The organism is Brasilonema sp. UFV-L1, from assembly GCF_012912105.1.
Classification (GTDB): Bacteria; Cyanobacteriota; Cyanobacteriia; order Cyanobacteriales; family Nostocaceae; genus Brasilonema.
Window position 1 is genome coordinate 1 of sequence record NZ_QMEA01000037.1, and the last position, 48,225, is coordinate 48,225.

42 protein-coding genes and 1 pseudogene are annotated in these 48,225 nt (G+C 42.7%); 33 read left to right on the top strand and 10 right to left on the bottom strand.

Annotation, left to right across the window (positions count from 1 at the left end; all coding sequences use genetic code 11):
* Positions 1 to 58: 58 nt before the first annotated feature.
* Positions 59 to 298 carry a hypothetical protein gene (locus DP117_RS12895; RefSeq protein WP_169218705.1) on the bottom strand — a complete coding sequence of 80 codons (240 nt, stop codon included), beginning with the start codon at positions 296 to 298 and terminating at the stop codon, positions 59 to 61.
* A gap of 340 nt (positions 299 to 638) precedes the next feature.
* Between DP117_RS12895 and DP117_RS12900 the strand changes: the two genes are divergently transcribed.
* Positions 639 to 1,148: an NHLP leader peptide family RiPP precursor gene (locus DP117_RS12900; RefSeq protein ID WP_169218706.1), complete on the top strand. Its 510-nt coding sequence runs from the start codon at positions 639 to 641 to the stop codon at positions 1,146 to 1,148.
* Positions 1,149 to 1,816: 668 nt separating this feature from the next.
* On the top strand, positions 1,817 to 2,611 hold the full coding sequence (locus DP117_RS36195) for a hypothetical protein (RefSeq protein ID WP_248277643.1): 795 nt from the start codon (positions 1,817 to 1,819) through the stop codon (positions 2,609 to 2,611).
* Positions 2,612 to 2,984: 373 nt separating this feature from the next.
* On the opposite strand, the gene DP117_RS36955 is transcribed toward DP117_RS36195, so the two are convergent.
* The 4 genes from DP117_RS36955 to DP117_RS12920 all read right to left on the bottom strand — a co-directional run bounded on the left by DP117_RS36955 (position 2,985) and on the right by DP117_RS12920 (position 5,650).
* Positions 2,985 to 3,113 carry a hypothetical protein gene (locus tag DP117_RS36955; RefSeq protein ID WP_282440274.1) on the bottom strand — a complete coding sequence of 43 codons (129 nt, stop codon included), beginning with the start codon at positions 3,111 to 3,113 and terminating at the stop codon, positions 2,985 to 2,987.
* 157 nt (positions 3,114 to 3,270) lie between these two features.
* A complete protein-coding gene (locus DP117_RS12910; protein ID WP_169218707.1) occupies positions 3,271 to 3,486 on the bottom strand; it encodes a hypothetical protein in 216 nt (71 codons plus the stop codon).
* Positions 3,487 to 3,585: 99 nt separating this feature from the next.
* A complete protein-coding gene (locus DP117_RS12915) occupies positions 3,586 to 4,191 on the bottom strand; it encodes a 2OG-Fe(II) oxygenase (RefSeq protein WP_169218708.1) in 606 nt (201 codons plus the stop codon).
* Entirely contained in the window at positions 4,172 to 5,650 is a 1,479-nt protein-coding gene (locus DP117_RS12920; RefSeq protein WP_169218709.1) for an MBL fold metallo-hydrolase, read from the bottom strand. Before DP117_RS12920 ends, DP117_RS12915 begins: the two co-directional genes overlap by 20 nt.
* Before the next feature lie 478 nt (positions 5,651 to 6,128).
* Here DP117_RS12920 and DP117_RS12925 point away from each other — a divergent pair, with 478 nt between their 5' ends.
* The 20 genes from DP117_RS12925 to DP117_RS13020 all read left to right on the top strand — a co-directional run bounded on the left by DP117_RS12925 (position 6,129) and on the right by DP117_RS13020 (position 33,493).
* Entirely contained in the window at positions 6,129 to 6,455 is a 327-nt protein-coding gene (locus tag DP117_RS12925; RefSeq protein WP_248277644.1) for an NHLP leader peptide family RiPP precursor, read from the top strand.
* Positions 6,456 to 6,720: 265 nt separating this feature from the next.
* Positions 6,721 to 9,993 (top strand): type 2 lanthipeptide synthetase LanM family protein, encoded by a 3,273-nt coding sequence (locus DP117_RS12930; protein ID WP_211176079.1) that lies wholly within the window; start codon positions 6,721 to 6,723, stop codon positions 9,991 to 9,993.
* Between the two features lie 713 nt (positions 9,994 to 10,706).
* Complete coding sequence (locus DP117_RS12935) at positions 10,707 to 10,988, top strand: Nif11-like leader peptide family natural product precursor (protein ID WP_169218710.1); 282 nt, start codon at positions 10,707 to 10,709, stop codon at positions 10,986 to 10,988.
* Between the two features lie 304 nt (positions 10,989 to 11,292).
* Complete coding sequence (locus DP117_RS12940; protein WP_169218711.1) at positions 11,293 to 11,574, top strand: Nif11-like leader peptide family natural product precursor; 282 nt, start codon at positions 11,293 to 11,295, stop codon at positions 11,572 to 11,574.
* Between the two features lie 72 nt (positions 11,575 to 11,646).
* Entirely contained in the window at positions 11,647 to 11,940 is a 294-nt protein-coding gene (locus tag DP117_RS12945) for a Nif11-like leader peptide family natural product precursor (protein WP_169218712.1), read from the top strand.
* A gap of 23 nt (positions 11,941 to 11,963) precedes the next feature.
* Entirely contained in the window at positions 11,964 to 13,226 is a 1,263-nt protein-coding gene (locus DP117_RS12950) for a nif11-class peptide radical SAM maturase 3 (protein ID WP_169218713.1), read from the top strand.
* Positions 13,227 to 13,231: 5 nt separating this feature from the next.
* Complete coding sequence (locus DP117_RS12955) at positions 13,232 to 13,459, top strand: hypothetical protein (RefSeq protein ID WP_169218714.1); 228 nt, start codon at positions 13,232 to 13,234, stop codon at positions 13,457 to 13,459.
* A 44-nt stretch (positions 13,460 to 13,503) separates the two neighbouring features.
* Positions 13,504 to 14,982, top strand: coding sequence for a cache domain-containing protein (locus tag DP117_RS12960; protein WP_248277645.1), 1,479 nt, complete (start codon positions 13,504 to 13,506; stop codon positions 14,980 to 14,982).
* 244 nt (positions 14,983 to 15,226) lie between these two features.
* Complete coding sequence (locus tag DP117_RS12965) at positions 15,227 to 15,379, top strand: hypothetical protein (protein WP_169218715.1); 153 nt, start codon at positions 15,227 to 15,229, stop codon at positions 15,377 to 15,379.
* An 81-nt stretch (positions 15,380 to 15,460) separates the two neighbouring features.
* Positions 15,461 to 18,079 (top strand): hypothetical protein, encoded by a 2,619-nt coding sequence (locus DP117_RS12970; protein ID WP_169218716.1) that lies wholly within the window; start codon positions 15,461 to 15,463, stop codon positions 18,077 to 18,079.
* 231 nt (positions 18,080 to 18,310) lie between these two features.
* The gene (locus DP117_RS12975; protein WP_169218717.1) at positions 18,311 to 19,096 is read left to right on the top strand and encodes a MinD/ParA family protein; all 786 of its coding nucleotides are present in this window, start codon (positions 18,311 to 18,313) and stop codon (positions 19,094 to 19,096) included.
* Between the two features lie 298 nt (positions 19,097 to 19,394).
* Positions 19,395 to 20,603: a hypothetical protein gene (locus DP117_RS12980; protein WP_169218718.1), complete on the top strand. Its 1,209-nt coding sequence runs from the start codon at positions 19,395 to 19,397 to the stop codon at positions 20,601 to 20,603.
* Between the two features lie 326 nt (positions 20,604 to 20,929).
* Complete coding sequence (locus DP117_RS12985) at positions 20,930 to 22,030, top strand: cyclic nucleotide-binding domain-containing protein (protein ID WP_169218719.1); 1,101 nt, start codon at positions 20,930 to 20,932, stop codon at positions 22,028 to 22,030.
* Positions 22,031 to 22,475: 445 nt separating this feature from the next.
* Entirely contained in the window at positions 22,476 to 22,796 is a 321-nt protein-coding gene (locus DP117_RS12990) for an NHLP leader peptide family RiPP precursor (RefSeq protein ID WP_339381220.1), read from the top strand.
* Positions 22,797 to 23,046: 250 nt separating this feature from the next.
* Positions 23,047 to 24,177 (top strand): hypothetical protein, encoded by a 1,131-nt coding sequence (locus tag DP117_RS12995; protein WP_169218721.1) that lies wholly within the window; start codon positions 23,047 to 23,049, stop codon positions 24,175 to 24,177.
* Between the two features lie 131 nt (positions 24,178 to 24,308).
* Entirely contained in the window at positions 24,309 to 25,409 is a 1,101-nt protein-coding gene (locus tag DP117_RS13000) for a radical SAM protein (RefSeq protein ID WP_248277646.1), read from the top strand.
* A 183-nt stretch (positions 25,410 to 25,592) separates the two neighbouring features.
* Positions 25,593 to 26,552 (top strand): hypothetical protein, encoded by a 960-nt coding sequence (locus tag DP117_RS13005; RefSeq protein ID WP_169218722.1) that lies wholly within the window; start codon positions 25,593 to 25,595, stop codon positions 26,550 to 26,552.
* Positions 26,553 to 26,763: 211 nt separating this feature from the next.
* Positions 26,764 to 28,209 (top strand): NHLP bacteriocin system secretion protein, encoded by a 1,446-nt coding sequence (locus DP117_RS13010; RefSeq protein ID WP_169218723.1) that lies wholly within the window; start codon positions 26,764 to 26,766, stop codon positions 28,207 to 28,209.
* Complete coding sequence (locus DP117_RS13015; RefSeq protein ID WP_169218724.1) at positions 28,196 to 30,517, top strand: NHLP family bacteriocin export ABC transporter peptidase/permease/ATPase subunit; 2,322 nt, start codon at positions 28,196 to 28,198, stop codon at positions 30,515 to 30,517. The genes DP117_RS13010 and DP117_RS13015 overlap by 14 nt, the downstream gene beginning before the upstream one ends.
* A 90-nt stretch (positions 30,518 to 30,607) precedes the next feature.
* A complete protein-coding gene (locus DP117_RS13020; protein WP_169218725.1) occupies positions 30,608 to 33,493 on the top strand; it encodes an NHLP bacteriocin export ABC transporter permease/ATPase subunit in 2,886 nt (961 codons plus the stop codon).
* 454 nt (positions 33,494 to 33,947) lie between these two features.
* On the opposite strand, the gene DP117_RS13025 is transcribed toward DP117_RS13020, so the two are convergent.
* Together DP117_RS13025 and DP117_RS13030 are read right to left on the bottom strand one after the other, a co-directional pair.
* A complete protein-coding gene (locus DP117_RS13025) occupies positions 33,948 to 34,721 on the bottom strand; it encodes an ABC transporter permease (protein ID WP_169218726.1) in 774 nt (257 codons plus the stop codon).
* A 203-nt stretch (positions 34,722 to 34,924) separates the two neighbouring features.
* The gene (locus tag DP117_RS13030; RefSeq protein WP_169218727.1) at positions 34,925 to 35,533 is read right to left on the bottom strand and encodes a TetR/AcrR family transcriptional regulator; all 609 of its coding nucleotides are present in this window, start codon (positions 35,531 to 35,533) and stop codon (positions 34,925 to 34,927) included.
* A 494-nt stretch (positions 35,534 to 36,027) separates the two neighbouring features.
* Here DP117_RS13030 and DP117_RS13035 point away from each other — a divergent pair, with 494 nt between their 5' ends.
* Positions 36,028 to 37,980: an FAD-dependent oxidoreductase gene (locus DP117_RS13035; RefSeq protein ID WP_169218728.1), complete on the top strand. Its 1,953-nt coding sequence runs from the start codon at positions 36,028 to 36,030 to the stop codon at positions 37,978 to 37,980.
* A 203-nt stretch (positions 37,981 to 38,183) separates the two neighbouring features.
* Here the strand turns inward: DP117_RS13035 and DP117_RS13040 are convergent, their stop codons facing one another.
* Positions 38,184 to 39,623, bottom strand: coding sequence for an MBL fold metallo-hydrolase (locus DP117_RS13040; protein WP_169218729.1), 1,440 nt, complete (start codon positions 39,621 to 39,623; stop codon positions 38,184 to 38,186).
* A gap of 17 nt (positions 39,624 to 39,640) precedes the next feature.
* Positions 39,641 to 41,092, bottom strand: a complete 1,452-nt coding sequence (locus DP117_RS13045) for a UPF0489 family protein (protein ID WP_169218730.1) — start codon at positions 41,090 to 41,092, stop codon at positions 39,641 to 39,643.
* Positions 41,093 to 41,286: 194 nt separating this feature from the next.
* Between DP117_RS13045 and DP117_RS13050 the strand changes: the two genes are divergently transcribed.
* The 10 genes and pseudogenes from DP117_RS13050 to DP117_RS13095 all read left to right on the top strand — a co-directional run bounded on the left by DP117_RS13050 (position 41,287) and on the right by DP117_RS13095 (position 47,582).
* A complete protein-coding gene (locus DP117_RS13050) occupies positions 41,287 to 41,454 on the top strand; it encodes a hypothetical protein (RefSeq protein WP_169218731.1) in 168 nt (55 codons plus the stop codon).
* Positions 41,455 to 41,562: 108 nt separating this feature from the next.
* Positions 41,563 to 41,832, top strand: a complete 270-nt coding sequence (locus tag DP117_RS13055; RefSeq protein ID WP_169218732.1) for a Nif11-like leader peptide family natural product precursor — start codon at positions 41,563 to 41,565, stop codon at positions 41,830 to 41,832.
* A 145-nt stretch (positions 41,833 to 41,977) separates the two neighbouring features.
* Positions 41,978 to 42,274, top strand: a complete 297-nt coding sequence (locus DP117_RS13060; protein ID WP_169218733.1) for a Nif11-like leader peptide family natural product precursor — start codon at positions 41,978 to 41,980, stop codon at positions 42,272 to 42,274.
* Between the two features lie 39 nt (positions 42,275 to 42,313).
* Positions 42,314 to 42,604: a Nif11-like leader peptide family natural product precursor gene (locus tag DP117_RS13065; protein WP_169218734.1), complete on the top strand. Its 291-nt coding sequence runs from the start codon at positions 42,314 to 42,316 to the stop codon at positions 42,602 to 42,604.
* A 53-nt stretch (positions 42,605 to 42,657) separates the two neighbouring features.
* Positions 42,658 to 42,930: a Nif11-like leader peptide family natural product precursor gene (locus DP117_RS13070; protein WP_169218735.1), complete on the top strand. Its 273-nt coding sequence runs from the start codon at positions 42,658 to 42,660 to the stop codon at positions 42,928 to 42,930.
* Positions 42,887 to 44,458: an FAD-binding oxidoreductase gene (locus DP117_RS13075; protein ID WP_169218736.1), complete on the top strand. Its 1,572-nt coding sequence runs from the start codon at positions 42,887 to 42,889 to the stop codon at positions 44,456 to 44,458. Before DP117_RS13070 ends, DP117_RS13075 begins: the two co-directional genes overlap by 44 nt.
* Positions 44,459 to 44,603: 145 nt before the next feature.
* Positions 44,604 to 44,753 (top strand): annotated as a pseudogene (locus DP117_RS13080) (transposase); the annotation flags it as partial.
* 124 nt (positions 44,754 to 44,877) lie between these two features.
* Positions 44,878 to 45,906: an ABC transporter substrate-binding protein gene (locus DP117_RS13085; protein WP_169218737.1), complete on the top strand. Its 1,029-nt coding sequence runs from the start codon at positions 44,878 to 44,880 to the stop codon at positions 45,904 to 45,906.
* Positions 45,907 to 45,910: 4 nt separating this feature from the next.
* A complete protein-coding gene (locus DP117_RS13090) occupies positions 45,911 to 46,702 on the top strand; it encodes an ABC transporter ATP-binding protein (RefSeq protein ID WP_169218738.1) in 792 nt (263 codons plus the stop codon).
* A gap of 67 nt (positions 46,703 to 46,769) precedes the next feature.
* On the top strand, positions 46,770 to 47,582 hold the full coding sequence (locus DP117_RS13095) for an ABC transporter permease (RefSeq protein ID WP_211176080.1): 813 nt from the start codon (positions 46,770 to 46,772) through the stop codon (positions 47,580 to 47,582).
* A gap of 203 nt (positions 47,583 to 47,785) precedes the next feature.
* On the opposite strand, the gene DP117_RS13100 is transcribed toward DP117_RS13095, so the two are convergent.
* Positions 47,786 to 48,022 (bottom strand): hypothetical protein, encoded by a 237-nt coding sequence (locus DP117_RS13100; protein WP_211176082.1) that lies wholly within the window; start codon positions 48,020 to 48,022, stop codon positions 47,786 to 47,788.
* Positions 48,023 to 48,225: the final 203 nt, after the last annotated feature.

Here is a 48,225-nt window from a genome sequence, read left to right on the forward strand (position 1 = left end):
GTGAATAAAGCAGTTTACACACAAAGCTTGTTCCACCCGCCTTACCTATCACTAAAGTTTAGGAATCCTTGCCCGCTTCAACCCAAATCTTTGAAATTCCACCTCCCTGTTCACCTACGGCTAAAGTAGGACGACCACCCTCTTCGCCTATTGCTAAAGTAGTGAGAGTGGAACCACCTGCTACTTGCTCCATATCTTCATCCGTGAGTTCTTGCTCAGCCTCTGTTTGCTCTTGTTCAGCATTTAATTTGGCTGCTTCTTGTTCGGAAAATTCGCGTTCAAATGGATGTTGTGTCATGTTTTCCTCCTAGTGGGAAAGTTTTCTCTTGAATGTTACTGCTAGTAAAATGCGGTTCCAATCACCTTTTTTTTGCTGACCATTCATGTTTTTTTAGCTTTTTGCAGTTTCGGGTTAACAGGATTGCAAGCACATATTATCAATAGTTTCAGGTCAGCACTAGCAGAAGTGAAAAAGTCTAATTTTTTGCCATAAAAACCTTTACAAAAGAGCGAAAAAAACATGAATCAAGAGCGGAAAATACGTGAATGCAATCACGCTACATTGACTCTATGTTTAGGTAAAGAGGCTGCCCTAGAACAGCTTTCAAGCTCAAAAGCCTAAAATCGTTCTAAATTTTATGATGACCAATCCAATCAATTCCTACGAAGCTCTTCTCGAGCGGCTATGGACCGATAAAGACTTCAAAAACCGCTTCATTGCAGACCCGAAGCCGATACTCGCTGAGGTTGGGGTTATGATTCCCGATTCCTTAAAGGTTGAAGTGCATGAAGACGGACCAAACTTGCGGAATTATGTTTTGCCGAGAAAGGAGCAACTAGAAAGGTACAATCTGGAAGGACAAAATCCGATTATCAGTCAAGTCATACAACAAACTTTAGTTGATGATGCCTTCAAAGCCAGATTGCTCCTGAACCCCAAGGCTTGTATCAAAGAGGTAACAAGTGAAGACATACCTGACGCTTTCACCATTTGCTTTCATCAAGATACGCCAAGTGTCAAACACCTAGTCATTGCCACAAATCCGATCAATCAAGAACTGAGTGAGTCCGAACTGGAGATGGTTGCCGGTGGTATAACTTCCCCAAGCTTGATCAAACCTGGCGTTCTAGGTTTCGTTGCACTTTGATATCAAATCCGTTTAATCACTTATATGAGGTTCGGTTGATTACTTATCATTCATTCCTGAAGAACCCCACCCCGCCAAAGCTGCGCTTAGGCTCCCCTCCCCTTAGCAAGGGGAGGGGATAAAGGGGAGCCAGCGCTGCAGGAGGGTTAGCCCGACCTAGGCGACTGGCGTGTGGGGTGCAGTCAACGTGGGAATTATAACTAATTAGCCGAACATGATATTACTGTAAATCTTCTCCGTGTCCTGCGTCCCCGCGTCTCCGTATTTGTCTTAACGATAAGTATTCAACCGGATTTTATATGACCATTTTTTGAATTCAAAATTCGCTCATTTAAAGTTCAAAATTTAAGAAAAATTTTGAATTGACAGTTGGGATACAAGCCCCTGGCTGCGGGAGCATGCCAAATGTGCAAGTTTACTGTCATGCTGAACAAAGCGAAGCGTAGTGAAGCATCTCGCGAGATTCTTCGCTTCACTTCGTTACGCTCAGAATGACAAACAGAGGTATTTTTGCCAAATTGGGATGCTCCCCTGGATGCGCGACATGGAAAACAAAAAAAGCGCAGCATCCTTGCTTCAAGCCCCTGGCTTTAGCCATAGGGTATTATTTTTGAATTTTGAATTTTGAATTGTTTTGACCCCATACCTTCAGCTATAGGAGTCATCCTGTGGAACAATCAATTCTCTCATCTCAAAATCAATTGACTTACGAAACTCAGCGGATTAGGTTGGAAGAGTTAAAGCCTACTGCCCTTCAGGTTCGTAAAAGAGCGATTGAGGCTCGCTCTGTTGGTGGGATGTTCAAGTCACTCCAAGTCTCCTCCTACAACCTTGGCGGGTGGAGAAGCATGTTTGAAGAATATGTGCCGCAGCCCCTTAGCTCGAATGGCAACTCTGAAAATTCCAAAACCAGTAAGCGCCCGCTCACCAATTTAGCGCTGTCAGTAGAGACTTCCACATCAGCCGACTCTCGCTTGAGCCTGAGTCGCCGTGAATCTACCCCATCAATCTCCGATGTAGTGACAATGCCTCTTTGCCCAAGCGGACGACCAGAAGCTGACGAAGCTGTTGTGTTTGGTGTGGTGGGAGGAACTTTAGCCGCACCCCAGGTGGGATATCTTACCGAGGCGGTACCAGTCAGTGAGGATGTCTTGGCACTATCTGGTTCCGTGGAACCCACAGAAATATTCCGCATAGCCTCCAGTTGTGCCGGTCATGATTGCAAGCACTTTGACGGCTCTCGCTGCCGCCTAGCCATGCGGATTGTGGAGCAATTACCCCCTGTTGTCGAAGCACTGCCAGCCTGTCAAATTCGCTCGCATTGCCGATGGTGGCAGCAAGAAGGAAAAGCTGCTTGCCAGCGCTGTCCTCAAGTAGTAACAGACAACTACTATGTGTCTGGTCTGGTACGGCAAGTAGCGGCTCCCAATGAATTGTCGCAGTCAGTTCAGCAGGAAAAATAACGCTACTACTATTCACTTTTCATAGAGCGCGAAAATATTCTCTGAAAAAACGTTTTGACTGTCGAAAGTTGTTTGTCCAAAACAATTTAGGCAGTCAAAACGTTGTGGTGTTAGTTTATCAAAAGCTGAACTATAGCAATCCTCCGCAGATTTGTGAGAATTGAAAGCCACAGATCCCCGACTTCTTTGAGAAGTCGGGGATCTTGTTTCGTGTGCGTGTATTCTATGCAAGTAAGAATCGCTATATTAGCTTATCAAAAGTTGAACTAATTTCTTAGTAATGGGAAAACCCGTTTGTTGCTCAAAGTAGAGAAACATGGGACTGGGATTAGTCTCTAAAAATACATATTCTCGCCTAGGTTGATGACGCCAATCAATTGCTGTCCACTCCAACATGAATGCCTTGGCGATCGCCAAACACGGTGGCACTAGCTTGTGTCAGTGCAAAATGTATGTGGGCAGCATGAGCATCTTTGGCATCACCTAGAATTAAAATATTCATTCACCGAAAGAATGGATTGAATAATACGACGTTTCAAACCTTGGTTACATAGAGGGATATTCCACAAGGGCGGGTGTGAATAAAGCAGTTTACACACAAAGCTTGTTCCACCCGCCTTACCTATCACTAAGGTTTAGGAATTTCCACCCGCTTCAACTCAAGTCTTTAAAATTCCACCTCCCTGTTCACCTATGCCCCAAGTAAGATGACCACCCCCTTCGTTTATTCCTTTAGTAATAGCTATCGAGCCACCAGCCACTTGGTCAGTATCCTCATCCGTGAGTTCTTGTTCAGTATCTTTTGGCTCTTGTTCAGCATTTAATTTGGCTGCTTTTTGTTCGGACAATTCGTGTTCAAATGGATGTTGTGTCATGTTTTCCTCGTAATGGAAACGTTTTCTCTTGAATGCTACTGCTAGTAAAATTCTGTTACCATTACCTTTTTTTCAAAAAAAATCACCTTTTTGTCGCTGTTATTGAACAGCCTTATACTGTATTTCAAACTCTGGAATCTGCTGAAGTCGAGATTCACTTAAATTGTACTGCTCGCAAACTAAACTGATACGAGCCTGTGAACTTTTGACTTCATTGACTAAATGTCTTAAATTACCCCGAAAATAAAGCAGGGTGTTTGTCTGAGGCTGAATTTGTGCAACTTGATGCTCACGATTTTGAAGCACTAGTTCTCCTCCTTGCAGGTCAGGTGGTATTTGGACATAGAGCACACTCACAACATTTGGAATGGCGATAAACTTACCATAAGCAGAAAGGCTGCAATCAATATGTGGTTCTACACGAGCTCCCCCCTCTAATACCAAGGGATTAAGATAAAATGCGTTACACGTAGGCTCTAGGACTACTTTTAAATAAGGTTGGAAGAAGGGAAAGTGCCGTTCAACCTCACTGATGCTTGAGCGTTTAAAGACTACCGAGAATCCCTTAGTTTCTGCAAAGCTGTCACTTAATTGGCTCGCCGCTAAGTAGGGGGAAAACAAAATTTGTGATCGCAAAGTGTTTAGGTAGTCACGGGGAAATGTTTGTGACCTGAGTTGGTAATACTTATTTGTAGTTATTTGCATTGCTGTTACTCTCTCCGTTTTTTATTTTTTTTCTCCTTACAAGAGTATTTCCCATGTTCATCATCAAGGTATTACTTTCATATAAACCGACACCATTGACATGGGTTTGTGCCCATTTGTCTACTTCTTTATAACGAACACTTTCAAAAATATCATTGTAAGGAAATCTTAAAGAGAGAGGTTCTTCGATTTTAAGTTCCTTGGGATTCAAGATTCCATGATTAGTAGCAACATAAATTTTTTTAAAGCTGCGATAGTTACCACCACCTTGAGCATAATCCCATCCTTTTATCCGTTTCAAAATGTTGTAAAAACTTGAAGCTGTAATGCTGGTAAAGAAATTAGCCAAAGGATTGCGACCTGGTCTTGCTTGAATATTTTCTTTGGAAAAGTCAAAATAAAATATGCTATAAAAATTAGGAAAAACTACTTCAAGTTGATAAATTACTTGCCAACGGCAATGCTCTATAAATAAAGAAGCTTTATTCTCCATAAAGAATTTTGGCAGATTTAAACAGACTTCTTCATTAATTGCTTCTTTCATCTCATCAAGACTATAATTCTCTGGATTGTCGTCAACTAGCTTACTTTCTACCTTCACAGGCGAAAAATCTAAGCTGTCTCTATTATCTTCAACCTTCTTGACAAATTGACACATTTCTTGAAAATGGCAAAATTCGCCATTTTTAAAGGCTAGTATGTCTCCTGGGTCTAAAGCAAAGATGTTTTCTCCTATTTCTGGAAAAACCATCCTTACATCTTTACAAAATTGTTCTCGTGATACTGGGAATACAATTTGGTTCAGCCAAGATGAACCATTGATAAATTTAACGCCATTGGCTCCTGGAGCAATTGCCTTTGGTCGAATTAAACCGACTTTTTCAAGTAACTCGTTGTATTGGGAGTAAGGAAAAGATAAACTATAATTATTTTGGTAGTTGATTTCTAACATTGGTTGCCAAGCTGCTAATAAAAAATCAATATTCGGATAGCGAGATTTTACAAAACGAATTGTATCTAGACTGACTATCGTGTCTACTTGATTCCAGAAAACTCCAGATTCATCAGCAAATACTATGCCATATTCAGGTACGCGGTTTTCTGAGCGGGTTGCCATTAGACGGGTGGAACCAAGCTGAACTTCGCTAAAATCTCTCAAATAATAAATTTGCGAATATCCTAATTTACGGAGACAACTCTCCAACAGTTGGTCCTTAGGAATCAAGACATCAACTGTTTTTGGTAAATAAGCAAGAGAGCGAATGTCAAAGTGATCCAAATGCCGATGAGATATGATGAGCAGATCAAATTCCGGAAGTTGTTCGTGAATCACTTCTCGCTTTGGACATACATCCTCTATACCTTCGCCGTGTGAATCCCAAAGCACGGGGTCTATGAGAATCTTAGAATCTTGCGTTTCTACAAATATCGAAGCATGTCCAATCATGTGAATTTTCATGGTTCACCTCTGTTATTATTAGGGTTCTTCTCTTTAAAAGAAAGCCGAACAGGACAGTAACGTGGCGCTGAATAGTGTAACGATGCATGAATATCTAATTCAGCCTAGTAAATGTATGAACCCTGTTACAATACAGAATTTTTCGTTAATACTGGCAATTTTTCAGGTGTTATCACAAAAGCGTTATTTTAGAGCACATCTAGAAAATATCAGGAGTTGACAAGACCAAATCGAACAAGTCACTAGCTGAACAAATTCCGCGTAATTCTTCAAAGTATAAACAGAGCAATCTCTACTAAAACTTAAATTAATAGCAAGGTAGTAACAGAAAAAATGTGAGTCAAACTGAAAAATTGTGCATTGTAATCGAGTGTTGTATCCCACAAACTAATAAACAGTAAAGCGCTGTAAGGAGAGCTTCAAATAACTCTCGGGTGCAGCGGAGATTCAACTAAATCAAACTACAGGAGATACTCAAATGTCAGAAATGAATCAACAACCTAGTGATGGAATGAGCAAACATGCTCTGGAAAGAGAACTAATTGCCCGTGCCTATAAAGATACAACATTTAAGCAAAAGCTGCTGAGTAATCCTAAGGCAACGGTAGGAGAGATTTTAGGGGTAGAGTTTCCAGAATACTATGAAGTCAAAGTGTTTGAACAGCCTACAAACTCCCTCTACTTGGTGATTCCTCAAAATATTGAGAGTAATTCAGCAAATGCAGAGTTGAGTGAAGAAGAATTGGAAGCAGTCGCCGGTGGCTGTAGCTTCAAAGTCCTTTGGAGTGGACTTTGTGTAGATTAATAGGCAACGCTCGATTATTGCTCTTGGCTACTTTGTTGTAGCACCTGCACAGTTATCAGATCTCAGAGGATATCTATCTTTAAGCCAAAGAACTTACTACTGTTTAGATATCCTCTCATTCTTTAGCTTGGAAATAAACCAAGTTAGTCAAGTTCAGCGCCAAAGTGTTGGAACCGGCTCAATTTATCGATTTCTAGCTTGATACTGTTTAGATATCCTCTTCCTAAAAAGGATAATAAATCAAAGTCAGTTAAACAATATTATTATGATTACAATTTCAACTAATAAAAAATATTTCATTAAAGTAGTAGAGAAAGCAAGCACAATTGCTGAACGCCTTAGCTCTGGATTTGTTTTCAACGAAGCTCAACAAAATGATGGCATCACGAATTCCAAGGTTGAAGAGTGGTGCCAGGTTGTCGCGCAGGGAAATAAAGAGCAATTGGAAAAGCGTCTTGCATTGGATGGTCTTGATTTAAGTAAGGTACGTCGAGTGCTGGATTCTGTAAGCATAACTGATAAGCAGCATTTACCGATCTGGGTAAAAACTTTACACGAAGTCATACAAGCCACTGCCTTAGTTAGTCTGGAGAGGTTAGAAGAAGGTACTTTTCAGAAACACGGTTTTTTAAATTCTCAAAAACCTATACCCTTTGAAGAAATCTTTTTGCCGTTCATTCATGTTGCCAAGCAAAGGTTAATCGCTCGCACTGGTTCCAGTTACCATCTTCTTTTAGAAGAATCACACGCTCTTCTAGAACGTGACCTCTTACGACAACTGTCTTATATCTGCTCGCAATCGCTATACTTAGAGTTTTCAATTTTTCGTAATTTTACGCAGCATACATTAGTTGGTATGCTTGGGCAACTTTCTGGCAGTCATTCCAGACAGCTTTACAAAAAGTTTATTAAGGATATGTTGGAAGGAGGTCTGCTCTCATTCTTCCAAGAATATAGTGTATTAGCCAGACTGGCTGCAACAGCAACTGATTTGTGGGTTGATGCCACTTTTGAATTTATTCTTCGACTAGCATCAGACTGGTCTGAAATTCAGACGACTTTTCAACCAGAAAAAGAACTGGGTCAAGTTGTTGCTGTAAAACCTAGTCTCTCTGATCCACATAGGGGTAGACGCTCAGTTATCAAAATAACGTTTGCATCTGGCTTAAACCTGATTTATAAACCCAGGAATTTAGGTATTGAGGAAGCGTATTTTAAGTTATTAGCCTGGTTTAATCAGCACGGTGTACCTTTACCATTCAAGTTACTCAATGTAATAAACTATTCAACTCATGGTTGGGTTGAGTTTGTAGAATCTTTAGTTTGTAAAGATGAACAAGAAGTCAAGCAATACTATCGGCAAGCCGGTATGCTTTTATGTTTGTTGTACGTCCTGCAAGCAACCGACTGCCATTTTGAAAATATTATTGCTTGCGGTAAACACCCTGTCCTGATTGATATGGAAACGCTATTGCAGCATCGCGTCTGGGAAGATGTTAATGCAGAGAGCGAATCTCTGGGAAATCGGCAGCTTCAGGATTCTGTACTGCGTACTGGTTTATTACCACGTTGGGAGTTTGGACTTACAGGCGAGAGTTTTGATTTCAGCGGGTTAGGGGGAGTTGGTGAACAGCAGACATCTTCTCGCGTGCTGAAGTGGAATAACATTAACACTGACAGCATGATGTCCAGTTATGAGTATGGAAAAACTCCCCTGCGATCCAATTTACCTTCATTAAATGGTGTAACTCTGCCACTCGATAATTATACTGAAGAGCTTATTAATGGTTTTCAGCAAATGTACCGTTTCCTTATGGAACACAGAGAATTAATCTTAGCTTCAGACGGTCCTTTGAAAGCTCTAGCACATCAGCCAACTCGCTTTATTTTCCGCAACACTCAGACTTATCATTCTATTCTGGAAAAAACGCTAAACCCAAAATATTTGCGGGATGGTGCTGATAGAAGCGTTCAGCTCGACATTCTTAGCAGAGCGATGCTCTCATCAGATTCCAAATGTTCATTTTGGCCACTACTTAAAATAGAGCAGCAGGCGCTGGAGCAGATGGATATTCCTTTATTCACATCTTATCCAGACAGCGATGCTTTGACGCTCGCCCCCAATGAGACGGTTGAAAAATATTTTAAGGAACCTAGTTTGAATCGTATCATTGCTTGTCTGAACAATCTCAATGATGAAGATTTAGAAAAACAGATTGGTTTTATTAAGGGGTCATTGTATTCGCGTACCGCTAGCAAGGACAGCAGTTCATCCTTATCTGATAACGTTGGTTTAAATCTCGATGCTGTCACTCCTTTAACAACAGAAGAGATGGTGCAGCAGGCAATTGCGATCGCCTTAGACCTTGAGAAACGCGCAATTTGCTCTGCTGAGGGTAGTGTTGGCTGGATTACATTTGCACATATTGTAAAAGCACAGCGATTCCAACTTCAGCCAATGGAGTTTGGTTTGTATGACGGAAGTTGTGGAGTGGCATTATTTCTGGCTGCATTGGAAGCAGTCACTGGCGATAATGGATTTCGCAAATTGACCGTAGGAGCTTTGCAGCCCCTTCGCAAGGTTTTGCACAACTCAAATTCTAAATCTGGGCAAAAAATCACCAAGCGAATTGGTATTGGTGGAGCTATGGGGATAGGCTCAATCCTCTACGCCCTGGTGCGAATCAGTCAATTGCTAGGCGAACCAGCACTTTTGCAAGATGCCAAAATAGCAGCTTTGTTAATCACACCAGAGTGCATTGCTGCCGATAGTGACTTGGACGTTATGTTAGGGGCTGCGGGTGCCATTTTGGGATTATTAGCCTTACATAGGGCTACTGCGAACTCAACAGTTTTAGAGCAAGCCATTATCTGTGGTCATCATCTACTAAATAACCGCACGCCAAGCGACGCTGGATTCAGAACCTGGGCAACCCTAAATGGAAAACTGTTGACTGGATTTTCTCACGGTGCTGCTGGCATTGCCTACGCCTTGCTACAGTTATATGAAACCACTCAAGATACAGTATTTCTAGAAGCTGCCCAAGAAGCGATTGCATATGAGCGCAGTGTGTTTTCCTCAGAAGCGATAAACTGGCCTGACTTGCGGTGGGAAAAAGCCTCATTCACTGCAAGAAGCTGGTGTCATGGCGCTCCGGGTATCGGACTAGCACGCTTAGGTAGTTTAAAGATTCTCGATACGCCTGAGATCCGGCAAGAGATTGAAGTTGCCTTAAAAAAGACACAACAATTTGGTTTGCAGGGGGTGGATAACATCTGCTGTGGCAACTTTGGCAAAATGGAGGTTCTAATAGTAGCAGCCCAACAACTGTCACGTCCGGAATTACTTCAAACAGTCAAAAGGCAAGCGTCCTCGCTTGTCGCAAAAGCACAACAAATAGGTTCTTTTTACCTCTCTCACCATCTTCCTAAAGATGCTTATATCCCTAGTTTGTTTATGGGAACAGCCGGAATCGGTTATGAACTACTGAGAATAGCCTACCCCGACCGTCTTTCCTCAGTTCTACTGTTCAATTAATAACTCAGTCATCAATACAACGCGTATTTTGTGACATCAAGCTGTGAGGAAATAGCTGAGGTTTGTAATGTAGCCAAATTACGATATTTTCTGCTCTACGCTCATGGTTTTCGCGGCATTGGACGTGATCCTATGGAACGAAAATCCATGACTGATGTGAAAGTAGCTACGAGAGTTGCGGAATGTTTAAAAACGAGAAGCCCGAGCACACATGCGGTTAACTGGAACCCTGGTGATATGGTTCTATTCAAAGACGGCAAGATTGTTGTACAACAATTTCCTGTAAGGAGATGATTGGGTAGAAATTGACGATAAATTTAACATGAAAAGATCAGCTATCTCTGCTCTCATAAACGCCATTTAACTAGTCAAAAAATCCAGCATTTTGGGTCAAACATAAAGCTGTTTTTCGTGAGTTTTAACGGTTTTTAGTAATTAGTATACTGACTGAAATCTTACACATTATCCGCAAAATTAAGTCATTTTTAAAGCCCAAATGCTAGCATTTGGGCTTTTTATTGGGTGGTACAGGATTTTAGAAAAGCTGTCAATTGTGCCAAAGATTGGCAAACAAAAAATCAGCTATCAATGAGCGAAAAATAAGAGATTAACAAAAGTTTTAAATGTCTTGTACATTTAGATTAACAAACGAAGTAAGTAGTTTGTTAATCCATCTAACGCTCTACTAAATTTAGAAGATAGGAGATTGAACCATGTCAAAGCAAAACGTTTTGGATTTCTTCACCCAAGTTGAAAATAATTCGACATTAAAACAAAAAGTCCAGGCAGCAGCTAACAAAGAAGATTTGTTGAAAATTGCTCAAGAATCAGGTTACAGCTTTACTGCTGAGGATATAAAGGCTATTGCTGAAACAACCGAGTCTGAAGAATTGAAAGAAGAAGAATTGGAAGCAGTTGCAGGCGGCGGTGTAAAGCAAATTGCACGTGAGGTTGTGAAAACTGCTAAGGATGTGTGGAATGCATTTTGGGGGTAATAGTCCACTGGTTGTGACGTCATTGGTTACACCATGCCCACGCATTGTATGGTCTAGATAGAGGCAATCCTATTCACTTTCCACAAGCAAAAGTCAGCCAACCAGCCCAACTGCTAACAGCAGTTGGGCTTTGTTTTGAGTGGGATAGGATTTTGAAAAAGCTTTGAACTGATTTGCCTGACATCCAAGCCCCTTACAGTCTGCATCCGCAGAACCCGAAAAATTGCGAGTTTCACAGAAATATTGTGCATTGTGGTCAGAGTTTTACTCCCCTAAGCTCTAGTTATCAACAGGAGAAAGCTATATGTCCATTGAAAGCGCAAGCGCCTTTTATCAAAGAGTAACTACAGATGAAGCGTTCCGCACTCAACTCCAGAATACTGCCAGTGAAGAACGCACAGCAATCATACAAGCAGCAGGATACGATTTCACTCCAGAAGAATGGGAAGCCGCTACTGTTGAAATTTTAAAGACAGCTGAAACTAACACAGAACTCAACGATGCTCAGCTAGAGGCGATCGCTGGTGGGATTACAATGGTTGCTTTGTACGGTCTACCGCGTGACCTTCGTTGGCCAGTAGTATAACTTGTCTCTGGTCTAAGAACAGTTGGATATCAGGTATCAAGTTACACCACTTAAATGTCACAGGAGGAATGTATGTCTATTGAAAGCGCAAAAGCCTTTTACGACAGGATTGTTACCGATGAAGCATTCAAAACTCAGTACCAAAGTGCTGTCAGTGATGATGAACGCCGAGAAATTGTACTAGCTGCTGGCTATAACTTTACCCCGGAAGAATGGGAAGCCGCCATGACTCAAATCTCAGAGTCCTCTGATGAAGAACTCAGCGACGCAGAACTAACAGCGGTTAGCGGTGGATCGTCATTGCTCCCAGGCAAGCCACCGAAATGGCCAATTGTGTATCCTTTGTACGGCGCGCCAATATCTTAGAACCTTTTGGGCAGGGTGAAACAATGTCTAAAGAGTACCAACGAATCAGTTATGCTGTTTGGGAAATTACCCTCAAGTGCAACCTTGCTTGCAGCCACTGTGGTTCGCGAGCAGGGCAAGCTCGTACTAAAGAACTCTCAACAGAGGAAGCGCTTGACCTTGTTCAGCAGTTAGCCGAAGTTGGCATTAAGGAAGTAACTCTGATTGGGGGAGAAGCGTTTTTGCGCCCCGACTGGCTGGAAATTGCTCGTGCCATCACTCAGGCAGGTATGCTCTGCGGCATGACTACCGGGGGGTATGGCATATCACTGGACATGGCACGCCGGATGAAGGAAGCGGGAATTTCTATGGTTTCCGTCTCAACGGATGGAATGGAGGCGACTCATGACCGCCTTCGTGGTCGAAAAGGCTCTTGGAAGTCCGGATTGAGAACCATGGGCTACCTCAAGGAAGTTGGCATACCGTTCGGCTGCAACACCCAGATCAACCGCCTGTCTGCCCCTGAATTTCCGCTCATCTACGAGCATATCCGTGATGCTGGCGCGTGTGCATGGCAAATCCAACTGACTGTTCCGATGGGAAACGCAGCAGACAACGCAGACATCCTGCTCCAGCCGTCCGAACTATTAGATATCTACCCGATGCTGGCTCGTGTTACCCAGCGAGCCAGCCGTGAAGGAGTCAAGGTACGTGCTGGTAATAACATCGGTTACTACGGTCCTTATGAACGGCTGCTGCGTGGGGGAGGCAATGAATGGGGATTTTGGCAGGGTTGCGGTGCTGGGCTGTCTACACTGGGGCTTGAAGCAGATGGTGCAATTAAAGGCTGTCCTTCACTACCTACTACAGCATATACCGGTGGTAACATCAGAGACCGCTCTCTGCGCGAAATTATTGAACAAACAGAAGAGCTGCGGTTTAACCTCGGTGCCGATACTCCCCAAGGTACGAAACATTTGTGGGGATTCTGTAAGACCTGCAAGTTCGCTGAACTATGCCGTGGGGGCTGCACTTGGACGGCTCACGTATTCTTCAACCGCAGAGGTAACAATCCTTACTGCCATCACCGAGCATTAGAGCAGGCAAAGCGCGGGAAACGAGAGCGTGTCTACCCTAAAGTACGGGCGCAAGGACTTCCCTTTGATAACGGTGAGTTTGCCTTGATTGAGGAGCCACTTGACGCTCCTTGGCCTCTCGACGATCCACTTCATTTTACTGCTGATAGCATTCAATGGTCAGACAGTTGGCAAGAAGAACCTGAATACACTTACTCCCTAGCAAGATAAATACTGTGAACGAAACAACTAGTGAATTCTCAGTTCCAGAGAACAACTCCGTCGATTCTGAAAAGACTGAGCATCAAGAGTGGTCGAAAAGTGTCTCTGAAGGTCAATTGGGTTCTGCGTCTCCCCTTTTACCTCGCTCTGCTTGGCAGAATCAACAAGCTTTTTTAAGGGTTCTGATTAAGGCAAAGCAAGCCCTCGATATGGCAGAAATTACTGCCACTCTCTGGGGTTGAACCAGCTTATTAATCCAATTCTGTTGAAAAAATTCTACACCCAAATGAAGCTTACACATCGGTTACTTTACCCCCCAGCCTGGTCGATCGCCGCCAAAATTTCGGCAGCATTGCTCTGTGCTGCAATTATACCGATGAGCTTCATCGCCTGCTACAATCTGCGACAGAGCTTAGAAAGTGTGGAGGCGAGCGAATACCGCAAACTCGAGTTGTCAGCCACCAGTACTGCTAGTCGTCTTGACCAACTCATTATCGATATCCAGCGCGTTTTGGTTCAAGTTAGCAGCGATCGCAATGTCGTAAGTTTCCTAACTTCTACCACGCCTGCAAAGCGAGGAGCCTTGCGTCCCAACCTACAACAGACGCTGTTGAACGTCTTCCGCTCTAACCCAGACTTTGATGCTGTCTTTCTCATAAACAGACAGGGTGAATGTCTCGCTTCCACCGATCCAAAATTCGTTGGTCAAAACTACGCTTTCCGCGAATACTTCCGTTCCAGCATCCAAGGAAATTCCTACATTTCTAGCATTTTGGTAGGTCAAACGACTAAACGACCAGGGCTTTTCCTCTCCAACCCCGTGCGTTCTGACAATGGCGAGATTGTGGGAGTGACGGTACTCAAGATTAGGGGAGAAGATATCTGGGCGATCGTTAATGCATTGCCAGTTGGCTCCCACAGCTACGCCTTCCTCGTTGACCAGCATGGAGTCATCATTAGCCATCCCGATCAATCCCTCCTGTATAAGAGTCTCAATCCCTTGCCGCAAAAAACCCGAAAGCAGGTGCTGACCGACAGACGTTACGGTGTTGATGAGATTAAGAGCTTGAACATTCGAGAGTTGAAGGTGATGGTCACAGCAGAAGAGCCGGGACACACCAGCTATCGCTTTGGGATAGAGCAGATACCCAGGATAGTTGGCTTTGCACCCTTGAAAGAGCAACCTTGGGTGTTGGGGGTTAGCCAACCCAAAACACAGTTTGACGTTCCCTTGAATCGCCTAATTTGGCAGTATGGTAGTAGCGTGTTGTTGGTGGGGGGAATCACCGCAATCATCGCGCTGTTCCTAGCACGGAGTATTTCTCGACCAATTCGCGCCCTCACCGCCGCAGCCCAAGCACTGGAACAGGGGAATTTCAATCTTCAAGAGTTGGCTGTTGTGTCTCGCACTCAGGACGACATGGGACGACTAGTGCGTGTGTTTTTACACATGGCTCGTGAAGTTAAAGCTAGAGAGCAGAACTTGAAACAGCAGGTAACCGCGTTGCGAATTGAGATTGACGAAACTAAAAGAGTCAACCAGGTTGCGGAAATTACGGAAAATGAACACTTTAAGCAGTTGCAGAAAAAAATACAAAAGCTTAAACAGCAAACGGTAAGCTCAGGCGAAACAGAGACGGAGTACTTCCAGCGATTGCATGGCAAAGTGCAATCCCTTAAGGAGCGGTCAACCCCTTCGCTTAATTCAAAATTCAAAATTCAAAATTCAAAATTGAAGACCCCACGGATAAATCCGGGGGCTTGAATAATTAGCTTGTGCATTTTTTCTTCTCCATGCCATAAGTTGGGGGCTTGTATCCTTTTCTTTTTCGGTCACGAAAGATTGCTCCATAAAACCAGGAATGCACTAGACAAATTAACAAAAATGTGTATGAGAAAATTTCTTGGCAAATTCTACAGTCTACAGCAATCATCAAAGCCTAACAGCAATGAAGAGGAAATTTACTTAACGGCGCTGTCACTATCAAATACTCACAAACAGAATAATTATGATTTTAACTACCCCAAGACTGACACAAGCTAAGGCTGTTGTTGCTAAACAAATGTCTAATCTGGAGATGGCAGCAACAGCCATAGTAGTTCTGATCCTTATTTATTATGGAACTTTGCTGGATTTGTTATCTGGCACACAAGAAGACTAAACAAAGAAGTGGCAAGCGCTAACCAGGTAGCCGCCGCGTAAGTCCTAAAAACTTTAATTTCACAATCAGGAGGTGAGAAATATGTCATCTGACGAGGAATTAATCTCGCGTGAGGAGGTGCTGGCGGGTTTTCCAGCCAGACGAGCAAATACTTTGCTGTTTTTGATAGAGAGCCGGACAGCGCAGATAGTGGCGCGATCGCGCGTGGAGTTTTCCCTCACGGAGCAAGCTGCATCAGAGCGCGACTTGGCTTTCTTGGAAGCCTTTGCCTTAGGAAATGCGCCTCCACTCCACCCCACCATCCAACACTTGGAACGCTATGCCCTTCAATGGACACCCTTAGTGCCGGAAAACACCAGACTGAAAGCCGCTGTTGTCCACGCTCTGAGCGAGAAATACACTTTCACATATCAGACAGTGCCTAATATCCGGGCAGCTTTGGGTTTGGATGAGAAAGCGGTACAAGTGGCTTATTCCCGCCTGTACAAAAGACACTTAGTAAAAATATTTGCAACAAAACTGCCGCTCACGGAACAATTGCGGTGGAATTTATCTGCGATCGCCCAACGACTAGAGTCTTTGCCACCCTTCTGGCTCGCCTCCTTAATCACCGTTGCTTTGGGTTTGCCCCAAGCCTTCTTAGCTTTGCCCATTGCTGTCGCCGATATCGGTCCTCTGGCTACTGTTGCTTTTATTCTCATCATCGGCACTATCAACATACTGACTATGGCTTGTATGGCTGAGGCTGTTGGTCGCAGCGGTGACTTTCGTTACGGTAATCCTTTTATCAAACAATTAGTCTCCAATTATTTAGGAAATACTGGCTCCTTTATACTTTCGATAGCCGTGGGCATCCGTGTTTTTCTCATAGCCTTAGCTTGTTACATCGGTTTATCAACGACTCTAGCAAACTTCACCCACATAAGCGCAGCGCTCTGGGCGATGTTGCTTTTCTTCGCTGGGTTGTACTTGCTGTCGCGTCAATCCCTAAATTTTACCGTTGCCGTGATGGTATTGCTTGCAGCAATCAACGTGAGTTTACTCCTGATTCTCTCAATTCTTGCCTTGAGCCATGTGCAACTGGACAACCTTTTTTATCTAAACTTGCCTTTCCTCAATGGTCATCCTTTCCAACCCTGGATGCTACAGCAGGTACTTGGTGTTAGCCTGATGCTTTACTTTGGGCATGTTTATGTGGGAGAATGTGCTAAGGTCATACTTCCTCGCGACCCAAGCGCCTCATCACTGATTTGGGGTAGCGTAGCGGGAACTGCTTTTTTAACTGTTCTTTTTTGCATCTGGGTGTTGGCAGTCAACGGAGCTATTTCACCGCAGTTGCTAGCTGGACAGTCAGGCACTGCCTTGGAGCCACTGGCGCTTCAGGTTGGTTCCATCGTCTCAGTCTTGGGGGCAGTTTTAGTCACCCTTCTTTTAGGAATGGCTTGGCTGCGTAGTTCGAGTCTCCTGCTTAACTTAGCGCGGGAGTGGTTACCTGTGCGACCTCGACCCGTTTTGATGTTGCCTCGCAAGCAAGGAACATTGATAATGCACCCCTGTGGCGAGCGCAGTCGTGTTCCCCATATTGGTTTAACCTACCTGGGACTGGAAGAAACTAAACCAAGGTTTCGCCTAGATGTTCAATCGAACGGCAAAATCAGTCATGCAGAGATAGCAGTGACTGAGCGTTGGGAGATAAAAGAACTACTTGAGCAGTTTCCAGACCTCCGCAAGTGGGACATTCACCTAACTTTAGACGTACGTTCGGCAAACCAAGATAGTGTCTGTCTACAAGTCACTTCACCAATGCTGATAGCCTACGAAGGATGGTTGAAGGCAGATGTCAGCAATGCTACTGATAATAATGTCAATATGCCAACAATGGCACGACGGTTTTGGGCAACTCTGCTCAATCAACGTCGCTTCCTGCTATCCATCAGCCCGTTAGTGCTAGTCTTTCTGCTGACTGAGTGGCTTTTCCTTACTGGTGTACAATCGTTTACTGGCGTACTTGCCTTTGCTGGTGTCCTGGGTAACTCCTTGGTTGGTGGTATTTTCCCAGTTTTACTGTTGCTTTCCAGCCGACGCAAAGGCGAGTTGGTACCCGGAGTCGTCTTGGAAATTCTCAACCATCCATTTTTCAGCGTCGGTATCTACAGCCTGTTTTTAGCCATTTTATTTGTCCACGGTTTGTTCATATGGTCGAATCCTGTGGCGCGTATCAGCGCATTGTGCATCGCCTTGCTATCGCTAGGAGCAACCTTTGTGATGAAGCGCTATGGAGCTTTTGCTTCTCGCGTGGTTGTAGAGTTGCGAGAGGAGCAGCATTTGGGAGGGCGATCGCTCTTCACGATCACTGCTGGCGGACAACCAAAAATGGCAGAGGTCTGTCTGGGATATGCTGAGGGTGAGCAACACCATCAAGCTGCTAGTGTTGAAATTCCATCCCTAAAGACGCTGCGTTATGCCATTTTCCGATTACCAACCAAGCGCGAAGAAGAATTGAGAGTGTGGGCACACAGTAGCAATTTCAGCGGGGACTCGAAGAGTCTACCTGCATTTGTAGAAGTTGAGAGTGGAAACAAGAATATGCAGTTTGATTTGAAGCTATCCAGTGGACGAGTTTTGCTACCTCTGTTTAGCAACGCGTGCTGGTTAAAATTGACATTTCCCGCAGATGAGGGGTTTGTGGCTAGTGGTTAGTGGTATTTTTTGACAACTAACAACTAACAACTACTCCTTTCCCGCCCAAAAAATACCTAATTTAACGAACCGCATTAGCGCAGCGTGTCCGCAGGACATAGACGCTAAGGACACGTTAGCGCAGCGTGCGCCCTTGGCGCATAGGAAGAAGAAAAAGAAGATAGGTAATCTTACATCGGGAAGCGAGTAACATCCAACAACTAACAACTAACAAATGACTAGAGGTAAATTATGGCACAAATCGTAGCGGTTCACTCTTTCCGTGGTGGTACTGGCAAATCAAACTTGATTGCTAACGTTGCTGCTACTATGGTGCGTCAGGGACAACGGGTAGGTATTGTTGATACTGACATTCAGTCCCCTGGAGTTCACGTTCTTTTCGGTCTTAATGAGGAAAACATGACCTACTCCCTGAATGACTATCTGTGGGGACGCTGTGATATTAAAGACACTGCTTACGACGTGAGTCCTATTCTCATGGCACAGGGGGAGACAAGTATGGTAAAGGGTAGTCTTTACCTGATTCCTTCTAGTATTAAGGCTAGTGAAATCGCCAGGGTTCTGCGCGAGGGGTATGATGTAGTTCGGCTCAACGATGGTTTTCAAGAACTCATCCGCTGTCTGAACTTAGACTATCTGCTAATTGATACTCACCCCGGTCTTAATGAAGAAACTTTACTTTCTATTGGGATATCTCATGTTCTAATCGTCATTCTGCGTCCAGATCACCAAGACTTTCAAGGTACTGCGGTGACAGTGGATGTGGCTCGAAAGCTGAAGGTACCCAAAATGATGCTAGTGGTTAATAAGGTGCTATCAGCTTTCGATTTTGCAGACTTGCGCCAACAAGTGGAGACAACTTACAATGTGCCTGTAGCTGGTATTTTGCCTTTGTCTGAAGAGATGGTGCAGCTAGCCAGCAAAGGTATCTTCTGTCTGCGCTATTCCCAGCATCCCATAAGTCAGACTATGAAAGGGATTGTTGACGAGATTTGTGGTTTAGTCGTATGTCAGTAGCGAGGAGTTACTCCTATCCCGCCGGAAGAATACCTAATTTTTTTTTAACGTAGACGCGCAGCGGTGAGACAGCGCTCTTTGGAGGGTTTCCCTCGGTAGGCGACTGCGAATCCGAAGGGCTTCCCGCAGGGTACCGCCAAGGACGCCAAGGACGCCAAGGAGGAGAGAGAAGAATAAATAGGTAATCTTCCAGCACCGAAGGCAGTAGTAGTTAGTTGTTAATTGTCAAAAAGTACCACTAATTATTAACCACTAAGTACTAACCACTCCCCTTGTCAGTTTCTAGTGACGATGTCCTATGCTTGCTCAAGAATCATTTCGCGCTGATGTCCTTGCCAGTTTCGCAGCCAGCGCAAAAGAAGTAGAAGAACTACTGGCTTACAATCAAAACGTCTTTGCTCGCAACACGTTTACCCATCCCGTCAAATTTCCACTTGCACCTGAAGCTCATGTGGTAGCTTGGGAGGAGTACGCTGTTGCAGCAATTGACGGAGCATTTGAAGCACTCAAGCAACGGCTTGTACAGTTTCGGTTTCCCATACTCGAAGGTATCAGCCAAACTGAGGTATATCGCGCTGCTACTCGTAAGGGTGTTCCAACCGATGGCATAAGCGAGGCGACTGGTTTGGTTTTGAAGCAACCTGAGAAACTCCAGCTGATTATACATCAAAGCGTAGCTGGAGCCATCCCGGTTTTAGTTGCCCCAAATCGAGAGGACTTTGTTTCTCTGGTACAAGCGCTGACTATGCGGAATGAACCACTACCAGTTCCTGCTTCTATGGGAGCGTGCATAGTCGGCGGGTACAACAACTGGGATAGAATTCGCTCTTATCGGCAGCAATGGGAAGCTCAAAATCCTGGCAATTGCTCTGAAAGTAGTTGGGCAGCAGAGTTTAAGCGGATAATACCGCAAAAAGAGCTCTATCAGGATCGGTTCATTATTTTGAGTGACGGTCCCTATAGTAACGTTTCAGCAAAGGACGTGGGACTAGAGGAACCCGAATGGCGACGCTTATCTCTAAGCATTCGGCTGGAACATGAATGTACCCACTACTTCACACGTCGTTTGTTTAACTCAATGCGAAACAATATGCTCGACGAACTCATTGCTGACTACAGGGGCATTGTAGCGGCTTGCGGGCACTATCGAGCCGATTGGTTCTTGCGCTTTGTGGGGTTGGAGTCGTTTCCAAATTACCGAAAAGGAGGTAGGCTCGAAAACTACCTGGGTCAGCCTCCACTTTCCGATGGCGCTTTTAAGATTCTACAGGCGTTAGTGAAAGCTGCCGCCGAAAATTTGCAGCGCTTTGATGCTGAGTATGCAGATGAGTTAAGAACCGTTAATGGTCAAACCTTTATGTTGATGGCACTGACCTATTTGACATTGGAAGAATTGGCTTCACCTGAAGCTCACTCACGTATCCAAAATACCATAAATCAATTGCAGACAGCTATGTTCTTTGAAACAAATCCGCTCCCTCCAACCCCCCTTATTAAGGAGGCCTAGCTAGGCATTGCCTACCTAGCTCTGTCAAAGTGGCTCAAAAATTAGGAAAATTATGCCAACTCTTCGACATCTTACCTTCGCGTTCTTCGCGTCTTTGCGGTTCAAAAATATTTTTTAACCACGAAGACGCTAAGAGCACAAACAGAAGAGCAGAGGTTGAATGACGTTATCCACCTTGATAGGACTAGCAATGCCTACTTTACTATCTGTATATAGCAACCAAAAATAACAACAAACAATATACGCGGATACACGCAGGCATAACCGAAAATTATCTGTGTCCATCTGCACTTCAAAATTCACGCATCCTATTAGAGGTATGAGTTATGACAGAAGTTCTCCTACAAGAATTGAGTAACAGTGACATCGATTGGATGATTGCTACGGGGCGTCAGCGAGAAATAGCACCTGGTACTGTACTCGTTCACCCAGGAAAAGCTGCTGATAGCCTGCACATCCTACTGGATGGAAATTTAACAGTTACCGTCTCTGGTACTGACAACAATCCTCTGGCTCGTGCTTTTGCGGCCATAGAGGGTGGTGAAACTTCAGGACGGGAGATTGCTCGCTTATCGAGTGGTGAGGTTGTGGGAGAAATTCCCTTTGTGGGTGTCCGTCCGTCTGCTACTACGGTTAGGGCTACTGAAAAGTCACTGGTGATGTCAATTCCCCAGCAGCATTTGGCAGCAAAATTGCAGCAGGATGTGGGTTTTGCTTCACGCTTTTATCGGGCGATCGCCATTCTATTTTCAGACAGACTGCAAAGCATCATCAATCGGTTTGGTCGTAGCAACTTTGCACAAGGTAAGCCCCTAAGGGACGTGCTGTTTATTTTGAGCGAATTGCATGACAGTGACATCGATTGGATCATGGCATATGGAACTCAGCAAAGAATTCCAGCTAACACAGTACTCATTCATGAAGGAGGAGTTGTGGATGCGCTATATATTCTATTTGGTGGAACAATGTCACTCTCTGTTTCTGGTGACTCGCGCAATCCCTTAACTCGTGCTTTTGCAGCTATAGAAGGTGATGAATTTTCTGGTTTTGAGATAGCGAGATTATCCAAAGGCGAAATCGTGGGAGAAACACCCTTTATCGATGGTCGTTTACCCTCTGCAACCGTCAAAACCCTTGAAGATTCATTTGTGTTGTCGATTTCGCGCCAGCAATTAGCAGCAAAATTGCTGCAGGATATCGGTTTTGGATCCCGCTTTTATCGAGTGATTGCAACTTTGCTTTCACATAGATTGCAAGGAATGCTCAGCAGCCTTGGTTATGGTAGGCGGGTTTATAGCAAAGGTCAATCATTGGGGGAAAATGTTGAATATGAGGATGAACTGGATGTCAGTGTTTTAGATGGTCTGGCGCTGGCTGGAACTAGATTTGATTGGATGCAGAGACGCTTGAGAATTTCCTCCGTTTGATATTAACGGATTTCTCAAACATAAGGTTCTTTACACGCATAATTTTTGTAAGATAGGCTCTGTTAACAACAGCTTGCCTATCTTTTTATTGATTAATTTTAAATTGACACTCCGATGTTTTGAAATTATCAGACCATCAATTGGGTGCATCCCATTTTTGCAAATTTTATGCTGGCGATTATAAACCACCGCGCCTACACAAACTAAACTCGCTCGCCTACGCTGGTTCAATGAGGCTTGCGTAGGTAGCTTTGTCTGTGTAGCTCCAGAATTCTATTCTAAGGGGCGCAGGTAGACTTTGTTTGCCCTGCTCTGCACCTGTGTCAGGTATTTTTACAAAAGTGAAATGCTTGCCATCAATTGATAAACGTCATCGAAAAAAATATGACTTCCATCTAAATATTGTGCAGTGTTATTATTTTTTATTGAACTTACTATTGAAATTGTGAACATTAATTCTTCCAAAAAGGAGATAAAAATGAGTACAGCAATGACAAGAAAAGAAATCGAAGAAAAACTTATTACTCGGGCTTGGCAAGATGCGTCGTTTAAGCAGGAGTTACTCAGCAATCCTCAGGCTGCTTTTGAGAAAGAAGGCATCACTCTACCTGAAAGTATTAAAGTCACGGTTGTTGAGGAAAGTCCCAGCTCTTTCTACTTAGTTTTGCCTACACAGCCTAGCGAAACCGCAGAACTGTCTGAGACAGAACTAGAATCAGTTGCAGGAGGAAAATTCATTGATGTTGACGTTTGGAAGTGTAAGTAATTGATAAATAGGAAACCTAAATTTCTGAAGGTTTCCTAATTTTTTAATGTAGTTATTTGTCGTCAAACAGAAACATTTCTACCCTTTTTATTTAGTTCTGCCTAGACAACCTAGCAAAACAGAGAAAATGTCTTAGGCAGAGCTATAATTTCTGATAAAAAAAGTTTTACACAGAGAGTAATTTTATCTATGCAGCTAAGAAAAATCTTCACATTTTTTAATTTTGTAATTTGATTGAGGACTGTTATTTATGAATAATTCTTTGAAAAATGTTCTACAGTTTGCTGGCTCTTATCTCAATGATGAGCTTGTTTCTTCTGAGTCCATTTTCCAAATGAGTCAAATAGCAAATTTATTACCAACTATTCCTGCCGTATCAGAGGCTGTTTTAGAATGTCATTTGGGTTCATCTGCACCTAGAACAGATTTCTCAATATCTTTCACTCCCTTAAATCAAGGTAGGGAAGCTTTAACTGGTTATTGCGAGCCTTTAGCAAACTTGCTCTGCACTAATCCTGTTTGGAACCGTGTGCGTGATTTTTGCGCTTGCTGGGCAGATATAGAATCTCCTCTTTACAAGAATGTAGCCCATATATGGCTAGAGTTTGATTTAGATAGACAAGCTTCAGAGGTTCCAGAACCTAGCTTCTTTTTTTATCCTATAAGCATTACAGGAGAGGAGGAAAAGCTATCTCTAACTAAAAACATTTCTCTCACAAAAAATTGGGTTACTGATGAAGCTCTTAGATTATTGTTAGGTAATTCTTTGCCAGAGCAAGTTAAAAAAAACGTATTAATTTGTTTTAATGCGCTACCTGCTAGTGGGGAAGTTTATCAAATTGGTGTCATGTTGCCTAGAAAATCTGAGTCCCAAGCTGTAAGACTATGTGTCAAAGGTATTACCCCTGAACAGATATTAGAATATTTGAGAAGTATAGGTTGGTCAGATTCTATTAGTCAATTAAGTTATATCTTGTCTGAGTTATCTTCTTTTGTTGATGTTATCATGCTTAGTTTTTCTGTAGAAAAAAATGTACATTCCAAAATTGGATTTGAGTGTTATTTTGACAAGCAACCTCAAAATTCATCTAGGTGGCACTTATTTTTAGATTATCTCATAAAACATCAATTATGTACTTTAGAGGAAGCTAAGGCACTATTGAAGTGGTCTGGATATTCAATAGAAAATTGTAATCAAGAACTGTGGCCAAGTAACTTTACTAAAGCATCAGCATTTGTTGGAACTAGTTTTAAGAGTACTATTATCAGACTCTTAAACCATATCAAGATTGTTTATGAGCCTCATCAACCTCTACAGGCAAAAGCTTATTTATGGCTTGGTCATCGTTGGTTTTCTCCTAGCATTTTGTTGGAAAAATAACAAATATAAAATCTATGATTTTGTATTAATGCACACTAAAATGAGAGTTCTATCTGTATGTTATTACAAAAATAGTCTTTTTGATATATTTTAAAAAAGAAAATACACTCAGTATGAAGGAGTAGATGCAAATGATGCTTAATACAAATGCCAAAACTGATTTTCCAAATCTCAATAACGATAGTTTAACTATTAACAACACTGGAGAAGTTTTAGTTAGGAGTAATTTGGATAGTAATTTAGTGAGGAGGGGTATAGTATCAAATCGGTACTTTAACCTGATTATACTACCAACGGAAAATTGTAATTTTCGCTGCACTTATTGTTATGAAGACTTTGCAGTAGGTCGGATGAAATCAGAGACAATTTTGGGAATTAAAGCATTACTTGAGAGGCGTTGTGCTGATTTAAGTTATTTGAATATTGAATGGTTTGGTGGCGAACCTCTGACTGCTAAAGATATCGTCTTGGAAATTTCTAAGTACGCTAGCTCATTAGTCTACAGGTATCCCCAATTACGTTATTTGGGTAGTATGACGACAAATGCATACTTATTAAATTACAACACAATTACATCTCTAGCAAATGTTGGTGTTCGACATTATCAAATTTCTCTTGATGGACCTCGTGATGTCCATAATAAAAGTCGAATTCGTGCTGATGGTGCCAGTACATTTGACCGAATTTGGGCTAATTTATTAGCAATCCGCGATAGCTCACTATCAGTTTCTATTCTGCTGCGTATTCACTTTAGTGTAGATACTTTTGAACTCATTGATCCATTGATTGAGGACATTAGAAGAGAATTTTTAGATGATTCAAGATTTTCTGTTGTTTTCAGACCAATTGAACGCTTTGGTAGTCCTAAAAACGCATCACTCAAAATATTTTCGGAGACAGAAAAAAAGGAAGCAGTTAAATCTCTACAAACTAAGTTGTTTGGCGAAAATTTTGCCTCACCGCAAAATCTCTGTGAGCCGGATGATTATGTCTGTTACGCATCACGACCCAACTCTTTGGTCATTCGTTCTAATGGTGATGTAGGCAAGTGTACCGTGGCTCTCTACGATGAGCGGAATAAGATTGCTTCTTTACAACCGGATGGAACGCTAAAGTTAATACCAGGTCGTCTTGCTCCTTGGCTGCGTGGCATTGAAACCCTTGATCCCGAAACGCTAGGGTGTCCCCTTGTTGGTCTACCGTCAAACAACGAAGTTAGTTCTAATTCATAAGAAAAAGCATTGTCTAGGTAATCAAAACACCTGGCTTTGACGATCTAAAGAATTGTAAACAGATTATATTCCCAAGCAAAAACAGTGTTCAGTACGCCCTGTCAGTCAATAACTGATTCCTACAATAAACTTGTACAGACTACTCTGGAGTATTATCGGCGTGGTTGTGCAAAGCCCATTCAGATGACATCAGAGTTTTCTGGTGACTCAGCCCAGCAAATGGTGCAAACCTTTATACAAACCCGCTTGCCACTCGCCGACCAACTGCTCATGCGTAGGTTTGAGAATGCTCGGACTCGAGGACTGATTGCTACTCGTCAAGGAAACCTCATAGCGGCTGAACGTGCATTTGCAGTAGCGCATACACCTCTTCAATTAGGAAAGCTTTCGTCTGAGGGAAATCTGCTTTACCAATCTCTCTTAGAACAGGCAGAAGCTTACCTTGACTATCGCCGTGGTGATTTTGACCAAGCTCGTAACCGAACGTTTGAGGCGATAAGAATTGATGTAGTGTTGGAGGAAAAATACGGGTATGACTTTCTTCTTTTACATCGTATTCAACTCGTCCATAATCTTGTGCGTATTGACGCACGTTGTCTGTGGTTTGATCGCGCTATTGGACTTGCCTGTCAAATTCTCAACTACTTGGAAGGAGCATTGGAGGCTTTACCAATTCTAGGTTCTTGGGATTACGAACGTGTTGCGCGTCAATCTCCTAAGCTTGTCGCTGCCATGTTTGCTCAAGTGACCAATGAGCTTGCTCTGATTTTGGCAGGGAAGAACCGTCAGCTTGATCGCGATCTGTTTGAAGTTACTTCCACTCACTTGCACTTACCAACTAATAGTAACTGCCACTGCCACCCACGTGCTTACGCATGGTTGCTTATTAAGCAGGCATTCATAAATAACGATGTTGTCACTTTCCTAGAACGAGCGTCTCACTTCCTTAGTGAGGGACGTTCTGACACCCCATTGCTTTGGTACGCAACTGTCATCGATTTGATTAGCCTGTGCAATGAGCTTGATATTCCAGAATCTGAGTTGGTAAGGCAGGAGGTCGCTAGAGAAGCGGTAACCTGGGAATATTGCCCACAAAAGCTTTTACCCCTACTTGGTGTCTGTTCAAAGACTGAGAGAGCATAACAGTCACACTTATTGAATCACAGGCGATCGCACTCCTTTAACACCAAGCAGCACCGAAAATATTGCGATTTTTACCAAAAGATTCTGCATTGTGGGCGGGTGTTGCACTTTCTAAGCTAGCAATTACAAATCCTTGTTAGAGAACTTGACATATCTGGAGCTACAAAACAAGGGATATCTTTAAGCATAAGCAATTCTCAAGGCACTTTCAATGTTAGACCAAAAGCGCAGCTTATTCCGAAAAGAATCAATCGAGCGGCTATCTTCCCCTGAAAGACTAGACCAACTCATGCAGGTGGTCAGTCCTAAAAGCTGGCTACCTCTAGCCGCCTTAGGTTCCTTGGTAGCAGTTGCCATCGTCTGGAGTATTTATGGACGTATCCCCATCACTGTCGAAGGTCGAGGAGTAGTGATTTACCCCCGCAAAGTTGTGCCGCTGCAATCGAAAAGCGCAGGGCAGTTACTTGCTCTCGATGTCAAAGTTGGGGATGTCGTCAAAAAGGGACAGGTGCTGGCGACAATTGACCAAGCTGAACTGCGCAAGCAACTACAACAGCAACGCGCTAAACTGAGGGAACTAGAATCGCAAGACCAAGCGGTTGGTTCGTTGCAAGGACAAAGGCTCGAACAGGAAAAACTCTCAATGCAGCAGCAACGGCTGTATCTCCAGCAACGCATCCGGGAACTTCATGCCCTGACACCTCTGGTAAAAACCAAAGGCAAGGACTCTATTAAGCAGCAACGCCAGGGCTTGCAACAACGTATCCGGGAAGCCCAAACTCTGACTCCCGTTTTTAAGCAGAGACTGGAAATCCGCAGACAGCTACGCGAAAAAGAAAGAGCAATTTCAGGTGATGAAGTTCTCAAAGCAGAACAGGAATATCTAGAAAACTTGCAAAAAATTTCTGAACTCCAAGCTCAGTTGAAGGAATTGGACGTTAAGGAGACTGAACAAGAAAAAGTCTATCGTGAAAACCTCAGTACAATGTCTGACTTGCAAGCTCAGTTGAAACAACTTGACAGCAAACAAGCTTCTCAAGCTCAACAAGACTTAGAAAATGCAACTGTCCGCAAAAAAGAGATTCAAGAAGTCAATCGAGAAATTGTCAAACTAGAACTGCAACTAGGCAATAACAGCCAGATTATTAGTCAACATAATGGACGCATTCTCGAACTCACTGTTACGCCTGGGCAAGTCGTCAATGCAGGAACCCGCTTGGCAACCGTGGAGGTGGAGAATCCATCCAACAAGCTGGTTGGCGTCACCTATTTTCCGGTTGCGGAAGGCAAGAAAATTCAGTCGGGTATGGCAATCCAAATTACCCCCCAAACCATTAAACGAGAACGCTTTGGTGGCATTGTCGGTACTGTAACTAGTATCTCACGGTTTCCCATTACAAAAGAGGCAGCCGCTAATGAGGTGGGCAATTCAGAAGTCGTAGAAGGTTTAGTATCTCAAAAACAAGAAGGTCTGATGCAAGTATTCGCTGAGCTACAGACGGATTCCACCTTCAGCGGCTACAAGTGGTCTTCTTCCACCGGACCACGCCTAAAAATCTCTCCTGGAACTACCACTGTTGTTCGAGTCAAGGTGGATGAACGCGCTCCCATCACCTTCGTTTTACCTATCTTGAGGTCCTTCAGTGGTATCTACTAATCCAACTTTAGAAACACCTATTAATCCTTTGCGGTACTTGCAAACACTTCTCAAAAGCAGAGGCAGGCGGCGCGTCAAAACCCCCACTCTCCTACAAATGGAGGCTGTGGAATGTGGAGCTGCTGCGTTAGGAATTATTTTAGGTTACTACCGTCGAGTTGTACCACTGCCAGAACTGCGTCGAGAATGCGGAGTTTCCCGCGATGGTAGCAAGGCGTCTAATGTGCTGAAAGCTGCCAGAAGCTACGGACTCCAAGCGAAAGGTTTTAAAAAAGAACTGAAGCAACTGCAAGACCTACGCCCTCCTTATATTGTCTTCTGGAATTTCAACCACTTCCTGGTAGTGGAGGGATTTGGCAAAGAACGCGTTTATCTCAATGACCCCGGTACTGGTCCGCGTACTGTGTCCCAACAGGAATTTGACGAGGGGTATACCGGAGTGGTGCTGGTGATGGAACCAGGCACTGAGTTCACTAAAGGTGGTCGCAAACCCAGTATGGTAACAGCACTGTGGGAACGGCTACAAGGTGCTGCTGGTGCTTTAGTTTACTGTATAATCGCGGGTTTTTTCTTAACTCTTATCGGGCTAGTGGTACCGGTATTTAGCCAAGTATTTGTAGATGATATATTAGTGCAGCAACGGCAACACTGGCTGCGTCCTCTGCTTTTAGGAATGGCGATCGCAGCCGTACTCCAAGGGTCACTAACGTTACTGCGGTTGCGCTACCTACGCCGCCTGAAAATCAAGCTGTCTGTCGGCATGTCCAGCCGTTTTCTCTGGCACATCCTGCGTTTACCTGTTGGTTTTTACGCCCAACGATTTGCTGGAGAAATCAGCAATCGTACCAGTCTCAACGACCAAGTTGCTGATGTCCTTTCCGGAAAGTTGGCGACTACAGGCATCGATACGGTAATGGTGATTTTTTACGCCGCAGTCATGTTCCAGTATGACTGGGTACTGACCTTGATTGTAGTTACTTTTGCTGCTGTGAATGTCTTAACATTACAGTGGATTTCCCGACAACGGGTAGACGCGAATCAGCGATTGATACAAGAGTATGGCAAAGCTGCTGGCGCGTCGATAGCTGCTCTCCAAAGTATAGAAACACTCAAGGCATCTGGGTTAGAGTCGGATTTCTTTTCCCGATGGTCAGGTTACTACACCAAGGCTATCAATTCCCAGCAAGAACTTGGTGTCACAAACCAGATTTTCTCAGTATTACCCACGCTCTTATCAGCCCTCTCGTCTATGCTCTTGTTGGTTGTAGGCGGTTTACGGGTAATGGGTGGACACCTTAGCATTGGGATGCTTATAGCTTTTCAAGGTCTAATGCACAGTTTTCAGGAGCCTGTAAACAATCTTGTCAACTTTGGTAGTACTCTTCAAGAACTGGAGGGCAATTTAATTCGCCTAGATGATGTGCTGGACAACCCGATAGATCCGATAGTAGAGCATAGGAGAGAGGGAGAAAACAATTCAAAATGGACTGCGTCCCGCTGCGCTAACAAAATTCAAAATTCAAAATTAGAAATCTCTTCCTCATCTTCCTCATCTTCCTCATCTGTTCTGCCTAGATTACAGGGGTATGTTGAGCTGCGGAACATCACATTTGGCTATAGCCGCTTAGATCCCCCCCTAATTGAAAACTTGAACCTCTCGGTTAAACCCGGACAGCGAGTCGCTTTGGTCGGTGGGAGTGGTTCTGGCAAATCTACTGTAGCCAAAGTGGTCAGTGGGCTTTATCAACCTTGGGCGGGAGAAATTTTGTTTGATGGTAAACCCAGAGAGGAGATTCCGCATCAAGTACTTACTAACTCGGTTGCAATGGTAGAACAGGATATCCTGCTGTTTGGCGGAACTGTCAGGGATAATTTAACTTTATGGGATACTACGGTATCAGACAAAAGCTTGATTCGAGCTTGTCAGGATGCAGCGATCGCTGATGTAATTCTTTCCATGTCTGGCGGGTTCGATGGAGAACTGATAGAAGGTGCTGCTAATTTAAGTGGAGGTCAGCGACAGCGGCTGGAAATAGCACGCGCTTTGGTCAACAACCCCTCTATACTCGTTATGGATGAAGCTACTAGCGCCTTGGATGCGGAAACCGAAAAAATTATTGATGAGAATCTGCGGCGACGGGGATGCACCTGCATAATTGTCGCACACCGCTTAAGCACTATCCGGGACTGTGATGAAATCATTGTCCTAGAACGAGGAAAGGTGGTACAACGAGGCACTCACCAACAATTGTGGCACGTTGAGGGTGTGTACTCGCGATTAATTCGCACTGAAGGTGAAGCGCTTTAGGAAATTCAAAATTCAATCCGGGACTGCGTCCCGCAGAGCGATCAAAATTCAAAAAAGCAATTTTTAATTTTTAATTGGAGCAAGGCGACAATGGAGGGGCAAGTTTATATAGTTAAGGGTAATGAGCCGATACTGCTGGATGACCTAGATAAGGTTTGGATAATTCAGTCTGGGTCTATGGCGTTGTTTGCGGTTACAGTCAAAGATGGTGTTATAGAAGGTACTCGCCGTTATCTATGCACGGTGAATCAGGGTGAAGCACTTTTCGGAACTTATGTCAACTCTTTTGTCCCACAAGGCCAGATTTTGGCAGTACCGATTGGGGAAACGCAGTTGTTACAAGTAGATCACGAATGTTGGGAGCAGCTGTTAAGCAATGGAGATGCGAGGGCGATTACTTGGATAGAAAGTTGGCTGCTGCAACTCGCCAGTACACTCTCCCATGTTGCGACACCAGCAATTCAAGTGAGGGCTTCTGCAGCAGCACGATTTTCTTTGAACAATGGTCAGACTTTCCAACCTGAATCAGATGTTGTTTGTTGGGTACAGTTGACTCAAGGAAGTGTCCGTTTCTTGGGGTTTGAGGAACTGACTTTGACAAGTGCAGCACAAACTTTTCCCGTCAATGACAGAATGTGGTTAGAAGCTGTAGAGGGGGTTCAGCTTACCACTGTGACCACTTCAGAAATCCAAAATCCAGATATCATCAAAGCAGGGCTATCCCAGCTTCATACTCAACTCCTACACTGCATTTACCTGCTGGATGAACGGGAAGCACACGAAGAACTACAGCGGTTGCGCGATCGCCAACGTCTTAATCGTCAAGTCACAGCGGAAGCTTTAGGGGAATTAGCATCAACCCTGAACTACCAAGACGGGAACTTTTTCCTGGAAGGTACACCTTTGTTAGTTGCTGCTGGTGCAGTCGGAAGAGCTATGGGTGTGAAAATTCGCCCTCCTGCTCGTTCAGAAAACCTCAAGCGGGTAAAAGAGCCACTAGAGGCAATTGTTCGGGCTTCGCGCATCCGGATGCGGCGGGTGCTGTTGCGGGACAACTGGTGGGAGAAAGATTGTGGTCCAATGGTTGCCTATACTCAAGAAGATAACCGACCTGTAGCGCTGCTGAGCGTTTCTGCAACTTCCTATGAAATGTTTGACCCAATTGAGCAGACTCGTGTAAGAGTAGATGAGCAGATAGCTGTAACATTAACTCCAGTCGCTTATATGTTTTATCGGTCTTTGCCCGATAAAGCTCTCAAAGCTTTGGATCTACTACAGTTTGCACTTAAAGGACGTGGCAGGGAACTACTTGCCATTTTAGTTACAGGAATTGCTGTCACGCTTCTGGGGATGGTTACACCTCAAGCGACTGCAATTCTCATGGACAATGCGATTCCAGATAGTGACAGAGGATTATTGCTGCAAGTAGGATTAGGGCTGTTGGCTGCAGCTTTAGGCACAGCTTTATTTCAGCTAGCTCAAGGCTTTGCTATTTTGCGTCTGGAATCAGCTTCTGACGCTTCCACTCAAGCCGCTGTATGGGACCGATTATTGAACCTACCAGTATCCTTTTTCCGCCAGTACACAACAGGTGATCTTCAGTCGCGGGTATCATCAATTAGTACAATCCGTCGCCAACTTAGTGGCAGGACTTTGATAAATCTTATTACTAGCCTGTTTGCACTGTTTTACTTAGGGCAATTGTTTTATTACAACTTCAAATTAGCCCTCGTTGCTGTTGGTGTGGCAGTAGTTGCGATCGCTATCACTACAATCTCTGGCACACTCCTCGTTCGTAAGGTTCGTCCACTGCTGGAATTGCAGGGAAATATTTTTGGACAGACGGTGCAGCTCATCAATGGCATTTCTAAATTGCATATTGCTGGGGCTGAGGAACGCGCTTTTGCCTGTTGGAGTAAAAACTACAGTCGGCAAGTTAAGCTTGAACTGAGCACACAGCAAGTTGAAGATTTTGTTGCACTTTTCAATACTGTGATGCCTACACTGACGAATGGAGTCCTTTTTTGGTTTACTATCAGCTTGCTTGAGGAGGCTAAAACTTCAGGAGGTATCGGACTATCCCTTGGCACCTTCTTAGCTTTCAATACAGCTTTTGGCAATTTTATTCAAGGAGCCACAAACCTGAGCAATACAGTTACTGAAGTTTTGCAAGTCATTCCTCAGTGGAAACGCACTCAGCCAATTCTGGGAAGCATACCAGAAGTGGATCTGAGTAAAGCTGATCCTGGTAAGCTCGTAGGTAGGATTGTTGTGGATCATGTGACCTTCCGCTACCGGAGTGATGGACCACTGACGCTGGATGATGTAAGTATTTATGCAGAGCCTGGGGAGTTTATTGCGTTGGTAGGAGGCTCTGGCAGCGGTAAATCAACGATATTCCGATTATTGCTGGGGTTTGAAACTCCGGAAGCTGGTAGCATTTACTACGATGGTCAAGATTTGTCTGGGTTAGATGTTGACGCAGTACGCCGACAGTTGGGTGTGGTCTTGCAGGGTGGTCAACTGACATCAGCTTCCATTTTTGATAATATCGCTGGCGGTGCTCAGATTACTCTGGATGAAGCTTGGGAAGCAGCCCGAATGTCTGGGTTTGCTGACGATGTTGCAGCCATGCCAATGGAAATGCATACAGTGATTAGTGAAGGCGGAGGTAATCTTTCTGGGGGACAACGACAGCGGCTGCTGATTGCTCGCGCTTTGGCATTGAAACCTCGAATTTTGCTATTCGATGAGGCGACTAGTGCTTTAGATAACAAAACTCAGGCAATTGTCAGTGAAAGCTTGGAAAAGCTGCAAGTTACTAGGATAGCGATCGCCCACCGCCTCAGTACTATCCGCAACGCTCACCGTATTTATGTACTCCAAGCAGGTCGAACTTTGCAGCAGGGTAGTTTTGAGGAACTGGCTAGAGTTGAGGGGCTGTTTGCTCAGTTAATGGCTCGGCAGATGACGTGATTTTAACCCAAATCTTCCATGTTGCTTTCTGTTGGCTTTTTTTTGAGCCACTCCGCGCGAGCGCATAGACGCGGATTCAGGCGGAGGTATTCTAGCGACTGACGCCTCTGTTGTGAGTTCTTTTTGTTTTTGCTGTTAGTAGCTTCGCCAGTCCATTCGTAAGCTCCGACAAAACGTGTCACCTGCACTATACCCGAATGGACAATACCTGAAACCGATATCTCTGCAATCTTAGCAGCAGGACGCCATATTTCTTTTAAAACTCAAGTCTTTGTAGATTTCTTTGCCAATCGATTTCGTGGAGTTCCTTATTGGGATGCGAACTGATCGATTCTTTATAGTCTTAGCCCGTCTCAATTCATAAGTTCACCCTAAACGCAATAGTAATATTACATTTATTAACAAAAAATGCCAGAATATGTTTGTGAATTTTGAATGGGCGAATTTTGAATTTTCAAAGTCTTTTTTCTACCATCAACATTCGTCGATAAGATAACCATCCACCGATAACCATAAGCACAGAAAATACTGTTAAAAATTGAAAGTGATATGCAATATCTGAGACTGTATAACTTTGAGCAGATACTCCCGAAAGAGCTTCATTCATATGATAAATTGGATTAAAATTTGCGATATCCAGTAGTCTTTTAGGAAACAATGAACTCGGCAAGAAGACGCCACCTAAAATTAATAAAGGAACTCCAAACGCAGCTACCAAAGCGTTAACATCTTCAGTACGACGAGCTAATTGTGTACCTAAAATAAACCCTAAACCTACATAAGCGACTATACTCATAATAATAATGATAAGTCCTAAAAATATAGAACCTTGAAAAGTAGCACCCCAAAATCCAGCAATAGTATAAACAAGCAGTGTTTGCCCAAAGCCAATGCAGCTATGAGCAAGAAAAATTCCTAAAAAATAAGAGATACCACTCAATGGTGAAATAAAAAGGCGTTTGAGAGTTTGCTGTTCTCGTTCTGCTACTACAGTTGCGACACTACCACCCAAGCAGCTAAAAAATAATGCTGCACCAACTAAAGTTGAAGGCGCGGCATTTTCAAAAGCACGAGCCATCGACAATTTTGCCCGTTCTGCCAAAATCATTCCATTAAGGATTAAAACTGAAATTGGAAAAATACTCCAAAAAATCAAGCTACGTTTCCGACGCAATAACTCAATTAAAATGCGTTGAGTCACAGCTATTGTTTCACGCCAATACTTCATCTTGAGTCGTGTTATAGGTAAAACAAAAACTATTAAACCAGTTACCAGTTATCAGTTATCAGTTATCAGAAAGAACTCAGAAGTCAGGAATCAGGAGTCAGGAGGAAATGCTGGATTCTTTATTTCTTTATTCTGAATCAAGAATTGCTGACCGGAGGCGGAGCGGCTCCGGCTCCGCTCCTGAATTCTTCATTGTGTACTGTTCACTGTTGAGGTTTGATTCCATTTAGCAAGACGGAAATGATTTCATTCACTATCACTTCACCAGAAGCAGTATCTGGAAGCTTTGTGACATAGGGAATGCTTTCAAGACAAGACAAAAAGAATCCTGTTAACATTTTTGGACGAACGTCGTCTCGAATCTCTGTTCTTTCTTGCGCCTCGGTAAAGACTTGTCGAATTGGCTCAAAGATAGATTGTTCAGCACAAGCCGATAGCCTTTTGATATTTTCTTCCCCTAATAATGGCATATCTGTGTGGAACATACTCAAGAAATGGATGGGAGGCTGAGAGAGAAACCACGTAGAAACTGCATGAAGTTGCGTTTGCAACTCACCTCCTGCATCCTGAATTGCTTGTTGTAAACCTGTTCGATGGCGCTCAAACATTCGCTCAGTGACTCCCACAAAAAGTTGCTCCTTGCTGGAAAAATGGTAGTATAACGATGCCTGACGAATTCCCGCCTCACGAGCAATATCCCTCATGGTGACTGTATTGTAGCCTTGTGTGCGAAATAAGCGTTCTGCCTGATCGAGAATACGCTCGCGTCCATTACAGGAGACTTCTTTGGGAGAGAGGGAGTCATCTGGCAATCTGGAACCTACCTAACGTTTAGTAGTCAACTATTAAAGATTATATTACACTGGCAAGTGATGTTCTCTTTTTTTACCCAAATCTCGCAGTTTTCTTGTTTATTCGGCTAAAAACTCGTCGGCGATTACAGTTGAGGATGCAGCATTCTTAACGGAGTATCCTTTTGAGAATTTTGTCGATTGCTCAAAATCAATCCGTTGAGAATTCATACTGATATTGGAAAAAAACTCCAAAATATTAGGCTGTATCTATATTGCAACAATTCTATTAAAATGCCCTCTTGTTACAGCCATTGTGTCACATCAGAAGAATTCAGAATACACGAGTCAGGCTTCAGAATCATCCAAGAATTTGTAACCCCCGACTCAACCCCCAGAATTCAAATACCCAAGCTGAATTTTGAATTCTGAATTTTGAGTTCTGTTAGCGTAGCGGGGCGCAGCCCGTTCTTCTTCAGTTAGTACTTCATGGTGAGGAGTTAATTGAGTAACGCATGAGTCAAGTATTCAATTCCCCAGAATCATCTACTATTTCTCGTCGCACATTACTAAAATTATTTGGTGTAGGTGCGATGACAGGAGTCTTAGGATACTCTCGGTTTACTAGACCAAAACCAACAGTTTTTCAACAAGATACCTTAAGTTTGCCACAGTTATTGAATCAACAAAAAAGTGTTGTTGTCGTTGGAGGTGGACTAGCTGGTTTAGCTTGTGCTTATGAATTGAGTCAGAGAGGATTTGCAGTTACACTGTTAGAAAAATCTGCCCAACTTGGTGGCAAAATTGCCAGCTGGGAAATTCAAGTCAAGGGTGAAACCTTCAGGATGGAGCATGGCTTTCATGGCTTTTTCCCTCAGTACTATAATCTGAATCATTTAGTCACAGAATTAGGCATTTATGAAAATTTCAAGTCATTAAATTTTTACTCTGTTGTTTATCGTGATACCAAGTACAAACCAGAGGTATTTCGTCCCAGTCGTTCTGCTTTTCCTTGGAATATTGTAGATTTAGCTATAGCCTCTCCCAATCGCTTTCAGTGGGGCATTAATCTCACAAAATGGAAACATTTACAAGTTTTCCAAGCGATTGGTGGTTTTGAGAGAGAAAAAAATTATCGGCGTTTTGATAATATATCAGTTGCTGATTGGGTAGAGAAAGAATTTCCCAGGGGTTTATACGATTTGTATTTTTTACCTTTTGCCAAATCGAGTTTGAATGCACCAGACATGATGAGTGTTGCTGAACTTATGCAGTTCTTCCACTTTTATTTTTTTGGTAATCCAGAAGGACTCGCTTTTAATGGTACTAAAGACGATATGGGAACAAGTTTAGTGCAACCCATTGCTAAAGCTATTCAAAGTAAAGGTGGTAAAATTATTACAGAAGCAATGGTGAGTGAAGTTCAAGCAACACAAAGCAAAATAAATTCACTCAGCTATCAGATTGGTAATCATACAAATAACGTTCCTTTTTGGGTTAAGCGTAATCAGACTTTAGAGACGCATCCGATTAGCACGTCTTTACAATATTTTGGCGCAGCTGATGAAGTCTTTACCTTATCAGATGATAGTCAAGAAGCTATTTCTCTGACCTGCACTCACCAAGGTTGTACAGTGAAAATGGCAGAAGATGGCAAATTTCATTGCCCTTGTCATGGAGCAGTGTTCGCGGCTGATGGTAAAGTCTTAAAAGGTCCTGCACAACGAGATTTACCTAGATTTGAAATTGTACAACGTCAAGATGATAGTTTGCAGTTGCTCGCTGTAAATCCTGATTCGTCCTTACCACAGACAATTCAAGCAGATTATTATGTCTTCGCTACCGATGTACCAGGTGTACAGCAGTTGTTTCGCAAAATCAATAGTGATGTGGATGTATCAGTGCAATCGCAAATCAAAAAACTGAACGTTGCTGATCCATTCGCTGTCTGTCGCTTCTGGTTTGACAAAGATTTTGAGTGGGAGCACAGTCATTTTACTTCTTTGTCTGGCTATCAGCTCACTGACAGCATCACTCTCTATCACCGTATTCAGGAACAATTCATTGAGTGGGCAAAACGCACTGGTGGTAGTGTGGTAGAGTTACACGCTTACTGCTACAAAGAAAAACAATTTCCCACCCAAGAAGCCTTGTTAACAACTTTTGAGCAAGAACTCTACGAAATTGTTCCTCAGTTAAAACAAGCAAACATGTTGCATAGAGAATTGGTAAATCAAAAAAACTTTTCTGGATATCCTCCAAATAGTTACGCTGAACGTCCAGAAACGAGTACCAATATTTCTAACTTGGTGTTTGCAGGAGATTGGGTAAAAATGCCATTTCCTTGCGGTTTGATGGAACGAGCTGTAAGCAGTGGCTTATTAGCTGCTAATGAAATTTTACATCGGGAGGGTTTGCAAAGGCGAACACTTTTGTCAGTCAATCCAGAGGGGTTGTTGCAGATTTAAACCTGAACGAAGAAAAAAGCTTAGTACTGCTCGCTCGCTGCTTTGGAATTTAAAATCACCGCCCTATGGCTCTTGCCACGCCAAAAGGCGATCGCAGCGGGCAAGAGAGCGGTTAATATGTACTGAAAAACCACTATTACTAAGCCAAAGATTGTTGCATGAAATAGAGTGTTTTGAGCATAGAAAACTGATAGTTTTTGTTGTCACCGAGCTAGCTTCACAAGGGTATTGCCCATCTGCATCATCAGCGTTCTAGGTTCCTGGGGTTTTGCTCTATTATTATTTTCATGACTCCATTGAGCGATTTCATTCTGTAAAATTCTCTTGAGGACTTCGCGGTAAGGAAATTTCAAAGCCAGCGGCTCGGAAATTCGCTCTTGTTCGTCTGGTTTGGTTATTCCTTGAGGAGTTGGGATATATAATTTTTGAAACCCGCGATAGTAACCGCCAAGATTAGCATAATCCCAACCTTTTAGTCCTTGGAAAATTCCATAAAGACTAGAAGCAGTCATATAAGTAAACAAATTCGCCAAAGGATTTCTACCTTCTTGAGCTTGAATTTCAGTTTGAGAAAAATCAAAATTCCAAATTTTTGAGCCGTCAGGGAAGACTATTTCTAATTGATAAATGACTTGCCAGCGACAATGTTCTATAAATAAAACATTTCGATTTTTGGTGATAAATTTGGGCAGGTTAACGCTAATTTCTTTACAAATTGCCTCCTTCATCTCATCAAGATGATAATTATCGGGATTATTATCTATCATTTCATTGCCAACTCGAACGGGTGAAAAATCTAAATCCTCTCGGTTGTCGCTAATCTTGTGGACAAATGGGCACTTACCTTTTAAATGACTGAATTCACCGCCGTCAAAAGTTAACACGTCGCCAGGATATAAAGGAAATACATTGTTGCCTATTTCTGGACAAGCATTTTTGACATCGTGACAAAAACGTTCTGTCGTCACCGGAAATAAGATTTTATTCAACCAAGCCGAACCTCCAATACATCTAAAACCATTAGAACCTGGAGCGACTGCTTGGGGTTGAATTGTACTAATAGTTTGGAGAATCTTGCTATAGATGGAATCAGGAAAATTCAAACTCATATTCATCTGATAGTTCATCTCTAGCATGGGTTGCCACATAGCTAAGAGAAAATTAATTTTTTCATAGCGAGATTTAATGAAACGAATGGTATTCAGGCTGACGATAGTATCGACTTGATTCCAAAAAACTCCCGATGCGTCAGCAAAGATAACGCCGTATTCGGGTACGCGGTTTTCCGAACGAGTTGTCAGTAAACTAGTTGCACCAAATTTAACTTTATTAAAATCTTTTAAGGGATATATATGTGAATATCCTAATTGGCGCAGACAGTCTTCTATCAACTTGTCTTCAGGAATGAGAACATCGACGGTTTTAGGTAAATAAGCCAGAGAACGAATATGAAAGTGATCCAAATGTTGATGGGAAATAATCAGTAGGTCGAATTCGGGAATGTTCTCATGAATGACTTCTCGTTGCGGACAAATATCAAATAAGCCTTCTTGGTGAGGATCCCAGAGAACCGGATCCATCAAAATTTGACAATCTTGGGTTTTGACAAAAATAGAAGCATGTCCGATGAAATTAATTTCCATATTCTGAAAGCGCAAAATTAATTGGCTAATTTTTGAACTAAAATTGCAGTGGCAAGCTGGATACGTTGATATTTTTTGTACATAGCTTGAGAATTGGCCTCGTCTCCCATCTGCTTGTAAATTTTGGCGAGTACGTTCGCAGGCTGACTAAAGGCTGGCATGAGTTCGCTCACTTTTAAAAAATGCTCGGACGCTTGTTTTAAATCCCCCTGTTTGACGGAAATTCTACCAAGTAATGAATGAGCGCCACAGACAGTCATGTCATCTTGTAATGCACCGCGCAGAAAGCTGGCTGCACGTTGGGGATATCCTGCTTGCAATAATAAATTGCCTAACCGGAAGTTGAGTTGAGGGTGTCGATCACTGATTTTCTTGTAAATTTGATGATGCTTGAACACTTGACGAAAATCACCCAATTTGCTGTATAAAAGCCCTAATGTAAAATGAGCGATCGCTAATTCCTCTTGATTCACAACGCTGGTTAAGAGTCGATTTTCTAATTCTTCCAGATTCGTCCTGTCGAATTTTAAGTCTCGACTCGCTAGTTCACTGATGGAACGCAACACACTCGGCCGATAATTAGGATCTAAATTGGTAGCTTTGTTTTGATACTCTTGGGCGAGTTCGGCTTTGGATTCTGCTAGGCTGAGTAAGTAGTAAGTCGCGGCGCAGTCAGGGAATTTTTCTAGTTCATCAAGACAACCCGCAACCACAGCCGCTGCTTCTGTTTGTCCCAATCTCCTGTCGAGGTGAAACAAGCGCGAGTAATGGGTTGATTTTTGGCGATCGCCTAACCACAAAGCAGCCAGATAGTCTGCGAAAAAACGATAGCGCAATGGCATGTAACCGCTACTTACCGAACGAGTTATGGTGACAAAATCGGATGTTAAAGGCAACTTTTGCAAGCTAGCAAAAACCTCTTGTGGATCAATCCAGGGTTCGTCAGCAGGCAATTCAATAAAATAGTCAATATCAATATCTATTAAGCTGTCTTCTGGAAGCTGCAATTGCGGGAGATCGCGATAGTCACAAATCACTACATCCAATCCCAGCAGTTTACCTTCTAAGATATTACCAATAAGTTTTAAACTCGATAAATCTTCGAGGCTCACACCTTCCATCGATTGCAACTTGCCAAGAATTTCTTGGGTTTTTTGTTCTCGAGTTTGCTCGGATTTTTGTGGAGGATTTACCCAAATCAAACGCGAAATTATTCCCAAGCAGTAAGCTGGATATAAGAAATCTTCAATGCTATAGCTGTAACCGCGATCAGGCAGCATGTGATGGGGTTTCTCAAACTTAGCCAATTCATCAGCTGTCTGACAATTTTTCAGCGCTGCAATTCGCTCTTGACTGACCAATTGCAGGTCTATATGTGCATCTAAATAAATTAAAGTCTTTCCTTTAATTCCCCATCGCATCCATTCTGGTAATACAGAAGAATGCTCTTCAAATATGATCGTTTTCATGTTTTTTACTTTTTCAAACGCTCTTTTCGTAAATATCAACTCTTTTAGTCATATGATAATCTAAGTTTTATAAAATGTTCACAATATCTAATATGCAAACGACTAAAAAAACCAAATACTGAACTTTTCAGAACTTTTCTCTAACTCAGATCAAAAATTTTCTTTAACTCCTGAATTTTTCATAAGTTATCTGTATGGCGAGTAAAGATGGCATAGGATATAAAAAAAATATCCAAAGTTCTGAAGTCTCAAATAAAAATCAAAAGCTCTCTTGTAGTTATGGTAATCAGCAAAGAGCATCATTTACAAAGCCTTTACAAGCTAAGGGTTTCAGCACAAACTTTTTAGGAACCTATCAGTAATGAGGCGGTTTTCCACCACAAGTGCGGGAGAGCCAAATCAAATGCATTTTTATGTGAGTCTAAACAGATAAAAATCAACGTTCTCAAGTAATAACTAGGAGATATAAAATGTCTAAAGAAGCTATTGAACAAATGTTCCAAGCTGCTAGCCAAGATGTAACTTTGCAACAGCAACTAGAAAATGCCCCTGGATATGCAGAAGCTGTTAAAATCGGTGCCGATCATGGTTATCAATTTACTGAAGAGGAAGCAAAAGCTTTTCTCACCGAACGTGGCATATTAGAAGGGTCAGAAGGAGAATTATCAGACAACGCCCTAGAAGCTGTTGCTGGTGGATTGTTTGACGGCTGGAGAATTGGTGTCAGAATTGGTTGGTAATTTCTGCTATTCTACAGCTATCGGAAAACTCCAAAGAATAAAAACAACGACTTGAAGTTGTTGAGTGTTGAGTGTTGAGTGTTGAATGTTGACTGTTAGCAGTCAACATTCAATGGTCAGCAGATTTTTCTGGAGGATGATAAAAATGTCAAAAGAATCTGTCGAGCAATTCATGCAAGCTGCAGGTCTTGATGCGGCTTTGCAAAAAAAACTAGAAGCCGCAGAAGGGTTTGCAGAAGTTGTTGAAATTGGAGCCGAGAAAGGCTATCAGTTTACCGAGGAAGAAGTGCAAGCTTTTTTATCCGAACGTGGTATTACTCTTGAAGAGAGTCAAGAGGGGGAACTATCAGAAGCAGCTCTTGATGCTGTCGCTGGTGGATGGTTTGAGAATTTGAGAATTAGGTTAGGTAATGACGCGCCAATTACAATTCGTCAGTGGTAGCAAGATATTTTTTCTGTATTTAAGATTAGGAGATTTAAAATGTCAATAGAAGCTGTTGATAGCCTAATACAAGCTGCTGGAAAAGATGTAGCTTTGCAACAAAAGCTAGAAGCCGCACAAGGATTTGCAGAAGTTGTTCAAATTGGAACCGAAAAAGGCTATCAGTTTACTGAGGAAGAAGTACAAGCGTTTTTAAGAGAAAGTGGTATTACTCTCGAAGGGATTCAACAAGAAGAACTATCTGAGGAAGCGTTGGATGCTGTCGCTGGGGGGTCTATTTGGGACGGAAAATGGACGGATAACGTGAGAATTAACATTCGGGGCTGGTAGTTCTGTTCAATATTATGCTTCGCTGCTGTGAAAATCATTGAGGTAATTTTACGATGTCGAAAGAAGCGATCTCACAAATGATGCAATCTGCTAGTGAAAATCCTACTTTGCAACATCAACTAGAACAAGCTGGCGGATTAGCAGAAGTGGTGAAAATTGGAGCCGAAAAAGGCTATCAGTTTACTGAGGAAGAAGTGCAAGCTTTTCTATCCGAACGCGGCGTTAATTTTGAAGATAGCACAGAGGGAGAACTATCGGAGGAAACCCTGGAAACTGTCGCTGGTGGTTTTATTGTCGGGTGGGCGCTCAGGTTTAGAGATTGGTAACACCTTGCTGATTATGGATGTACTTCTAGCTTGGCAGGAACTCCTCAGTTCAGAAAATGTTTTAACCGACGAAAAAACTATATCTGCTGTGCAAACAGCAACATTTGCAACCACACAGCGAGTGCTGGCGGTGATTCGGCCAGGCGATCGCGCAGAGGTGCAAGAATGTATCAAAATTGCTAATCAATACCAAACACCGATTTATCCCATTAGCCGTGGTAAAAATTGGGGCTTGGGTTCGCGAGTTCCGGTTAAAGATAACTGTGTAGTGATGGATTTAAGCAGGCTTGATCGCATTGTCGATTATCATGAAAAACTTGCTTATATAACTGTTGAGCCAGGAGTTACTTTTCAACAAGTCTTTGAATACTTGCGTGATATTCAGTCCAACTTATTTCTTTCGGTGATTGGTGGTCCTCCTGAAGGGAGTGTGATTGCAAATACGCTAGAAAGAGGTGATGGTATTGGACCATTAGGCGATCGCATCAATTATGTTTGTGGATTTGAGGTAGTTCTACCGACGGGAGAATTAATTCACACTGGATTTGGAAGGTTTGCTAATGCCAAAACTACGCCTGTGAGTCGTTGGGGTGTGGGGCCTTCTGTAGATGGGATATTCGCCCAATCTAACTTGGGAATAGTCACACAAATGACCGTTTGGTTAACGCCTATCCCCAAATATTATCTATCTTTTAATTGTATAGTTAAAGATCATTCTCGTCTGCAACAACTCATAGATATTATTCAGCAATTAATTCTACAAGGCACAATTAAGGAGAACTGTTTTAATTTTTGGAATTGCTACAAATTTTTAGCCAAAGAAGGGCGATATCCGTGGCAACTTTTAGGGGGAAAAACGCCCTTTTCGCTTCAAGAACTAAAAGGTACTGAACCTTGGTTCGGAACTGGAGATTTATATTGCGCCAGTCAAGAACAAGGATTAGCAGAACGGAAGATAATTGAGGAGGCATTAGCCGGACGAGTAGAACAACTCATTTTTAGTGATCAAGAAGATAGCAGCAGCCCGTTAAAAGATGATATACGTCTTGGTATTCCTAGCAATATCAATATCAAAAGTACTTATTGGCGAAAGAAAATTAAAATTCCTAAAAATCTAGATCCTGATAGAGATGCTTGTGGCGTTCTGTGGCTTTGTCTGCTTTTTCCTTTTGATGGGCAACCAATTGTTGAATCATTAAGAACTATTGAATCGACAATTAAATCTTATCAATTTGAGCCAAACATTGCCATAAATTGTTCGACAAGTAGAAGTGTAAAAATGTTTATAGCGATTATGTATGATCGCCAGGTACTCGAAGCAGATAGCCGAGCAATGGCATGTCACGATCACCTGTTACAATTGTTTGTTCAAGAAGGATATATTCCTTATCGCTTAGGCATTCAATCGATGCATTCTTTACCAACAGCACAAGATGATTATGACCAGTTAATTAGAAATATTAAAAACCAATTAGACCCCAATAATATCCTTGCTCCTGGTCGATACGATTTTAGTAGGGATAAATGAATTGGTTGAGGTATAGGTGGGGTTCCCTGTCCAAAACGATGCAAACCCTCCGTTTTTCTTGCTAGAGGGGATTTTATTATCTTTGCGATCAGCCGGAGACTTGACGCCCTTGCGTATCGCCTTCTCAAATAACTAGCAACTTGGGTTACTACCCAAACGCTGGCTGGTTGAGAGAACTTTTGGTTGGTTCAATTGGTGCCGTAGGTTGAGTAAGGACTATGAAATTTTACCTCAAACATCAGAAGCTTTTATTTACGTAGCGATGATTCGTTTGATGTTGAAGCAACTTGCGTAATTAAAGTTACCTATCTAAAACTTTTCAGACATCCTCTAAAGTTTTTTGTACTTTTTTCAAGCCGTCGAACTCAGGTTAAGATAGATGCCAAACCCTTGAAATACCCTATCCTGTTAGTTCGGTTATGAAAGTTCGTAGACGTATCGTCCTTCAAATGGGTGCAGGTGCAGTTGTTGCATCTGCAATTCATGGCTGCAATCAAAAAACGTCAAACCAACTAGTTACAAAGTCATCATCTTCAACAGAAAAAACAGAAATTGCTCCCAAAATTATTATTGGTTACTGGCCTGTATCAGCAAGTTTATCGTTCTATTTAGCTCTGGAAAAGGGATATTTTAAACAAGCCGGATTAAATGTAGACGCCAACAAATTCCCTGGAGCACAGCAGGTTGTTGAAGGGCTAATTGCTGGACGAGTTCAAGGTTCAGCGGCTATTGGATCGAGTAATCTAGCTCTGGGGGAAATTTTACAACCTGGTTTATTTAAAATCATTGCATCCAATCCCAGCAATATTCAGAACGTGGTGGATGAGATTATTGTGGCTAACAATAGTCCCATTAAAACAATTGACGACTTAAGAGGAAAAAAATTCGCTACAGGTCCTGGTCCTCAAAATCAAGCGTTAGCCAAAGGAATTTTAGAAAAAATCGGTATCGATAATCCTCAAGTTATTCAATTGGAAACAAAGCAACACATTCCAGCGATTACCTCAGGTCAAATTGATGCTGCGTTTACCTTAGAGCCTACCGGAGCGATTGGTCAACTTAAAGGAGTTACAAGGATACTCGAAACAGGGGTTATTGCCAAATACATTCTGGGAAACTCCAGTGTTCCTTGGTTTGGTGGTTCATCGACCCTGAGTACTCAATTCATTCAACAAAATCCTGAAGCCACGAAGAAATATATACAAGTTTATCGCCGCGCTATTCAAGACATTCGTAACAATCCAAATGAAGCGCGCAAATACTTGGCTGGTTACACTCCCATTGAAGGAGAATTAGCTAAAGCCGTTCCCATACCCGCCTTCAAAATGTATGATGAATTTACAGATTCAGACTTGAAATACTTCCAAAAATTCTTCGATTATATGTATGAAAAACAAGTCTTTTCTAAAAAAGTAGACGTAACCTCTTTAATCTATAAGGATGCCTAATGAAATGCTTGAATTCAACTCAAAGGCGAATTCTATTGATACAGAGGCAATTATCAGTATCAAAGGCTTGTGTAAGTCTTTTGCAGACCAGGTGCTGTATGAAAATTTTAATTTAGATTTACCCAAGGGATATTTCATCTCCATCTTTGGTCCCAACGGGTGTGGTAAATCCACTCTAATTAATATGATGAGTGGATTAGTGCCATTTGACAAAGGGCAGATATTAATTAATGATAAACCGATTCGTCGGGCGCGAATTGGTTATGTATTTCAGAATTATCGAGACTCACTATTTCCTTGGTTAAGTGCATTTGATAATATTGCTTATCCTCTCAAAGTAAAAGGGATATCGGAACGGGAGAGTAAACAGCGAGTTGAAAAATTAATTAGCGCTTTTGATATTAAATTAGATTTGAAACGCTATCCCTACAGTTTTTCAGGTGGACAACAACAACTAATATCAATTTTACGGGCACTAGTCGCTGAACCAGAGGTTTTGTTTCTCGATGAACCGTTCTCTGCACTGGACTTTGAAACAACTCTCTACGTTCGGGAAAAGTTACAAGAAATTTTTATGGAATCCTCACTCACAATGGTGATGGTGGTTCATAATCTAGAAGAAGCAGTCTATCTGGCAGATATGATTCTGCTATTAAGTAAACGCCCTACCTCTTTGATTGAGATGGTTCATTATAATGCTCCACGTCCGCGATCGCTAGAAATTCTATCTGAGCCAGACTTTATTCGTGTTAGCAGCCATTGTCTAAACGTGTTTCGCGAACAGATGCGCAAATGATATGTATGAAGAGGGAGAGAATGGGAGATAGGTAATCTTACGGCATGCAGGGAGTAACAAGCTGGCTATGGCAACCCAGTCTCTACGAAACCAACAAAATAAAACAGCTAAATCCTTAGTCTTCAAGAATATCGGTAACAAATTGCTGCCTCTGATTGGTGTTTTGTTGCTGTTTGTGATGTGGTGGTTAGTGGCTAAGTCGGGATGGATTAATCCGGTTTTGCTACCCACTCCGATTGATACTTTGGGTGAACTGTTTAAGGCAACGTTTAGTGGCACTCTGATGCAAGATTTCATCGCCACTGTGATGCGAACCTTCCAAGCGTTTCTCATTGCGGCTATCATAGGCGTTCCTTTAGGGATAGCGTTGGGAAGTTCAGAACCTGTCTATCGCAGCTTTGAGTTTTTGATTGACTTTTTTCGTTCCACGCCTGCGAGTGCTTTGATTCCGATGTTCATCCTTTTTTTCGGAATCGGTGAATTTAATAAAGTTGCGATCGCAGCGTTTAGTGCTCTACTCATTATCGTGTTCAACAGCGCCTATGGCGTTATCCACACTACAAAGAACAGGATTTTAGCTGCGAAGGTGATGGGTGCTAATCGATTTAAGATTTTTAAAGATGTCTTGTTTTGGGAAAGTCTGCCTCAGACGTTTATTGGATTACGCAGCGCAATCAGTCTCGCCCTCGTGATTGTGATTGTGGCAGAAATGTTTATTGGTACTGAAACCGGACTGGGTAAGCGTATCATTGATGCTCAACAAGTCCTGAATGTCAAGGATATGTATGCTTCTATTTTGATTACTGGCATTCTGGGGTATGCCCTAAATGCACTGTTCTTGCTAATTGAGAAACGATTTATTCATTGGAGTGGTAGGTAAGAAGTCAGGGGAAGCAATGCGATTTTGTGGGATGAACCCAAAACGAGAGCGATCATCGAAGATTTTCCTCAGTACAAAAATATATTTCTAACAGAAAGTAGAGTATTAATAGGCGATCGCCTCAAGAGTTCCGGTGGAAATTAGCCAATAGCCCCCAACTTACTGGGGGCGTAAATTATTGAATGCGGCAAACAGATAACGAGCTATTGTACCAAAATCGAGCGTATCAAAATGCTCATAACCTCACCTGTATTACCAGTTGGTACAAGGGGACTCCAATCACCAATTGAAGCGTATTTGAGTTGATGCAGAACGCGAATTGTGCTCTTTACAGCTTTCGGAGAACCAATGAGTGTGTGTTTAATGAGTTCTCTTTGTGCGGATGCTTGAGAGTTCGTTTGATTGGGGGTGGGTGTATTTGCGTTGTCAGCACTGGACAAAAAACCTTGAGTTATCGATTGTAAAGAATAATTTCCACCATCTTTTAGCACCACCGCGCTTGCTTGACTTTGCACGTATTGTTCTAACTGCAATTGAGTCATTAGTTGCTCGTCATATGCGATACGCTCGCTGTCTTGCCTCTGGCTTATCGCCAATTGACTAGAAAGCCAGATAATGGAATAAATTAGTTTATAGTGGAACA

Bases quoted from the DNA above. Each gene is read 5' to 3' on its own strand.
- DP117_RS12895 (WP_169218705.1), bottom strand. From the start codon at position 298: ATGACACAACATCCATTTGAACGCGAATTTTCCGAACAAGAAGCAGCC.
- DP117_RS12900 (WP_169218706.1), top strand. From the start codon at position 639: ATGATGACCAATCCAATCAATTCCTACGAAGCTCTTCTCGAGCGGCTA.
- DP117_RS36955 (WP_282440274.1), bottom strand. From the start codon at position 3,113: ATGAATATTTTAATTCTAGGTGATGCCAAAGATGCTCATGCTGCCCAC.
- DP117_RS12910 (WP_169218707.1), bottom strand. From the start codon at position 3,486: ATGACACAACATCCATTTGAACACGAATTGTCCGAACAAAAAGCAGCC.
- DP117_RS12915 (WP_169218708.1), bottom strand. From the start codon at position 4,191: ATGCAAATAACTACAAATAAGTATTACCAACTCAGGTCACAAACATTT.
- DP117_RS12920 (WP_169218709.1), bottom strand. From the start codon at position 5,650: ATGAAAATTCACATGATTGGACATGCTTCGATATTTGTAGAAACGCAA.
- DP117_RS12925 (WP_248277644.1), top strand. From the start codon at position 6,129: ATGTCAGAAATGAATCAACAACCTAGTGATGGAATGAGCAAACATGCT.
- DP117_RS12930 (WP_211176079.1), top strand. From the start codon at position 6,721: ATGATTACAATTTCAACTAATAAAAAATATTTCATTAAAGTAGTAGAG.
- DP117_RS12935 (WP_169218710.1), top strand. From the start codon at position 10,707: ATGTCAAAGCAAAACGTTTTGGATTTCTTCACCCAAGTTGAAAATAAT.
- DP117_RS12940 (WP_169218711.1), top strand. From the start codon at position 11,293: ATGTCCATTGAAAGCGCAAGCGCCTTTTATCAAAGAGTAACTACAGAT.
- DP117_RS12945 (WP_169218712.1), top strand. From the start codon at position 11,647: ATGTCTATTGAAAGCGCAAAAGCCTTTTACGACAGGATTGTTACCGAT.
- DP117_RS12950 (WP_169218713.1), top strand. From the start codon at position 11,964: ATGTCTAAAGAGTACCAACGAATCAGTTATGCTGTTTGGGAAATTACC.
- DP117_RS12960 (WP_248277645.1), top strand. From the start codon at position 13,504: ATGAAGCTTACACATCGGTTACTTTACCCCCCAGCCTGGTCGATCGCC.
- DP117_RS12965 (WP_169218715.1), top strand. From the start codon at position 15,227: ATGATTTTAACTACCCCAAGACTGACACAAGCTAAGGCTGTTGTTGCT.
- DP117_RS12970 (WP_169218716.1), top strand. From the start codon at position 15,461: ATGTCATCTGACGAGGAATTAATCTCGCGTGAGGAGGTGCTGGCGGGT.
- DP117_RS12975 (WP_169218717.1), top strand. From the start codon at position 18,311: ATGGCACAAATCGTAGCGGTTCACTCTTTCCGTGGTGGTACTGGCAAA.
- DP117_RS12980 (WP_169218718.1), top strand. From the start codon at position 19,395: ATGCTTGCTCAAGAATCATTTCGCGCTGATGTCCTTGCCAGTTTCGCA.
- DP117_RS12985 (WP_169218719.1), top strand. From the start codon at position 20,930: ATGACAGAAGTTCTCCTACAAGAATTGAGTAACAGTGACATCGATTGG.
- DP117_RS12995 (WP_169218721.1), top strand. From the start codon at position 23,047: ATGAATAATTCTTTGAAAAATGTTCTACAGTTTGCTGGCTCTTATCTC.
- DP117_RS13000 (WP_248277646.1), top strand. From the start codon at position 24,309: ATGATGCTTAATACAAATGCCAAAACTGATTTTCCAAATCTCAATAAC.
- DP117_RS13005 (WP_169218722.1), top strand. From the start codon at position 25,593: ATGACATCAGAGTTTTCTGGTGACTCAGCCCAGCAAATGGTGCAAACC.
- DP117_RS13010 (WP_169218723.1), top strand. From the start codon at position 26,764: ATGTTAGACCAAAAGCGCAGCTTATTCCGAAAAGAATCAATCGAGCGG.
- DP117_RS13020 (WP_169218725.1), top strand. From the start codon at position 30,608: ATGGAGGGGCAAGTTTATATAGTTAAGGGTAATGAGCCGATACTGCTG.
- DP117_RS13025 (WP_169218726.1), bottom strand. From the start codon at position 34,721: ATGAAGTATTGGCGTGAAACAATAGCTGTGACTCAACGCATTTTAATT.
- DP117_RS13035 (WP_169218728.1), top strand. From the start codon at position 36,028: ATGAGTCAAGTATTCAATTCCCCAGAATCATCTACTATTTCTCGTCGC.
- DP117_RS13040 (WP_169218729.1), bottom strand. From the start codon at position 39,623: ATGGAAATTAATTTCATCGGACATGCTTCTATTTTTGTCAAAACCCAA.
- DP117_RS13045 (WP_169218730.1), bottom strand. From the start codon at position 41,092: ATGAAAACGATCATATTTGAAGAGCATTCTTCTGTATTACCAGAATGG.
- DP117_RS13050 (WP_169218731.1), top strand. From the start codon at position 41,287: ATGGCGAGTAAAGATGGCATAGGATATAAAAAAAATATCCAAAGTTCT.
- DP117_RS13055 (WP_169218732.1), top strand. From the start codon at position 41,563: ATGTCTAAAGAAGCTATTGAACAAATGTTCCAAGCTGCTAGCCAAGAT.
- DP117_RS13060 (WP_169218733.1), top strand. From the start codon at position 41,978: ATGTCAAAAGAATCTGTCGAGCAATTCATGCAAGCTGCAGGTCTTGAT.
- DP117_RS13065 (WP_169218734.1), top strand. From the start codon at position 42,314: ATGTCAATAGAAGCTGTTGATAGCCTAATACAAGCTGCTGGAAAAGAT.
- DP117_RS13070 (WP_169218735.1), top strand. From the start codon at position 42,658: ATGTCGAAAGAAGCGATCTCACAAATGATGCAATCTGCTAGTGAAAAT.
- DP117_RS13085 (WP_169218737.1), top strand. From the start codon at position 44,878: ATGAAAGTTCGTAGACGTATCGTCCTTCAAATGGGTGCAGGTGCAGTT.
- DP117_RS13090 (WP_169218738.1), top strand. From the start codon at position 45,911: ATGCTTGAATTCAACTCAAAGGCGAATTCTATTGATACAGAGGCAATT.
- DP117_RS13095 (WP_211176080.1), top strand. From the start codon at position 46,770: ATGGCAACCCAGTCTCTACGAAACCAACAAAATAAAACAGCTAAATCC.